Annotated in this window: 54 protein-coding genes and 4 tRNA genes (2 of these 58 only partly in view); 42 read left to right on the top strand and 16 right to left on the bottom strand. The window is 50.7% G+C overall.

The window, feature by feature from the left end; translation table 11 throughout:
* Nucleotides 1-2,561: the 3' portion of a bifunctional aconitate hydratase 2/2-methylisocitrate dehydratase gene (acnB, locus tag METH5_RS0114545; protein WP_029149189.1), read on the top strand. It extends 19 nt beyond the left edge of the window; only the last 2,561 of its 2,580 coding nucleotides appear in the window; its start codon lies beyond the left edge, outside the window; it ends in the stop codon at nucleotides 2,559-2,561.
* A gap of 216 nt (nucleotides 2,562-2,777) precedes the next feature.
* Nucleotides 2,778-3,743: a crotonase/enoyl-CoA hydratase family protein gene (locus METH5_RS0114540; RefSeq protein ID WP_029149188.1), complete on the top strand. Its 966-nt coding sequence runs from the start codon at nucleotides 2,778-2,780 to the stop codon at nucleotides 3,741-3,743.
* A gap of 21 nt (nucleotides 3,744-3,764) precedes the next feature.
* Here METH5_RS0114540 and METH5_RS0114535 read toward each other — a convergent pair whose 3' ends face one another.
* Nucleotides 3,765-5,999 (bottom strand): ATP-binding protein, encoded by a 2,235-nt coding sequence (locus METH5_RS0114535; RefSeq protein ID WP_232411071.1) that lies wholly within the window; start codon nucleotides 5,997-5,999, stop codon nucleotides 3,765-3,767.
* A 253-nt stretch (nucleotides 6,000-6,252) separates the two neighbouring features.
* Here METH5_RS0114535 and METH5_RS0114530 point away from each other — a divergent pair, with 253 nt between their 5' ends.
* Nucleotides 6,253-7,371, top strand: a complete 1,119-nt coding sequence (locus METH5_RS0114530) for a DUF2914 domain-containing protein (RefSeq protein ID WP_029149186.1) — start codon at nucleotides 6,253-6,255, stop codon at nucleotides 7,369-7,371.
* A 23-nt stretch (nucleotides 7,372-7,394) separates the two neighbouring features.
* Here the strand turns inward: METH5_RS0114530 and METH5_RS0114525 are convergent, their stop codons facing one another.
* The gene (locus tag METH5_RS0114525) at nucleotides 7,395-8,231 is read right to left on the bottom strand and encodes a 23S rRNA (adenine(2030)-N(6))-methyltransferase RlmJ (protein ID WP_029149185.1); all 837 of its coding nucleotides are present in this window, start codon (nucleotides 8,229-8,231) and stop codon (nucleotides 7,395-7,397) included.
* 86 nt (nucleotides 8,232-8,317) lie between these two features.
* Here METH5_RS0114525 and METH5_RS0114520 point away from each other — a divergent pair, with 86 nt between their 5' ends.
* The 17 genes from METH5_RS0114520 (at nucleotide 8,318) to METH5_RS15130 (ending at nucleotide 18,698) form a co-directional block, all read left to right on the top strand.
* Nucleotides 8,318-9,034, top strand: a complete 717-nt coding sequence (locus METH5_RS0114520; RefSeq protein WP_029149184.1) for a cation diffusion facilitator family transporter — start codon at nucleotides 8,318-8,320, stop codon at nucleotides 9,032-9,034.
* A 37-nt stretch (nucleotides 9,035-9,071) separates the two neighbouring features.
* Nucleotides 9,072-9,251 (top strand): 4-oxalocrotonate tautomerase family protein, encoded by a 180-nt coding sequence (locus METH5_RS0114515; RefSeq protein WP_029149183.1) that lies wholly within the window; start codon nucleotides 9,072-9,074, stop codon nucleotides 9,249-9,251.
* Between the two features lie 42 nt (nucleotides 9,252-9,293).
* Entirely contained in the window at nucleotides 9,294-9,647 is a 354-nt protein-coding gene (locus METH5_RS0114510) for a hypothetical protein (protein WP_029149182.1), read from the top strand.
* An 86-nt stretch (nucleotides 9,648-9,733) separates the two neighbouring features.
* Complete coding sequence (uvrC, locus tag METH5_RS0114505) at nucleotides 9,734-11,533, top strand: excinuclease ABC subunit UvrC (RefSeq protein WP_029149181.1); 1,800 nt, start codon at nucleotides 9,734-9,736, stop codon at nucleotides 11,531-11,533.
* Nucleotides 11,534-11,577: 44 nt separating this feature from the next.
* The gene (gene pgsA, locus METH5_RS0114500) at nucleotides 11,578-12,159 is read left to right on the top strand and encodes a CDP-diacylglycerol--glycerol-3-phosphate 3-phosphatidyltransferase (RefSeq protein ID WP_081726750.1); all 582 of its coding nucleotides are present in this window, start codon (nucleotides 11,578-11,580) and stop codon (nucleotides 12,157-12,159) included.
* A 108-nt stretch (nucleotides 12,160-12,267) separates the two neighbouring features.
* Nucleotides 12,268-12,343, top strand: a tRNA-Gly gene (locus METH5_RS0114495).
* Between the two features lie 62 nt (nucleotides 12,344-12,405).
* Nucleotides 12,406-12,479 (top strand) — tRNA-Cys (locus METH5_RS0114490).
* Between the two features lie 18 nt (nucleotides 12,480-12,497).
* A tRNA-Gly gene (locus METH5_RS0114485) sits at nucleotides 12,498-12,573 on the top strand.
* Nucleotides 12,574-12,651: 78 nt separating this feature from the next.
* Nucleotides 12,652-12,738: transfer RNA gene (locus METH5_RS0114480), tRNA-Leu, on the top strand.
* A 163-nt stretch (nucleotides 12,739-12,901) separates the two neighbouring features.
* Nucleotides 12,902-14,113, top strand: coding sequence for an integrase arm-type DNA-binding domain-containing protein (locus METH5_RS0114475; protein ID WP_029149179.1), 1,212 nt, complete (start codon nucleotides 12,902-12,904; stop codon nucleotides 14,111-14,113).
* 95 nt (nucleotides 14,114-14,208) lie between these two features.
* The gene (locus METH5_RS0114470; protein ID WP_029149178.1) at nucleotides 14,209-14,805 is read left to right on the top strand and encodes a hypothetical protein; all 597 of its coding nucleotides are present in this window, start codon (nucleotides 14,209-14,211) and stop codon (nucleotides 14,803-14,805) included.
* 86 nt (nucleotides 14,806-14,891) lie between these two features.
* Nucleotides 14,892-15,122, top strand: a complete 231-nt coding sequence (locus METH5_RS15575; RefSeq protein WP_081726749.1) for an AlpA family transcriptional regulator — start codon at nucleotides 14,892-14,894, stop codon at nucleotides 15,120-15,122.
* A gap of 3 nt (nucleotides 15,123-15,125) precedes the next feature.
* Entirely contained in the window at nucleotides 15,126-15,428 is a 303-nt protein-coding gene (locus METH5_RS15135; protein WP_036308017.1) for a helix-turn-helix domain-containing protein, read from the top strand.
* Between the two features lie 14 nt (nucleotides 15,429-15,442).
* Nucleotides 15,443-15,586 (top strand): hypothetical protein, encoded by a 144-nt coding sequence (locus tag METH5_RS15705; RefSeq protein ID WP_157381528.1) that lies wholly within the window; start codon nucleotides 15,443-15,445, stop codon nucleotides 15,584-15,586.
* Nucleotides 15,587-15,590: 4 nt separating this feature from the next.
* Nucleotides 15,591-16,343 carry a plasmid recombination protein gene (locus tag METH5_RS0114455; RefSeq protein WP_029149177.1) on the top strand — a complete coding sequence of 251 codons (753 nt, stop codon included), beginning with the start codon at nucleotides 15,591-15,593 and terminating at the stop codon, nucleotides 16,341-16,343.
* Between the two features lie 383 nt (nucleotides 16,344-16,726).
* The gene (locus METH5_RS0114450) at nucleotides 16,727-17,452 is read left to right on the top strand and encodes a hypothetical protein (RefSeq protein ID WP_029149176.1); all 726 of its coding nucleotides are present in this window, start codon (nucleotides 16,727-16,729) and stop codon (nucleotides 17,450-17,452) included.
* A 310-nt stretch (nucleotides 17,453-17,762) separates the two neighbouring features.
* Entirely contained in the window at nucleotides 17,763-18,698 is a 936-nt protein-coding gene (locus tag METH5_RS15130) for a YihY/virulence factor BrkB family protein (RefSeq protein ID WP_232411070.1), read from the top strand.
* A gap of 24 nt (nucleotides 18,699-18,722) precedes the next feature.
* Here the strand turns inward: METH5_RS15130 and METH5_RS0114440 are convergent, their stop codons facing one another.
* Nucleotides 18,723-18,917, bottom strand: coding sequence for a hypothetical protein (locus METH5_RS0114440; RefSeq protein ID WP_036308015.1), 195 nt, complete (start codon nucleotides 18,915-18,917; stop codon nucleotides 18,723-18,725).
* Between the two features lie 196 nt (nucleotides 18,918-19,113).
* Here METH5_RS0114440 and METH5_RS0114435 point away from each other — a divergent pair, with 196 nt between their 5' ends.
* Together METH5_RS0114435 and METH5_RS0114430 are read left to right on the top strand one after the other, a co-directional pair.
* Nucleotides 19,114-19,458 (top strand): helix-turn-helix transcriptional regulator, encoded by a 345-nt coding sequence (locus METH5_RS0114435; RefSeq protein WP_232411069.1) that lies wholly within the window; start codon nucleotides 19,114-19,116, stop codon nucleotides 19,456-19,458.
* 271 nt (nucleotides 19,459-19,729) lie between these two features.
* Entirely contained in the window at nucleotides 19,730-27,214 is a 7,485-nt protein-coding gene (locus tag METH5_RS0114430; protein WP_232411068.1) for a tetratricopeptide repeat protein, read from the top strand.
* A gap of 137 nt (nucleotides 27,215-27,351) precedes the next feature.
* Here METH5_RS0114430 and METH5_RS0114425 read toward each other — a convergent pair whose 3' ends face one another.
* The 6 genes from METH5_RS0114425 to aepX are packed head-to-tail and all read right to left on the bottom strand — an operon-like array spanning nucleotide 27,352 to nucleotide 33,330.
* Nucleotides 27,352-28,743, bottom strand: a complete 1,392-nt coding sequence (locus METH5_RS0114425; RefSeq protein WP_029149172.1) for a CDP-glycerol glycerophosphotransferase family protein — start codon at nucleotides 28,741-28,743, stop codon at nucleotides 27,352-27,354.
* Nucleotides 28,744-28,749: 6 nt separating this feature from the next.
* Nucleotides 28,750-29,448, bottom strand: coding sequence for a trans-aconitate 2-methyltransferase (locus tag METH5_RS0114420; RefSeq protein ID WP_029149171.1), 699 nt, complete (start codon nucleotides 29,446-29,448; stop codon nucleotides 28,750-28,752).
* Nucleotides 29,445-29,858, bottom strand: a complete 414-nt coding sequence (locus METH5_RS0114415; protein WP_029149170.1) for an adenylyltransferase/cytidyltransferase family protein — start codon at nucleotides 29,856-29,858, stop codon at nucleotides 29,445-29,447. Before METH5_RS0114415 ends, METH5_RS0114420 begins: the two co-directional genes overlap by 4 nt.
* Nucleotides 29,855-30,850 (bottom strand): aminotransferase class V-fold PLP-dependent enzyme, encoded by a 996-nt coding sequence (locus METH5_RS0114410; protein ID WP_029149169.1) that lies wholly within the window; start codon nucleotides 30,848-30,850, stop codon nucleotides 29,855-29,857. Before METH5_RS0114410 ends, METH5_RS0114415 begins: the two co-directional genes overlap by 4 nt.
* Nucleotides 30,843-32,021, bottom strand: a complete 1,179-nt coding sequence (gene aepY / locus METH5_RS0114405; RefSeq protein WP_232411067.1) for a phosphonopyruvate decarboxylase — start codon at nucleotides 32,019-32,021, stop codon at nucleotides 30,843-30,845. The genes METH5_RS0114410 and aepY overlap by 8 nt, the downstream gene beginning before the upstream one ends.
* A 10-nt stretch (nucleotides 32,022-32,031) precedes the next feature.
* Nucleotides 32,032-33,330 carry a phosphoenolpyruvate mutase gene (gene aepX, locus METH5_RS0114400; protein WP_029149167.1) on the bottom strand — a complete coding sequence of 433 codons (1,299 nt, stop codon included), beginning with the start codon at nucleotides 33,328-33,330 and terminating at the stop codon, nucleotides 32,032-32,034.
* Between the two features lie 491 nt (nucleotides 33,331-33,821).
* Between aepX and METH5_RS0114395 the strand changes: the two genes are divergently transcribed.
* The 7 genes from METH5_RS0114395 (at nucleotide 33,822) to METH5_RS0114360 (ending at nucleotide 39,074) form a co-directional block, all read left to right on the top strand.
* A complete protein-coding gene (locus tag METH5_RS0114395) occupies nucleotides 33,822-34,619 on the top strand; it encodes a flagellin (protein ID WP_029149166.1) in 798 nt (265 codons plus the stop codon).
* A 72-nt stretch (nucleotides 34,620-34,691) separates the two neighbouring features.
* Nucleotides 34,692-35,036, top strand: coding sequence for a flagellar protein FlaG (locus tag METH5_RS15125; protein ID WP_036308012.1), 345 nt, complete (start codon nucleotides 34,692-34,694; stop codon nucleotides 35,034-35,036).
* A gap of 35 nt (nucleotides 35,037-35,071) precedes the next feature.
* Complete coding sequence (gene fliD, locus METH5_RS0114380) at nucleotides 35,072-36,739, top strand: flagellar filament capping protein FliD (RefSeq protein WP_029149165.1); 1,668 nt, start codon at nucleotides 35,072-35,074, stop codon at nucleotides 36,737-36,739.
* Between the two features lie 89 nt (nucleotides 36,740-36,828).
* A complete protein-coding gene (fliS, locus tag METH5_RS0114375) occupies nucleotides 36,829-37,323 on the top strand; it encodes a flagellar export chaperone FliS (RefSeq protein WP_232411066.1) in 495 nt (164 codons plus the stop codon).
* Between the two features lies 1 nt (nucleotide 37,324).
* Nucleotides 37,325-37,657, top strand: coding sequence for a flagellar protein FliT (locus METH5_RS0114370; protein ID WP_029149163.1), 333 nt, complete (start codon nucleotides 37,325-37,327; stop codon nucleotides 37,655-37,657).
* A complete protein-coding gene (locus METH5_RS0114365; protein ID WP_029149162.1) occupies nucleotides 37,658-38,797 on the top strand; it encodes a flagellar hook-length control protein FliK in 1,140 nt (379 codons plus the stop codon).
* Entirely contained in the window at nucleotides 38,784-39,074 is a 291-nt protein-coding gene (locus METH5_RS0114360; protein WP_029149161.1) for an EscU/YscU/HrcU family type III secretion system export apparatus switch protein, read from the top strand. The genes METH5_RS0114365 and METH5_RS0114360 overlap by 14 nt, the downstream gene beginning before the upstream one ends.
* A 23-nt stretch (nucleotides 39,075-39,097) precedes the next feature.
* On the opposite strand, the gene fliE is transcribed toward METH5_RS0114360, so the two are convergent.
* Entirely contained in the window at nucleotides 39,098-39,463 is a 366-nt protein-coding gene (gene fliE, locus METH5_RS0114355; RefSeq protein WP_019882550.1) for a flagellar hook-basal body complex protein FliE, read from the bottom strand.
* A 282-nt stretch (nucleotides 39,464-39,745) separates the two neighbouring features.
* Here fliE and fliF point away from each other — a divergent pair, with 282 nt between their 5' ends.
* The 13 genes from fliF (at nucleotide 39,746) to fliR (ending at nucleotide 51,387) form a co-directional block, all read left to right on the top strand.
* Nucleotides 39,746-41,452, top strand: coding sequence for a flagellar basal-body MS-ring/collar protein FliF (fliF, locus tag METH5_RS0114350; protein WP_029149160.1), 1,707 nt, complete (start codon nucleotides 39,746-39,748; stop codon nucleotides 41,450-41,452).
* Nucleotides 41,453-41,455: 3 nt separating this feature from the next.
* The gene (gene fliG, locus METH5_RS0114345) at nucleotides 41,456-42,454 is read left to right on the top strand and encodes a flagellar motor switch protein FliG (protein ID WP_029149159.1); all 999 of its coding nucleotides are present in this window, start codon (nucleotides 41,456-41,458) and stop codon (nucleotides 42,452-42,454) included.
* Between the two features lie 24 nt (nucleotides 42,455-42,478).
* On the top strand, nucleotides 42,479-43,147 hold the full coding sequence (locus tag METH5_RS0114340; RefSeq protein ID WP_029149158.1) for a flagellar assembly protein FliH: 669 nt from the start codon (nucleotides 42,479-42,481) through the stop codon (nucleotides 43,145-43,147).
* A 41-nt stretch (nucleotides 43,148-43,188) separates the two neighbouring features.
* A complete protein-coding gene (gene fliI / locus METH5_RS0114335) occupies nucleotides 43,189-44,736 on the top strand; it encodes a flagellar protein export ATPase FliI (protein WP_232411065.1) in 1,548 nt (515 codons plus the stop codon).
* A gap of 17 nt (nucleotides 44,737-44,753) precedes the next feature.
* On the top strand, nucleotides 44,754-45,200 hold the full coding sequence (gene fliJ / locus METH5_RS0114330) for a flagellar export protein FliJ (RefSeq protein ID WP_029149156.1): 447 nt from the start codon (nucleotides 44,754-44,756) through the stop codon (nucleotides 45,198-45,200).
* A 25-nt stretch (nucleotides 45,201-45,225) separates the two neighbouring features.
* Nucleotides 45,226-46,608, top strand: coding sequence for a flagellar hook-length control protein FliK (locus tag METH5_RS0114325; protein WP_029149155.1), 1,383 nt, complete (start codon nucleotides 45,226-45,228; stop codon nucleotides 46,606-46,608).
* Between the two features lie 174 nt (nucleotides 46,609-46,782).
* A complete protein-coding gene (locus METH5_RS0114320) occupies nucleotides 46,783-47,367 on the top strand; it encodes a flagellar basal body-associated FliL family protein (RefSeq protein WP_029149154.1) in 585 nt (194 codons plus the stop codon).
* A gap of 33 nt (nucleotides 47,368-47,400) precedes the next feature.
* Nucleotides 47,401-48,402 carry a flagellar motor switch protein FliM gene (fliM, locus tag METH5_RS0114315; protein ID WP_029149153.1) on the top strand — a complete coding sequence of 334 codons (1,002 nt, stop codon included), beginning with the start codon at nucleotides 47,401-47,403 and terminating at the stop codon, nucleotides 48,400-48,402.
* Nucleotides 48,402-48,887, top strand: a complete 486-nt coding sequence (fliN, locus tag METH5_RS0114310; RefSeq protein WP_036308006.1) for a flagellar motor switch protein FliN — start codon at nucleotides 48,402-48,404, stop codon at nucleotides 48,885-48,887. Before fliM ends, fliN begins: the two co-directional genes overlap by 1 nt.
* A 29-nt stretch (nucleotides 48,888-48,916) precedes the next feature.
* Nucleotides 48,917-49,429, top strand: coding sequence for a flagellar biosynthetic protein FliO (gene fliO, locus METH5_RS0114305; RefSeq protein ID WP_232411064.1), 513 nt, complete (start codon nucleotides 48,917-48,919; stop codon nucleotides 49,427-49,429).
* Between the two features lie 113 nt (nucleotides 49,430-49,542).
* A complete protein-coding gene (gene fliP / locus METH5_RS0114300) occupies nucleotides 49,543-50,310 on the top strand; it encodes a flagellar type III secretion system pore protein FliP (protein ID WP_029149150.1) in 768 nt (255 codons plus the stop codon).
* A 27-nt stretch (nucleotides 50,311-50,337) separates the two neighbouring features.
* Nucleotides 50,338-50,607 carry a flagellar biosynthesis protein FliQ gene (gene fliQ, locus METH5_RS0114295; RefSeq protein WP_019882538.1) on the top strand — a complete coding sequence of 90 codons (270 nt, stop codon included), beginning with the start codon at nucleotides 50,338-50,340 and terminating at the stop codon, nucleotides 50,605-50,607.
* 12 nt (nucleotides 50,608-50,619) lie between these two features.
* Nucleotides 50,620-51,387 carry a flagellar biosynthetic protein FliR gene (gene fliR, locus METH5_RS0114290; protein WP_029149149.1) on the top strand — a complete coding sequence of 256 codons (768 nt, stop codon included), beginning with the start codon at nucleotides 50,620-50,622 and terminating at the stop codon, nucleotides 51,385-51,387.
* 36 nt (nucleotides 51,388-51,423) lie between these two features.
* On the opposite strand, the gene flgL is transcribed toward fliR, so the two are convergent.
* From flgL to flgG, 6 genes are all read right to left on the bottom strand, one after another.
* Entirely contained in the window at nucleotides 51,424-52,329 is a 906-nt protein-coding gene (flgL, locus tag METH5_RS0114285; RefSeq protein ID WP_029149148.1) for a flagellar hook-associated protein FlgL, read from the bottom strand.
* A 21-nt stretch (nucleotides 52,330-52,350) separates the two neighbouring features.
* Entirely contained in the window at nucleotides 52,351-54,003 is a 1,653-nt protein-coding gene (flgK, locus tag METH5_RS0114280; RefSeq protein ID WP_029149147.1) for a flagellar hook-associated protein FlgK, read from the bottom strand.
* Between the two features lie 108 nt (nucleotides 54,004-54,111).
* Nucleotides 54,112-55,191 (bottom strand): flagellar assembly peptidoglycan hydrolase FlgJ, encoded by a 1,080-nt coding sequence (gene flgJ, locus METH5_RS0114275; RefSeq protein WP_029149146.1) that lies wholly within the window; start codon nucleotides 55,189-55,191, stop codon nucleotides 54,112-54,114.
* A gap of 13 nt (nucleotides 55,192-55,204) precedes the next feature.
* Entirely contained in the window at nucleotides 55,205-56,341 is a 1,137-nt protein-coding gene (locus METH5_RS0114270; protein ID WP_029149145.1) for a flagellar basal body P-ring protein FlgI, read from the bottom strand.
* 11 nt (nucleotides 56,342-56,352) lie between these two features.
* Entirely contained in the window at nucleotides 56,353-57,003 is a 651-nt protein-coding gene (locus METH5_RS0114265) for a flagellar basal body L-ring protein FlgH (RefSeq protein ID WP_036308003.1), read from the bottom strand.
* Nucleotides 57,004-57,043: 40 nt separating this feature from the next.
* Nucleotides 57,044-57,528 carry the 3' portion of a flagellar basal-body rod protein FlgG gene (flgG, locus tag METH5_RS0114260; RefSeq protein WP_029149143.1) on the bottom strand. It continues 298 nt past the right edge of the window, so the window shows 485 of its 783 coding nt (coding positions 299-783); its start codon lies off the right edge, out of view — the gene reads right to left on this strand; the stop codon is at nucleotides 57,044-57,046.

The following is a 57,528-nucleotide window of genomic DNA, read 5'->3' as shown; positions in this document are numbered from 1 at the left end:
CCCACGTTAAAGAGCGCGCCGCGCAAACCCTGCCTCCTTTACCACTCAACGCAGAGCAAGTCGCTGCCTTGGTCGAGCTGCTAAAATCACCGCCTGCAGGTCAGGAGACCTTGCTGGTTGACCTGCTGCAAAATCGTATCCCGGCGGGTGTTGATCAGGCTGCTTATGTCAAAGCCGCTTTTCTGGCTGACGTGGCCAACGGTAACGCCAGCTCACCATTGGTGACTGCTGAAAAAGCGATTGAATTGCTGGGCACCATGCTTGGTGGTTACAACGTGCAGGCATTGGTGGCATTGCTGGATACGCCGATGGCCGCACAGGCTGTGAAAGCATTGTCGACCACCATTTTGATGTTTGATGCTTTTCATGATGTCGATGCCAAAATGAAAGCAGGTAATCCACACGCGAAAGCGCTGATTACTTCATGGGCGAATGCCGAGTGGTTTACCAGCAAGCCTGCGCTGGCAGAAGAAATAAAGCTGGTGGTGTTTAAGTTAGAGGGTGAAACCAATACCGACGACCTGAGCCCGGCACAAGATGCCTGGAGCCGCCCGGATATTCCATTGCACGCCAAAGCCATGTTGATTAATCGCATGGCCGACGGCCTGCAAACCATTGAAAGCCTCAAGCAAAAAGGCTTGCCGTTGGCTTATGTGGGTGACGTGGTGGGCACGGGCTCCTCACGTAAATCAGCGATTAACTCTGTGCAGTGGTGGATGGGCGATGATATTCCGTTTATCCCAAACAAGCGCACCGGTGGTGTCGTCATCGGCAATAAAATTGCACCTATTTTCTTTAATACCGCCGAAGATTCCGGCGCGTTGCCGATTCAGTGCGATGTGTCCAAGCTGAACACCGGTGATGTGATTGTGATCAAGCCATTTGAAGGCAAAGTGCTGTCAGAGGCGGGTGACTTGTTGGCCACGTTCGAGATGAATCCGGTCACGCTGGCAGATGAAGTGCGTGCTGGCGGCCGTATTCCATTAATTATTGGCCGTGGCTTGACCGCGAATGCGCGTAAAGCGCTGGGCTTGGGCGAGACCGATACCTTTATTAAATCTACCCCGGTTAAAGATACGGGTAAAGGCTATACCTTGGCCCAGAAAATGGTCGGTCGCGCCTGTGGCCTGCCTGCTGGTTTGGGCGTGCGCCCGGGCACTTACTGCGAGCCAAAAGCAACCACTGTCGGCTCACAAGACACCACGGGTGGTATGACACGTGATGAACTGAAAGAGCTGGCTTGCCTTGGCTTTAGTGCCGACCTGGTGATGCAGAGCTTCTGCCATACGGCAGCGTATCCCAAACCTGTTGATATTAAACTGCAGCATGAGTTGCCGGAATTTATGTCCAGCCGTGGTGGTGTCAGTTTGCGCGCTGGCGATGGCGTGATTCACTCCTGGCTTAACCGCCTGATTTTGCCGGATACTGTAGGCACCGGTGGTGACTCACATACCCGTTTTCCTATTGGTATCAGCTTCCCTGCAGGTTCTGGGTTGGTGGCATTTGCCGCAGCGACTGGCGCTATGCCGTTAGATATGCCGGAATCTGTATTGGTACGTTTTAAAGGCGAAATGCAACCTGGCATCACCTTGCGTGACCTGGTCAATGCGATCCCTTATGCGGCTATTCAGGAAGGTACGCTGACGGTTGGCAAACAAGGTAAACAAAACGTATTTAACGGCCGTGTGCTTGAAATCGAAGGCTTGCCAGATTTAAAAGTAGAACAAGCCTTTGAACTGGCTGATGCTTCTGCTGAACGCTCCGCCAATGGTTGTACTGTATTGCTGAACAAAGAGCCAGTGATTGAGTTTCTTAACTCTAACATTGTGCTGATGCAAAACATGATCGAAAACGGTTATGCCGATGCGCGTACACTCGAGCGCCGTATTGCCAGCATGAAAGCCTGGTTGGAAAAACCAGAGCTGCTGCAACCGGATGCCGACGCTGAGTACGCGCATGTGATCGAAATTGATCTCGCTGATATTAAAGAGCCACTGGTGGCTTGTCCCAACGACCCGGATGACATTAAGCCATTGACCGCAGTGGTGGGGGATAAAATCGACGAAGTGTTTATTGGTAGCTGCATGACCAATATTGGCCATTATCGCGCGGCAGGTAAAGTGCTCGAAGGCGCGGGTGGTATCCCAACCCGTTTGTGGATTGCACCACCAACCCGTATGGACGAGGCACAGTTGCGTGCAGAGGGCGTGTATTCGACCTTTGGCGTGGCAGGGGCGCGTACCGAGGTGCCGGGCTGCTCGCTATGCATGGGTAACCAGGCGCGCGTGGCAGACAAGGCCACCGTGTTTTCTACCTCTACCCGTAACTTTGATAACCGCATGGGTAAAGACGCACGTGTTTATCTAGGCTCTGCTGAGCTGGCGGCGGTGTGCGCTAAGCTGGGTCGCATGCCAACGGTCCAAGAGTACCTGGACACCTTAGGCAGCAAACTGACCAATACGGCGGAGATTTACAAATATCTCAACTTTAACCAGATGACCCAATATGCAGGGTCTTTGGAAAACGTGAAAAAAGTCATTCCGATTCAAGAAACTGCATAGCGACTCATGATTTAACGCAATCAGCAAAGGGGGCATTCGCCCCCTTTGTTGTTTTTAAGGCAGGACATATCCTTGCAACTGTAAAACCTGAGAGGCTCCCTCACGGCGACCTGCTGTTTTGATTATGATGTATTTGCTGACGTCAACGACTCGATCTACCGATACGTCAATACCACTGATTGATTCAATACATTTTTAATGTCAAAGGAGAAGTTCATGAAACCGTTCGAACAAGGCTTGGTTAACTATCAACAACGTTTACTGTCACATGATTACGGTCAGGTATTTTGCCGTTTTGATGCAGAACAACAGGCGTTATGGAGTTATATACATCAGCCACAGCGTATTCCCTGCATCAACCATGATTTACTGATGAATCTGCACCAGCATCATGCGGATGTCCAGCGTAGTGGCGGCTATGTCCAGACGGACAATGAGACTGTACTGCCGATTCGTTATTCTGTGTTTGCGTCAGCCACGCCGGGCTATTTTAATATGGGTGGCGACTTACAGAAAATGGCTGCGGCTATTCGTCAGCAAGACCGGGCATTGTTGCAGGCTTATGCCAAGCTCAGCATTGATGTTGTTGCCCAGCGCGCCTTCCGCTTTCAGCTGGATCACGTGACTAAAATCTCATTGCTACAAGGCGAGGTGCTGGGCGCTGGGATTGAAGCTGCCATGACCAGTGATGTACTTATCGCTGAAAAACAATCTGTGTTTTGTTTTCCTGAGCTGTTTTTTAACATGATTCCAGGCATGGGTGCTTACAGTTTTATCGCGCGTAAAGCAGGCATCGCCGTTGCAGATAAAATGATCCTGGGTTGCGAGCGCTATACCGCAGAAGAGTGCCTGCAAATGGGCCTGATTGATATCGTGGTTGAGGAGGGCGAAGGCGAGCAGGCTGTGCACGACTTTATCCATAAAAATAGCAAACGTGCCGAAGGCTTTTTATCTGCACAAAAGGCTAAAGCCAGGGTGAATCCACTCACCTACGACGAGCTCAAGGATATTGTCGATGTTTGGGTAGAGAACGCCTTGCGCCTGACTGAGCGAGACCTCAAGGTGATGGATCGCTTTTATCGCGCGCAGTCACGCTTGTTTCCCGATCAAGCGCCTGTCATTGATTTGCCGCAACAGGCGAGTGTTTTACCAATCGACCATCACCTGGCGGTGAATCAGTAGTGCGTAGCCATGGGTGCCCGGCTATTTGTGAGAGCGCTTGGATGAGAGCTTGCTGCGATGTTGTAGCAGGTGCCCACGCGTCTCTTCATAGCAATCAGCAACGGCCTGATACAGGCCGGAAATAGTCTGGGCATCTTCCATGTTCAAGCCCAATAAACGGCGGCTGAGTTTGCTGAGTGGAATCAAGCCCATATTGGCAGATTCACCCGCCAGCTCGTGCGCCAGTTTATGTACTTGTTCAAAGTTTAAATCGAGGCTGGCTTTGCCCAGTGTGCGTACCAAAATGTCGGTAGACTCAATAAACTCGGTGATGAGCTTGTGCAGAAATGCTTCACTGCCGCCCAGTTTTAGCAAGTGGGCCATGCGATCATCATCCAGTAATGGTTCAGTGATTGGCGTGATGCTGGTGATGTTTTGTGCGTCTATTGGTGCGGGTTTTGCCCCCCGCATTGGCGAGTTGGGGGCCCTTGACTCGACCAGTGGTGTATCCTGACGCGGTGAATCTATCTGTGTCGGCGCTGCAGCTTGTTCTTGCGTAGTGGTTTTCGCTTTTTTGCGTCTGACTGGCGCGACTTGTGCCAACTGTTCCGTCTCTATGGTCGCGGCAATCGCTTCAATCAGGCTTTGAATTTGTCTTGAAACCACCGGTTTGGTTAATACCTGATACACGCCTGCACGCAAACAGCGGTCCTGTGTGGTTTTGGTCGCATCTGCGGTCAAAATGACGGTACGTAGTGGTTTGCTCCCGGGCAGGGCATGGTGGATATTAAACACCTCCAGGCCGTTCATTTCCGGCATGTTGTAATCCAGAATCATCAAGTCAAACCGGTGATGTTCCAGTGCATCCAGTGCCGCATCGCCGTTGTCTACCGCTTTGACCACACAGTGCATTCTTTGCAGGGTTTCGTTCAGAATCAGTCGATTGACCACGTTGTCATCTGCAATCAGCACGCGAATCTTTTTGCGGAACTTGGTATGACTGCTTAATGGCACAACATTCGACTGGCTATCGAGATTGATTTCGTTTGCCGCCGGCTGTGCGGGTGCCGCCGCATGTGTGAGCGGCAGGCTCACCACAAAAGTCGTGCCGACATTTTCCTGGCTGGTGACACTGATTTTTCCAGACATCACCTCGACCAGCTGTTTCGCAATGGCAGTGCCTAACCCGGTGCCGCCATAACGCCTGGTGATGCTGCTATCCGCTTGGGTAAAGCTGTCAAAAATCAGCGGCAATGCGTCATTTTTAATGCCTATGCCGGTATCACGTATGCGAAAGCTGAGTTTACTCATCTCGGCATGGCCTTGTATCACGCTCACCACTACGTCGACCCCGCCGTGTTGGGTAAACTTAATAGCGTTGGCAATCAGGTTGGTTAATACCTGCTCAATGTGGTGCATGCTGCCGACATAGTGGCGCTCTACCAATGGGTCAAGGTGAAACCGCAGCCACAATTGCTTGCGTTCAACCTCAATCTGAAACATCAAGTGCAAGCGCTGGATCAGGTCAGGCATGAAAAAAGTGATTTCTTCGAGCTCAACTTTGCCTTTTTCAATTTTGCTGATGTCCAGCACGTCATTAATCAGTTTTTTGAGGCTGGAGGCTGAGGTGCCAACCATTTTAAGTAATTCGGATTGTTTGCTATCGAGTTTTGTTTGCGCCATTAACTCACTGGCACCAATAATGCCGTTAAGCGGGGTGCGCATTTCATGGCTGATATTAGACAGGAAGTTTGTTTTTGCCTCGCTGGCTTGTCCTGCTTCTTTGGTGGCTTTTTCGAGGCTGACCAGCAAGCGCAGTGCGTGCGGTGGAACCAGTAACAAGGTGAGCAAAAAGCCATAGGCTAAATGCTGATGCTGGTTCCAGTAGGGGTTTAAATACAGTGTCAGGCTAAAGCCGATCAGGCTAAAGACGTAGCAGCCTTTAAAAAACTTGGTGCCATAACGTAAGCCATAGCCGATGATAAGCCACAGATAAATGCCGATAAATACGCCCGCCATTGCGCCTGAAATCATCTGCTCAAGCGAGGTGGCTGTAATGTCCATCACCATCGCTACCCACTGGCGTTTTTCATTTTTTTGTGGGTTTTGCAGGATGTTATACAGCATCAAAAAGCCAAAACACAAATAAATCAGGCAGAGCAATACAGGCTCGTAGCTGCTGTGATTAATAAGGAGATAGAGCGTAATAAAGCTGACGAAAGCAACACGGATGAGAGCCTGCTCAGTTTCATAACTGATAGACTTTATTTCTGTCACTTTTTGCTTTAACTGTCTAACTAAATCTCGCATGCTTATGATGGATCAGGGTTGTACGCTTACTTGATACCGGCGCAAAGGGAAATCTAACCTATATTGATAGTTAACGGACTTTTCTTAAGATAACTTAAATTTTAGCAGGCTCGATTTGATTATCAAAGAAAGTTTACTTTTCAGAACGTAAAATAATAGTGTGGTTAACGGCATCTGTGATAAAAATGCCGACATTCTGTCCTTTTGGCGATTTATCTGCATGACGAACCCTACTGACGCTCAATCACCTTCCAGATGGTCACGCTGGCTGGCGCGCAGCCGCATGGTTTTACCGATTTCATTTTTTATCGGCGGCTTCGTCTGGGATGCGATTACCATAGGCAAAAAAGTGGCGTTGTCTGACATGGCAATTTTTGCGGTATATTTGTTGTTGGCTGCGTTGCTGATGTATCAGCTTGCAGAGCCTTCCTCTGCAGTCAGGCGGCTGGGCGAGCGTTTGCTCAGTTGGCAGTGGTTGCAAAACCGGGTTGCAAATTGGCCGGTGCAAGACTGGCCCTACTGGATATTGCAATTTTTGTTTGGCAGCCTGCTCAGTGCTTTATTTATCCTTTATTTCAAGAGCTCAAGCTATGGCCTGGCTTGGGTCGTCACGCTGGTATTAGGCGTGCTGTTGGTGGCCAATGAGTTTATTGAGGGTGAGTATCGACGCTTGAGCTTGTGCTGGAGCATGTTTGGCTTATGCACCATTTTATGGTGCAACTTTGCTTTTCCATTTTTGTTTGGCAGTGTGCATGCGGCCTGGTTTTATTTGAGCACCTTGCTGGGCGCCACTATCACCTATGTGTTGTATCAGCGTGCGCCACATCATGCGGGCCGTATCTGGCCGGTATGGGTGATTGCCGGGCTGCTGATGCTTGCTTATCGTGCAGATATGATTCCGCCCGTGCCCTTGGTCAAGCAGGCCGTGGTGGTGGCTTATGATCTGGAAAAGTCACCTGAGGGCTACTGGATGACCGTTGAAAAGTCGCCCTGGTGGCAGTTTTGGCGCGTAGATAGTGACCGTTTTTATCTGCAGCCAGGGCAGAAGCTGGTGTGTTTTTCATCGGTGTTTGCCCCACAAGGCTTGCATACCAAGCTGGTACACGATTGGCAAAAGAAGGTGAAAGGGGAGTGGGTGAGTGTGTCCATGCCAGGGTTTTCGCTCACTGGCGGCCGCGATAGCGGCTACCGCGGCTATACCTATAAAACCAACCTGACCGCGGGCGAGTGGCGTGTGCGTATCCAAACGGCTACCCGGCAAACCATTGCTGTGAGTGCGTTTAATGTCTCTATTAGCAGTGGTTTAGATCCACAACATCGCACACGTATTCGTTACTAATGACGGCCAGCGTTGTTGGGCCGTTAGCGTTGATCGCCTTCGCAGGCCGCATGTGCGGTTGCATCTTGCGCTAGGGTAGAGGCTAGCCAGGCAAGCTGAGGCTCTATTGTCTGGCGCAAGGTCCACGGCGGATTAATGATCCACATGCCGCTGCCATGCATGCCAAAGCCATCGGCAGATGGTTGTTGCACATCCAGTGTTACATGCAAATAATCTGTATTCAGGCTGCGTAGCTTGTCTATCATTTGCTGTGGCTCTGGCCGTTGCAAGCGCGGATACCAGATCAGGTAAGTGCCGGTGGCAAAACGTTTCAGGCTATCTTTGATGCAGTCAACCACACGCGCATAATCGTCCTTCACCTCATAAGGCGGGTCTATCAGCACAATGCCGCGTTTGGCGGGCGGTGGCAAACAGGCTTTAATACCTTCAAAGCCATCTTTTTGCTGAATCGACACTTGTCTTTTCTGCGGCAAAAAGTGTTGCTCCAGCAGGGTGGCATCTGCCGGATGCAGCTCAAATAAACGCAATTTGTCTGCCGCATTTAAAAAATAGCTGGCAATACAAGGTGAACCGGGGTAGAGGTTTGGTTGCCCATTACCTGCCGCTGCGACGGCTTGCAAATAGCCTGCAAAAGCGTCTGGTGCCTGAGTTTTCTGCAAGCGTTGAATGCCATCTACATATTCTGCTGTTTTGTTGGCAACTGTGCTGTCCAGGCTGTAAAGGCCAGCCCCGGCGTGCGTATCTATTACCCAGTAAGGTTTATCCTTCTGGTTAAAGTAGTCCAGCACCAGGCTGTACATCCAGTGTTTCAAAACGTCGGCGTGATTGCCAGCGTGAAAGGCGTGACGGTAACTTAACATGCATATACTCTCAATAAGTCGCCATTATAAGCTACAAAGTTTGTGCGCTCTTGTGAAAACAGGCCAATTTGCATTAGCATGCAGGCATGAAACCTAGTCATACACACTCCGACCACGCTCACGCCCCTGAGCGCGCCCACAATGGTTGTGCGCACGACCACGCTCACGAAAACCATGCCCATGCGCACGACGAGGCCGCACATGGCAACCCGTTCTGGATCCCTTTTCTCGCCATTGCACTGTTTGCGGTGGTCGAGTTTGCCGGCGGGCTCTGGACACAGTCACTGGCCTTGCTTAGCGATGCCTGGCACATGTTGTTTGACGTGCTGGCGCTGGGGCTCGCTATGTGGGCGGCCCATCGGGCCCGCACCGGGCATCCGGCCTCACAGCAAACCGAGCGTCGTGTTTCCATGATTAATGCGTTGTCTATGTTGGTGGTGACTGGCTGGATTGTGGTTGAAGCCATAGACCGGTTAAAACACCCGGTGCCAGTCGCCGGCGGTTACGTCAGCGTGATTGCTTTGGTTGGCCTGTTAATCAACCTGTTTGTGGCCAAACACATGCATCACCAGCACGAACATCACGGCGGTGATGCCAGTTTGAACCACCGCGCCGCATTTTTGCATGTGCTGGGTGACTTGTTAGGCTCAGTGACGGCGGTCGCCGCAGGTGTGGTGATCTACTTCACCGGCTGGATGACCATAGACCCGATTCTGTCTATCTTGATTTCGTTGCTGTTATTGGTGGTCACGCTCAATTTAATCCGTGATATTCATCGCGGCGAAACCGGCCATCATCACTAGCTTTTTGAAGACTTTGATTCATTAACGGAGCGCCAATATGCCATATGTCAACGTGAAACTCGCAGGCTCAGTCACCAAAGAGCAAAAGAAGCAAATTGCCAAAGAAATCACCGAAACCCTGCAAAAACATGCGCATAAACCCGCTAACTACACCTACGTTGTGTTTGAAGAGGTGGCGTATGAAGATTGGGCCATTGGTGGCGAGCTTTTAGGCTAGCTAAATCTTGATCAAAGTGTTTTTCAAAGAAGTTGGTAAACGATGTACACCATCGAAGACTTGAAGCTGGCAAATGCACAGCTTAATGAGGTGGCCGAGCGATGGTCTGCGGCGCATTCTGCAAACCGCGTTAACCCGTTGGATATGGAGGCTAAGGCGGCGGCTGAGAGAGTGCACCACATTGAAGAAGATCTTAAACGTCGCGGGCTTCTACGTTATACAGCGCATGAGCTGCTGGATGAGAGCTTAGATCAGAGGCACCCAGATGCGCAGAGCTGGGAAGTTGTCTTGTACAACGGTAAAAGATATCGAAGACGGTTTTATCCACTTGAGTTGAGCAAGTCCGGAAAGCGCGTTAAGCAATGGAGAAAGGCATGGGAGCCGCTAGATGATTAAATGCTGTTTAACGGCTAAGGGTTTCTTTCAAGGCTGATCGTGTGTTGGGTGTCACTTGGGCAAACATCTGATGCTAAAATGCCGTCATGTTTGACCCCAAACCCATCCTCAAAAACCTGCCTAATCTGCCCGGGGTTTACCGTATGCTTAATGCGGAAAGCACGGTGATTTATGTTGGCAAGGCTAAAGACCTGAAAAAACGGGTTTCCAGTTACTTTAATAAAAATCTGGCCAGCCCGCGCACCAAAATGATGGTGTCGCAGATCGCCAATATTGAAACCACGGTGACGCGCTCAGAAGCCGAAGCGCTACTGCTGGAAAATAACCTGATTAAAGGCTTGATGCCGCGTTACAACGTGTTGTTTCGCGATGACAAGTCCTATCCCTACATCACGCTGACTGGCGATGCCTACCCCAGGTTGGCGTTTCATCGCGGCACACAGCGCAAAGGCCATCAGTATTTCGGGCCTTTTCCTAGTTCGCCAGCGGTGCGTGAGAGCATCCAGTTGCTGCAAAAGGTATTTAAGCTGCGCACCTGCGAAAATACGGTGTTTGCCAATCGCTCGCGGCCTTGCTTGCAATATCAGATCGCCCGTTGCACCGCGCCTTGCGTCAATTTGATTTCTGAGGCCGATTACGCTGGCGATGTGCGCCATGCCGCCATGTTTTTGCTGGGCAAAACCAGTGAGGTGGTTGATTCGCTGGCAGAGGGCATGAATGCTGCGGCCGAGGCGATGGAGTACGAGCAGGCGGCGATTTTGCGTGACCGTATTCAGGCCTTGCGTCAGGTACAGGCCAAGCAGTTTGTCAGCGACTTTAGTGTCAGCGATGCTGATGTGATTGCGTGTGCAGAAGTGCAGGGGCAGCATTGTATTAATCTGGTGATGATCCGTGGTGGTCGTCATTTGGGCGACAAGAGCTTTTTTCCTAAAAACAGCCAGGACGCTGAGCTCGCTGAAACCGTAGAAGCATTTATCACGCAATATTACCTGTCGCAAAATACGCCGCCGTTGCTGGTGTGTGGCGCCGAGGTCAATAAGGTCGAATTTGAAGATGTGCTCAGCGAGCAGTCTGGCCGCAAAATACGCGTACTGACCAATGCCATTGGCGATAAAAAAGTCTGGCTCAAAATGGCGCAAACCAATGCCGAGCTGGCATTGCAGCAGCGCCAGGCGACCTCTGCCAGCCAGCAGGCGCGCTTGTTGTCGCTGCGCGAAGCGCTCAAGCTGGCAGAAACCACTGAGCGTATTGAGTGTTTTGATATTAGCCACACCATGGGTGAAGCCACTGTGGGCAGCTGTGTAGTGTTTGACCGGGGTGACATGCAGAACAGCGAATATCGTCGCTACAACATCACAGGCATCACGCCAGGCGATGATTACGCCGCCATGCGCGATGTGCTGACACGGCGCTATAAGAAAGTGGCAGCGGGCGAGGGTAAGCGTCCAGACCTGATTTTTATTGACGGCGGTAAAGGCCAGCTCGGCGTTGCGATAGAGGTGATGCAAGAAGTTGGCCTGGACGATATTTTAATGGTCGGCATTGCCAAGGGTGAAGAGCGCAAACCTGGCCTCGAAACCATGATTTTTTCTGACACCGGTGAAATGCTTAATTTACCTAGCGACAACCAGGGCTTGCATTTGTTGCAGCAAATTCGCGATGAAGCACACCGTTTTGCCATTACCGGCCACCGCGCGCGCCGCGCCAAAGCGCGTATTACTTCCAGCCTCGAAGAGATTGAAGGCGTCGGCGCCAAACGCCGCAAAGCCTTACTCGTGCGATTTGGTGGCCTGGATGGGATAAAAAGTGCTAGCATAGACGAGATTGCCCAGGTTGAAGGCATTAGTCTGGCGTTGGCACAAACCATTTACGAACGCTTGCATTAAGCCCTTGTACGCTGTCCTTTGTATGCATCCATAGACGAATAAACATGTGGAATATCCCGAATATACTCACCTTGTTACGCATCGGCATGATTCCGGTGTTTGTTGGCATCTTTTATCTGCCTGCCCAGGCCGTCGCGGCTGATGGCCTGCCTGCACACTGGGTCAACTTAACCGCCGCCAGTGTGTTTATATTGGCCGCGTTTACCGATTGGCTAGACGGCTACTGGGCGCGCAAATATCACCAAATGTCCAAATTTGGTGCTTTCCTCGACCCGGTGGCAGACAAACTCATGGTCGCTGCAGCCCTCATCGTCCTGGTTGAGTTAAATCGCGTTGGCGCGGTTGTTGCACTCATTATTATCGGTCGCGAAATTGCCATCAGCGCCTTGCGTGAATGGATGGCCAGTATAGGCAAAAGTGCCAATGTGACGGTCGCCATGGTTGGCAAAATAAAAACCGCGGCACAAATGGCCGCCATCACTTTATTGCTGTGGTACGACCCGTTACTCGGATTGGATATTCAATGGTTGGGCGAGTGGCTCATCGTCATTGCCGCATTACTCACCCTGATTTCCATGGGCTATTATCTGCGTGCCGCGTGGCCTGCCATCCGCGAAACCATCTAAAAAACGCATTCTGCAAAAAGAATAGGTTTTTTTAAAAATCGTCCTTGACACAGGTCTCAAAATCATTAAAATGCCAGCTTCTTTACGACACACGGCGTAAGGAAATACGCGGGAATAGCTCAGTTGGTAGAGCGCAACCTTGCCAAGGTTGAGGTCGCGAGTTCGAGACTCGTTTCCCGCTCCAAATTTTGGGGGAAAGCTCAGCTTTCCCTTTTTAACATAAGTAGTTTTTATGTTGTTGGTTCTGGCGCGATAGCAAAGCGGTTATGCCGCGGCCTGCAAAGCCGTTTAGGCCGGTTCGACTCCGGCTCGCGCCTCCAGTCTCATGTAGCAAATATGCGGGAATAGCTCAGTTGGTAGAGCGCAACCTTGCCAAGGTTGAGGTCGCGAGTTCGAGACTCGTTTCCCGCTCCAAATTTCTCTCAAGCATGTTTTCTGACCACTATGCAAAGTAGATCAGGATGCTAGAATACAAAGCTTGCAGACCCTACCGCCCGGATGGTGAAACTGGTAGACACAAGGGACTTAAAATCCCTCGGCTTAACGGCTGTGCCGGTTCGATTCCGGCTCCGGGCACCACTTACCTCAATCAAGTAGTCTAAATTCCTATCAAAACCCAATAAAATCAAGGGTTAACTCAAAAGCAACAGTTTCACAGCGTATCAGGCACTGTCTTGACATATACACATGATGCGTATAACTTTGTGTATCACTCAGTTATACATGCGAAGGTGTTATACACATGCCTCTGTCAGATACTGCTTTACGTAATGCCAAGCCTAAAGATGCGGATTACACCATAACTGATGGCTTAGGCTTATCTGTGCTTATATCCAGCAAGGGTGGCAAGTGGTGGCGGTTTCGTTATCGGTACTTGGGCAAGCCTAAGCTGTTATCACTGGGCACCTATCCTGAAATATCGTTACAACAAGCAAGGGCTAGGCGTGACGAAGCGCGTGCGCTGGTGGCCGATGGCATCGACCCAAGCCAACACCGCAAAGAGGTGAAAGTCAAAGCCAAGCTAGAGGCTACAAATACCTTTCAAGCCGTTGCCGATGATTGGCACGCCCTACACAATAAAGCCAAGTCAGAACGCCACCAGCAACGCGTTAAACGCTGGCTAGAGGTGTACCTATACCCAAGCCTAGGCAACAAGCCAATATCGACCATAACCGCGCCTATGGTGTTAGACACCACCAGCACACTACAAAAACAAAACAAACTAGAAACCGCGCACCGCATTATTCAAACCGCTGGGCAGGTGTTTCGTTATGCCATCCAAAAAGGGTTTGCCACATACAACCCAGCGCCAGACCTTAAAGGAGCATTGCCGCCGCCTGTAGTTAAGAACATGGCCGCCATGATTGAGCCGAAAGATTTTGCAGAGTTACTGCGCAGCATAGACGGTTATCAAGGCACACTTACCGTGCAATGTGCGCTTAAGCTTGCCCCGTTACTGTTTCAGCGTATCGGTGAGTTACGACACATGAAATGGGCAGATTTGGATTTTGAGAACAACGAGTGGCGTTATCTGGTCACCAAAACCAAAACGCAACACATCGTGCCATTGTCGCGGCAGGCGGTTGCCATTATCGAGACCATGCGCCCATACTCAGGTCATGGCATGTATGTTTTCCCCGGTGGCAGAACACATGAACGGCCTATGAGTGAAAATGCCATTAATGCCGCATTACGCAACATGGGCTATGACACGCAAGCAGAAATTACAGGGCACGGCTTTAGAGCTATAGCGCAAACACTAGGCGAACAAGAGCTTGGACTAGACCCCAAACACATCGAACGCCAGCTTGCCCATTCAGTAGCGAACCCATTGGGCACGGCGTATGAAAGAGCACAATTCTTAAAAGACCGTAAAGTGATGATGCAAACATGGGCGGATTATCTGGACGAACTAAAGGCAGGGGCAAAAGTAGTGCCGTTCAAAACAGCTTAACCGTTTAACCACACCTAGTCCGACGGGGCGAAAACTTGGCAACCCTAGCCTAGCTGGTGTGGTTTCCGATATAGGGCAAACGCAAAGGGGCGTTTATGTATGAACAAACTAATAAGTATAAGAATGATTTAAATACTCTGATTGTAGAGCTACAGCATAAGCTTGTAAGTCGCGCTAATATAGCCGAAATTTCACCGCATTATAGGTCGCAGATTCAAGAGTTAATAAAAGATGCTTCGCAAAGCACAGATTGGTTGATACTAACCAAATACCTTGCAGATTTGATTTTCGAAGGTACTGTACAAGATTTTTTGCTCAATCTGACAGTTAAGCAAGCAATGAACCCATTAATCATTAAGCATAATGCTCAAGAAGTTGAGCTGATAGATGCTAAGAAGAAAGTCAGTAAAGCACAATCCGATCACTCAAAAGGTGGTTTAAATAAAACTAAAAATGACCCAAAACAAAAAGAGAAACAGGTAGTTAAAGAATGTTGGCAAAGATGGCAAGAATCAAAAGTTGCAAGCCCGCCATATGGGCATTACAGAAACAATACGAAATTTGCACAAGACATGATTGATAAGTTTCGCCCAGATAATCCAGAGGATGAAGTCAACCACCTTAGCAGCGTAGCGGTTATTACTGGTTGGTGTAGACAATGGGAAAAAGAAAAAATGCAGTCTGCTAGCTGACTTATTACCCTGCTAGCACAAGCACATACTATTTTTTTTTAGTGTATAAAATCCGTAATCACTCCAACTACTTAAAGTGATTAACGATGAAAGCAATACATAGCAATATCAACCCAATAATGGCTAACTTTAGCCATTTATCCGACGATGTTCATATCCGCCCAAAGCAAGCTGCGCTTTTGCTTGGCATAGGGATTGCCACATTCTGGCGGCTTGTATCTACAGGCAAACTCAAAACTCACAAACTCACTGAAAGAACGACTACAGTTCGAGCAGGTGACCTGCGTGCATTTATGTCAGGGAAAGTGGAGGGCTAAGTCATGGATAAAAAAATAGCCCACACACAGGCAGGCGTCAAAGAAGACACTTCAAATTTTAACGATAACAGCGCCCACAATCAACGCTTGAAAATTCTCGACTGGCTTTTTGAAAAGGACAGCATAACCACCGCCCAAGCCCGCGAGTATTTAGACGTGATGTCACCCGCGCCGCGCATTATGGAATTACGCAGGGCGGGTTATCAGATTGTCACGTTTTGGGATAACTGGACTAGCGAACACGGTATTAAACACAGAATTGGACGCTATGTATTAACCCAAAAACAGCCCGTAGAAGCGATTTAAAAGGAAGGTGATGCATGAATATTACTGACCTACAAAAACGCGCCTATGAGCTTTGTTTAAAGGCTGGCCGCTATGAAATTATCCCTGAATTGGCCTGCATGGATAGCTTGCAGCTTTCAGGTTTAATAACTTGGCTTTTAAGATTGCAGGAGAGTTAAGTCGATGGCCTCTAGTCATTTAATCAAACTAAAATCAAAATCGGGCAAGCATGGTGTTTTGGCAGCTTCCAAGCACAACAAACGGGAATTGCCACCTGATGCGCATATTGATGTTTCCAGAACACCGCTTAACTATTGTCTTGCAGGTAACGACACACCCGCGAATATTGCCACCCATGCAAAAGTGCAAATGCTGAAGGCTGGCATTGAAACACCGCGAAAAAATGGCGTGATGGCGGTTGAGGTTATATTCAGCTTACCGATTGAAAGACACCAGCAAGATACAAAACAGTTTTTTATGGATTGCTACCACTGGACGCTAAAGACCTTTGTGGGTGAGGTGCTAAGTTTTGATATTCATTTAGATGAGAGCGCACCTCATGCTCACGCCCTGATATTGCCATTAGTCGATGGGAAAATGCAAGGCAACAAGATGATAGGCAACACAGGCAATTTAATGCGCTTAATCAATTTGTTCCATGCTGAAGTGGCTCACCGCTATGGACTTTCTAAAAGCGATAGAAAGCGGTTAACCATAACGGATAGGCAAGCCCTTGAGCGTGAGGTTTTAACGCGGCTTAAAGCCGATGTAGTGATGCAATCAAGTGTTTGGGCATGTGTGCGTGATGCAATCCATAAAGACCCGTTACCTTGGGCACAAACATTATCAATCAGTTTGCAAAAGACCACCAGCGCAAAGGTCAAAAGCTTTGTAGACCATAAACGTAGCAAAGGTAAAGGGAGTTTTAAACGCTAAAAACGCTATATAGCGAATAAACGACCAAAAGCATAAAACGCTATCCTGTGTATAGCGTTTGCACTCCAAACATGATAATTGTGCGCTGGTGAAGTCATGAACAGATTAGAGATAAAACAACATAATCAAGCAATCATTGCGCTGGTGATAACTTGGCACAAAACCAGAAAGGCCATGCCTTTAAATTTAAGGCGTTTTTATTTAAGGCGACCTAGGCTTGGTTATAAAGAATTGGCCGAGAGATTGAACGCTGGCAATATACAAACCAGCCGTGGCAATCCGTGGACTTTTCGCAGCTTATACCGCATGATGCAAAGGCAGGGGGTAAGATTACACGACATTATAAACGGGCATTTTTAGCCTCCTTAAAAGGAATATTAACGATGCGAATATTGCGAAAGATTATTGATTTCTTTTCTAAGGCTACCACTCTTGATAATCACCAAACGATTAGAATAAGCTCTGGTGATCCTCTTTCCGCCTTCAAAGATGGTCAGGATGTCATGGAAAGCTTAGAATTTATTGCCACGCTACAGTTTAGAACGCCACTTAGAGTTTTAATGCTCGATGGTGCAAAACATGCCGACCCATTGAAACCACTCCCAGATATGCAAATTGATGAATGGCATGGGACATGGGTGCCTAAGCTTAAATCATGGCGAGAGCTAGGTTTAGATATTGATGAGCTTGAGGATAGCGTATCAGCTAGCCAAATAGGATATGTTGACAGGAAATCCTATTTACCATTTTTAATAGCCGTAAGGACGCAGGTTGAAAGTAAAGGCAGCATAGATGAACGTATTTATCAATTGCGTGCTGAATTACAAAAACAAAAATGGTCAGATTATGTACAAAAACATCAAGGCATTGACGCAGTAATAAATACTTTTTTCCCACTTTTTATTGATACCCTTCCAGGTTTAAGTGTTCCAGTGAAAGAGCAACTTACCTTAATTGGTATTAAAACACCGAATCAGCTATCAAGTGCTGGGTTCGATGTCTTAACGGCAATTAAAGGAATTGGTAAAGTTAAGGCTGCATCTATGAAAAAATATGCTGATGAAGTTGTAAGCAACAGAGACAATGAGAGACTCGATAGTGTGGATTAATTACAGACTCGACAAAAGAGAGTGACTTTAAAAGATATGTATATGAATGTGTATAACATGAAAATATATATATTTCAGAATGGCTTGAAACTGAGTGTTAAGAGCAACATTCGGTTCAGGCTCCGGCACCACTACAAAAACCAGCCTTAGTGCTGGTTTTTTGTTTTTTATCCTTTTATATCTTCTCAGCTTAACCTTGGTGTCACCTTAGTTCGTGTCTGCAGTCAGAGATGTCTGACACGCGCGTGCGACATCGTCTGATGCTTTTAGGTAACGTCTGCCTGTATCCTGATTCGCAAAGGATGAGCCCATGATGTCAATCAAACAAATCTGGCTGTTAAGTAAAACCGCTTTGACTGCGTGGAGCAATGACCGCGCGCAAAGCATGGGTGCGGCATTGGCTTATTACACGATGTTTTCAATTGCGCCGTTATTGCTGATTGTGATTTCGATGGCGGGCATTATTTTTGGCCAGGAGGCTGCGCGTGGAGAGATTTATGCGCAACTGAATCATCTGTTGGGCGAGCAGGGCGCGTTGGTGGTGCAAAACTTGCTGGAAAGCACGAGTCAGCCGACTGAGGGCATTGCAGCAACTACGTTGGGGCTTGTGTTGCTATTAGTGGGCGCGACTACTGTGTTTGGCGAGTTACAGAATGCGCTGGATAGCATCTGGAAGGCGCCAGCGAGAATGAGCGGTGGTGTTTGGAGCCTGATTCGCGCCAGGTTGTTATCTTTTGGCATGATTATGGGCATAGGTTTTTTGCTAATGGTGTCGCTTGTTTTTAGCGCAGGCTTATCAGCAATGAGCAAATGGTGGTCACCTGTATTTACTGGCTGGATAGTGGTTGCCGGCATTGTGAACTTTATTGTTGGTTTTTTACTGACAACAGGTATGTTCGCGTTGATTTATAAGATCATGCCGCGCGTCAATATCCGCTGGAGTGAGGTGTGGATTGGGGCGGCCATGACGGCTGCATTATTTACGCTGGGTAAATGGTTGATCGGTTTTTATATCGGCAGAAGTGCTTTTGCCAGTGGCTACGGGCCTGCGGGCGCATTGCTGGCGTTGTTAATCTGGATTTATTACTCAGCGCAAGTGTTCCTGATGGGGGCTGAGTTTACCTGGGCATATTCCCATATTTTTGGTTCACGCAAGGCTCAGGAGACCCCGCGGGCTTTAGCACAGGCTTTATCCAAGAATGGCGCAGCGATGCTTGCCACTCGACACCCGGTTGCTAAAACATAAGCGCGTGCCTGAGCGGCACACTAACTACCAAACCCAGAAGCCACGACTCCAGGCTTGTGCTTCTGCGCTACCTTCTGCATAGGGGTTTTCACTGTGATTTAACCCTGCAGTCGATGCATGCAAGCCTTCGTCATAGCATGCTTGCAGCAAGGCGTGATCGGTGTTGACGGCTGGCTTGGCCCCGGCAAAAAAATACAAATATCCGCTTAGTAAACCCATGATGTCACCCTCACTTATTTATTGTTGTTTTTAATAATGGCTTGATTATTATCTAGATTGTTTTAGTTTGCCAATAGTCCGATTAAGCTATTAATACAATCCGGCAAAGACTTTTCATATCCTTGCATTCAAGGCGCAATTTTGACAAAAGATTCTGTTTCTGCGTCATTCCACTGATATTAAACACTATATAAAATTGTATAATGTACTTGTCGTGTTCGGCTGGCAGGATGTTTCAAGGCGGCCAGAAGCCGATGCCGAACAAGTATTACCATTGAAGTCAGGAAGTTGTGTGATTTACGTAGAGTTAAAGACCGTTATTCTTAAAAAACAATTGGAGTGGGGCAGAACCATTACCATCACTGAAATTGCCGATGCGAGCGGTATTAGCCGCATGACCTTGCATCGCATGTTAAAAGATCAAACCTACAATGCCAGCACCGATCACTTAAATAAGTTGTGTACTTATTTGCAATGTGAGTTGTATAGCCTGGTGCGCTGGGAGCCTGATATTGCATTGCCGCAAGAGCATGTGGCCTAGAAAAAACCTCCGATATTCCCGGAGGTTTTTTATTGGGACAAGGTTTACGGCATCCTTCCCTGATTCTTGAATAAATCTTTTTACCAGTCCATCGTCTCTAAAAAGCATGGATTGACCTGCAATGCCAATGTTTATGCGGGTTGGCAAGCAATACATGTGTTTCATATATTCAGCTAACAGCGAAGATAGCTGGTGTTTGCCGCTTTTTTTAAGCAATGCAAACGACCGAGAGTTTTGAATAATAAGAGAAAATTTTTGGAATTCTCTATTTATGAAACTCTCGCCAGGCCATATGCAGTCTACTGCTGTGAATGCGCAGGATTGCAGCTATTGGATGCAAGCGCTGACCCAGGCCTGGAAGCAGGGGGCGTGGGCGCAATGTTTAAGCTTGGCGCAAAAGATTACCCGTGAGTTTCCTGAAGAAGGCTTGGCCTGGAAGTTATTAGGCAGCCTGTATCAACAACAAGATGCCTTAGCCTTGGCTGCTGAGGCTTTTTTGCAGGCCAGCAAAAGCTTAAAAAAAGATGCCGAGGTGTTGTATAACCTGGCTAATGTCTATGCGCAACTGCAAGAGCCTGCGCAGGCGATTAAATACTATCGGCAGACACTCAAATTGAACCCGGCGTTTAGCCTGGCTTATGCTAATTGGGCCAGTGTGCTCAAGCAAACCGGCCAATTAAAAGAGGCCGAAAAACTATTGCGCCGGGGCCTTAATATTCATCAGCAGGATGGTCGCGTTAACTTTGAACTGGCGACTTTGTTGCATGAGGCAGAAAAACCGCTGGAGGCGATTCAATACTATCGTGAAGCGGTGGCGATTGAACCTGGCAATGCTGTGATTTTTTTCAATCTGGCGCTGGCGCTGGATCAGTTGGGCAATACGGCGGAGGCGATTGCGGCTTACCAGCAAACGATTGCGATTCAAAAAGACTATGTAGAGGCCTACAGCTACCTGGGTGCACTCTATCTCAAGCATGGCGATGTAGAAGAGGCTGAGCAGTGGTTGCTGGCTGGCATAGCATTAAACCCTGCCGAGTTGTCTCTACTCAAAAATCTGGCCAAGCTGTATCGCGTGACACACCGCACCAGAGAGTATCAGGCCTATATTGACCAGGTCATGCAGGCGCAAGGCGTAAACCCTGAGATGCTGAATAACCTCGCCACCGAGATGTTGAACCAGCAGTTGTATGGCGAGGCTGAGACTTATTGCCAGAAAGCGTTGGCGTTAGACCCAGAAAATCCTTATGTGCAGGCTAACCTGGCGTTGATTGAGAATGCCAGAAACGCCTATGACAAAGCTTGCCTGTATTGTGAAAAAGCATTGCAGCAGTTGCCTGAGTCTGAAAGCATCTTAAACAACTACAGCATCAATTTGCGCATGCTGGGCCGTTATACCGAAGCGATCGTCTGCCTGGAAAAAGCGTTGCGTATCAAGCCTGAATTCATGCCTGCCTATATTAATCTGGCTAACGTGTATTTAGACATGGGCCAGATTGACACCGCTATTGTCACCTTGCAGCAAGCCTTGCAGATTGAGCCTACACACATGATGGCGCTCAGAAATGTGTTGTTTGCCAACAGCTATAACAATGGCTTGCCGCCGAACGAGAGCCTGGACTACGCCCACAGACTCGGCGCGGCCATGATGCATGATGTGACGCCATACGACAGCTGGCAGGTGCATGCGCAGGAACAACGTATTCGTATTGGCCTGGTATCGGCTGATTTGCGCAAACACCCGGTAGGCTATTTTCTGCATCAATGGTTGCAGGCTTTTGATGCCAGCCGTTTAGAAATCTATGGATATTCAACCGATGGCCGTGAAGATGCTTTTTCGCATGAGTTGAAAGATTTATGCAACCAGTGGCGCTCGCTGGCCGGATTGACCGATGCACAGGCGGCGAAACAGATTCGCGAAGATGGTGTGCACATTTTGCTGGATTTATCCGGTTTGTCTGGTGGCACCCGTTTACCGATTTTTGCGCATAAACCTGCACCGGTGCAGGCGACCTGGCTCGGTTACTGGGGGACGACTGGCTTGCCAGTCATGGATTATGTGATTGCTGACCCGGTGAGTATTGATGCGCAGGTGGCAACACAGTTCACCGAGCAAGTGGTACATCTGCCACATACACGCATGTGCTTTACTGCACCGCCTTGCGATGTTGCTGTGAATGCCTTACCGGCATTGACCAGCGGGACGCTGACATTTGGTTGTTTTCAAAACTACAGCAAGGTGAGTGACGACGTATTAGCTTGCTGGGGTGAAGTCTTGCAGGCCTTGCCAACGGCCAGCTTGTTCTGGCAAAGCAAGGCGTTTAATGATGGCCTGGTGCGCGAAGAAGCCTTGGCCAGGTTACAACAATACGGTATTGCCGCGGCACGCTGCACCTTATCTGGCATGGTGCCACGAGAAGAATACCTGCGTAATCATCATCAGGTGGATGTGATTCTGGATACGTTCCCGTTTACGGGCGGCACCACCACCTGCGAAGCCTTATGGATGGGCGTGCCCACCGTCACTTTGCTCGGAGACACTTTAATTGCCCGCCAGGGGGCAAGCTTTTTGCAGTGCGTGGGCTTGCATGATTGGGTGGCAACCAGCCGTGCTGACTACGTGCGCAAAGCGATTGCGCTGGCGAGCGACCTGGATGCGTTAGCTGCCTTGCGCGCGCAACTGCGTGAGCAGGTGCTGGCTTCACCATTGATGAATGCCGGGCAGTTTGCCCACGACTTTGAGCAATTACTGTTTGGCCTCTGGCAGCAAACACTGGCAGATTTAAGCCCTGAGCAGCTATTGGCTGCGGCCCCGGTGCAAGATGCTTTTGCCGGTGAGCAGCCAGTTTGGGTAGTGAGTGCAACGCGCATGACAGAACAAGCCTTTTGGCGTGAGTCTGCTTTGGGCCGGTCACTCAAACGGCATATGCAGCAGGATCAGCGCTTGGTGCCAGTGGTGGCTTATGAAAACACACGCGGCTTATCGCAAGTGTTTAATGAAGCGATTGCTGCCGCGCCTGACCATGCCTTGCTGGTACTGATACACGATGATGTCTGGCTGGATGAAAACGCTTTTGTACACACCATGCAGCAGGGCTTGCAGCAATATGATGTGATTGGCATTGCAGGCAATGCCCGGGTGCAGCCTGGCCAGCCTGGCTGGTGCTTTGTAGATTTGCAGTTCACCTGGGACGATACGCGCTATTTGCGTGGTGCCGTGAGCCATGGCCAGCATGCATTTGGCCCAGCCTCCAGTTATGGTGATGTGTCTGGTGAGTGCCAGTTGATGGACGGCGTTTTTCTGGCCGCACACAAGCAAACCTTGCTGCAAAGCGGCGTGCGTTTTGACCAGCAGTTTGAGTTTCATTTTTATGACCTGGATTTTTGCCGTACCGCCACGCGTGCCGGGTTGAAACTAGGCGTGTGGCCTGTACGCATGACACACCAGAGTGGCGGGGCTTTTGGCAGTGCGCGCTGGCGTGAAACCTATTTGAGCTATCGCCACAAGTGGGAACCCACTCAGACGCCAGTATCGACTGCCTTGCAAGACTCGATGGCCGAGGTATTTGACCTGGCTTCACGTGCACAGCAGCAGGGCGACCTGGAAACGGCCAGGCAGCTATACCAGGAAATTCTTGCGGTAGATGTCCAGCATGCACTCGCTACCCATAATTTGGGTTTGATTTACTGGCAGGCTAGGCAGCAAACAGAGGCATTGCGCTTGCTGGCGCAGGCTTATGCGCTAGCCCCAGCGCAGTGGCAGTTGTTAAGCAGCTATCTGACGGCACTCAAAAACAGTAATGAGACCGCCAAGCTGGAGCAAGTATTCGCGCAAGCCATGAGTAATGGCCAGCATGCACAGGCTTTGCAAGCGCTGATGCAAGACTGGCAGTTGCCAGTGCAAACGACCAATATACAGCCATCAGATCAAGTCCAGCAAGCATTGCTGGGCCTGTTCGAACAACAGCAATATGCCGAGATGGAAGGTGAATTGCATACCCTATTGCAGCAATATCCTGTCTGGCTCAGTGGCTGGAAAATGCTGTCTGATGTGTTAATGATACAGAAGAAAGATGCCCGCCTAGCGGCCAGCAAAGCGCTGGCGCTGAATAAGCAAAGCGCTGAAGAGCATTGCTACTACGGGCTGGTCCTCAAAGCACAAAATGAACTCAATGCAGCCGCAGCCGCCTTTGCCCAGGCCATACACCTGAAACCAGATTACGCTGCGGCATATAACAATCTGGGTAGTGTGCTCAAAGATTTGGGCGAGGTCGATGAAGCCATCAAGCAATTCAAGCAGGCGCTGCGCTTGCAGCCGCAGTATGCCGATTGCTTTAGCAATTTGCTATTTTGCATGACGCATGCCGCGCATGTGGATAACGAAGCCTTGTTGCAAGCGCATACGGCTTATGCCGCACTGTATGAGGCGCCGTTAAAAGCCGATTGGCAGCCGCACAGCAATACGCGTGATGCAGCACGTCCGCTGCGTGTCGGTTTTGTCTCTGCCGATTTGCGCGCGCATTCAGTGGCGCATTTTCTGTTGCCTTTGTTGCCTTCGCTGGCGCAGGACAGCACATTGCACCTGTTTGCCTATGCTAATTACGCACTGGAGGACGAAGTCACTGCCGAGATGCGTCAGTACTTCAAACAATGGCGCATGGTTTCAAGCGTATCCGATGAAGCACTGGCAGAGACCATCAGGCAAGACCAGATTGATATCCTGATTGATTTGTCCGGCCACACCTCTGGCAATCGCTTACTGACGTTTGCCAGAAAACCAGCACCCGTGCAGGCCAGTTGGTTAGGTTATTTGAATACCACAGGCCTGACGTCTATGGATTATTACCTGGCCGACAGTGCATTGTTGCCAGCCGGGCAGTTTGACCAGCAGTTTACCGAGCAGCTGGTGCAATTGCCGGTGAATGCGCCCTTTGTACCGCATCCACAGGCACCAGCCGTCAATACTTTGCCTGCGCTCAGCAATGGCTTTATCACTTTTGGCTGCTTTAACCGCCCCAACAAAATTACCCAAGCCACGGTGCAACAATGGGCCGCTGTAATGCAGGCTTGCCCAGGCAGCCGTATGGTAGTGGGCGGCATGGCAGAGGCGGGCGCATGTACGCATGTGCAGCAATGGTTTGCCGAAACGGGTATCTCGGCTGATCGCCTATCGTTTTATGCTCGCACCGATATGCGCAATTATTTGCAGCAATATCACTTGGTCGATATTTGCCTGGATACATTCCCGTCTAATGGCGTGACCACCACGGCCCATGCGTTATGGATGGGCGTACCAACACTGTGTGTGGCTGGCGACCGACTGGCCAGCCGTGGTGCCATGGCGCTGATGCAGCATCTGGGTCTTACCGACTGGGTAGCAGCAACCCCGCAGCAATTTGTACCACAAGCTCAATATGTATTGTCTGACCTGCAAGCGCTGGCTGATTTACGCGCCACTATGCGCGCACGTTTTGCGCAGTCTGCATTGGCACAAGCGACCCCATTGGCGCAAGCCTTGTCACAGGCCGTGCGCCAGATGTGGCAGCGCTGGTGCCAGGGGCAAGCTGCCACAAGCTTTGCTATTCCTTCCTTAACGCTGAAAGAACCTTCTGTTGCGCCAGGCGTGACTGAACCCTCTGATAAAGGTATCTCTATGAATACAACACTTAACCCACAAGCGGCACCGGCTAACGCACTGCAAGACTCGATTACTGAGGTGTTTCAGCAGGCGTTGCAAATGCAGCAACAAGGTGATTTAGCGCAGGCGATGCGCTTTTATCAGGAAATCTTGCGTATCGACGACAAGCATGCTGCCACGTATTTTCAGTTAGGGTTATTGGCACAACAAGCGGGCAAAGCAGAAGAAGTCTTGCCGCTGCTGGAGCAGGCTGTGATCCTGGCACCGCAACAACCTGCCTACTGGCAAGCTTACATTGGCGAGCTGTCGTTGACGGCACCCAAAAATGAAGTGCTGGATGTGATCACGTTTGCCCGCCAGAATGGCCTGGCCGCCGCTGATGCGGATGCATTGCAAGGCCAATACAGCCAGCCCGCGGTTGCCGCTGATGTTGTGCGCAAAGGGCCGTATATTTACCGTGCGCAAGACAACTTTTATCAGCGCGCGCAAAATGAGGCGTTTGGCTACCAGGATGTGGGCAATGCCGAGCAGCGCCTGTATGACATGATTCGCCAGTCCCGCGACAAGAGCGTGTTTTCGAGTGAGTTGGCCGCCAAGGCGACCGACTGGCCGAGTTACTATCACCTGACTTCACAACGTGCCAATTTGTTACGTCCGTTTGCTGACAAAATCGCCAACGGTAAAGTATTAGAGTTGGGCGCCGGTTGCGGCGCGATTACCCGCTTTTTGGGCGAGTTGGGTGGTGAAGTGGTGGCGCTGGAAGGTAGCCCGAATCGTGCGCGCGTGATCGGCCAGCGTTGTGTCGATTTGAACAATGTGACGATTTACTCTGACCTGATTCAGTCGTTTGAAACCGATGAAAAATTTGATGTCGTCACTTTGATAGGCGTGCTTGAATACGCGCAGGTCTATGTGAAAGAAGCCGATCCTTTGCGCTTTTTGCTGCAAACGGCCAAGTCTTTCCTTAAAGAAGATGGCATGCTGATCGTGGCGATTGAAAACCAGTTAGGCCTCAAGTACTTTTGCGGCGCGCCTGAAGACCATATGGGGCAAGCCATGTATGGCATCAATGATTCTTACAGCACGACCAGCCCGATCACGTTTGGCCGCGTAGAACTGGATGCCTTGATCCGCAGTGCAGGCTTTGAAACAACCGAGCTTTATGTACCATTACCTGACTATAAAACCCCTGTCAGCGTGATTTACCCGGAGGGTTTTAACCAGGCACACCGTGCCGCAGGCTGGGATGTAGGCGCATTGGCCGCTGGCTCAGTGGTGCATGACAGACAATCACCACGTCATCCGACATTTTCACTCGAGAACGCCTGGCAGGTGATTGCACGTAATAACCTGGTTGAAGATGTGGCCAACTCCTTTATGTTTGTGGCTTACCCGCAACGCCAGGCAACTAAATTGCACCCTGACGTATTAGCTGCGCATTATGGTTGCCAACGCCAGGCAGTGTTTAGCAAAGAAACCCAGTTTGTGCAGGCAGAGCAAGGCTTGGCAACGCGTACGCGTAATACTGGTGAAACTGCACAGTTGTTGCAGGCTGCGTGGGAGCACGCACCTTACCATGGCGGCCAGTTGTGGATGGACAAACTGACCCAGTTGATGAACCGCCCTGGCTGGCGTGTAGAAGACCTGGCGGCCTGGGCTGCGCCCTGGTTGCAAGGCCTGGAGGCCGCTGCGCTAACAGGCGGCAAAACCTTGCCAGAGTTTGCGGGCTATTCAGCCTTGCTGCCTTCACAGTATTTTGATGCGACGCCAACCAATTTTGTGATGGATAAAGCCGGGCAGGGCCATTTCTTTGACCTGGAATGGGATTTTGCTATCCCGCTACCAGTGGCTTTTGTGGCTTTGCGAGGTTTGTTCCTCACCTTGCACCGCGTGCGCAGTTGCGGCAAACCACATGCCAGCACGCCAAGCAACCTTGGTAGCTTGACGCTGGCGGTGCTGGAGGCCAATGGCTACCATTACCGCGATGACCAACTACAAGCGTTGATCAGTGTGTTTAACCGTCTGCAAAATATGACGCAAGGTGCGCCAGAGCATGTGGTGAATGGCCTCACGGCTGAGTTCACGCGTGCCGAGTTACCGGTGCGCCAACTGTTTACATAACAAGCAGCGCTGATTAAAAAAGCATGCACCGTGATGTGCATGCTTTTTTAATGCCTGTAGAACAGGTAGAACAGTCAGTCAATAAAAAATCCGGCATACGCAGGTGGCCGGATTTTAAAGATGCGGTATGGCGTGTTTTAAAACATGGTTTCCATGCAACGGCGAATATGCGGAATAGAGCCCACCGGGTTAGGTGTGTATTTGCTAAGTTTGGCCAAGGTTAACAAGGCCTTATCTGCTTTTTGTTGCAGGCAATAGACCTCTGTCAGGTTGCTGAGCGGAATCGTCGCATTTTCTTGTGCCAATAGTACGGCTTTTTCCAGCAGCAGCTCGGCATCTTCAAATTGGCCCTGGCTGACTAACAACGTCCCCAAGTCATTGTAAGGCTCCCAGCAACAACTTTCTTTTTTAATCAGCTCCAGCATCACTTGCGTAGACAGTTTCATATCGCCTTCGGCGGCCAGTTTTTCGGCATAGTGATAGGTGTTACGGTCAACCTCTACCTGAGATTTAATCGCTGGCGTCGGTAATTCTGTTGCGCCAGCGAGGGCGGCGAGAATGTTATCGGCAATCAAGGTGGCACTTTGCCCCAGGTGGGCAAACTGGTGTTGTTTGTTTTGGGCGAGTTGTTGCTGGTAGGTGGCGGCGTTTTGCAGCACGTCTTCAACCGTGCGGCGCAAGTCGGCTTTCACGGTTTTAATCACGTAGTCATACGGCACACTGGCCGGGCGCGGCGGATTGGTGTCTGGAATCAGCCAGTCGGTGACGGCAATGCCGGGCACATCGAGCAATAAGGCTTCTGTGAGTACACTAGACTCATCCGACACCATCACGTCGGCCAACCCTAAGCAATACATAATGCTGATTTCGCGATCAATCACATACACGTTATCGGCGCAATCGCGATGCAGTGCGTCCATCTCGTCGATGTTATTCAGCACCCAGCGGTATTTGTCTGACCATGGTGCTTGTTTTAGCAGCAGGTTGACTGGCAAGTCTTTCAGGCTTTGCACAAACTCATCTTGCTTGCCGTGGTTTTCCCATGATGGCGCATACAAAATAGAGTGCTCGTATTTTAAGCCCAGCTGCTCACGCAATTTTTGCGCTTCTTGTTTAAAGGTATCCTGATTGCGATAGACCAAATCAGCCTTGGGCCAACCGAGGTCAAACATACCTAGCTTGGGCTGCGCCTGCTTGAAATTAGCTTGTGTTTGCCAGCGCTCAACCCAGGCTGGGCCTGGCACAACGCCAATGTCAAAGGCAGACCAGGGCTCGTGGTGCCAGAAATGTGGCCAGATATCATGGCGCTGGGCCAAATCGTGCAGCAATATGACAGAAAATCCGGCATTGGGTTTGCAAGCATGCTCGCAGTAAACGCCAACCTCGGCATATTGCCTGGAGTCGGTGCTCCATTGAATCACATAGCCTCTGCTGGCGATTTCGTCGGCAACGGGTGCCAATGCCTGGCGTTCGCAGTTGTCAGTATAAAAAAAGGTGAACACAGGTTGGTGCGAAAGGGTATTCGTCATGATGGTTTATCCATGCAAGCGTTTAGTAAAAATAACACTAAAGCGAAATTGGCTTTGTGCATAATTGGGTACGCAGCTTTCAAACACCTGATGCGGTTTTTGCGGCAATTGCTGGCTAAACCATTCAGGGGTGTAATAGGTGTGGTGCAAGCCACGGTATTTTTCTTCATACTCGGCAACTGTCAGCGCATCGCGGCGGGCGTGCTCGCAGGCTTCGCGCGTGGCTGCATGTGGGATATCCAGAATGGCGACACCCACCTTGGCTTTTTGCCACATGGCCTGGAATACCTCGGCGGCCATGGCTTCGTCAAAGTAATGAAACACGCTGTTGGCGATCACAAAGTCATATTGGGGCTCGGTGGCCATGGTTTGTGCAGGCTGCGCCTGAAAGTCACCATCAGGCATGGCCTGCTGCGCGGCTTCAATCAGCCCGGCGGCATAGTCGAGGCCACCCACCGTCAATGTATGTTGTTGACGCAGCGCATATAAAAAAGCACCGGCGCCACAACCGACTTCAAACACAGAGTCACCAGAGCTAAGGCCCAGTTTATCACTGATACGGCGCGTATATTCCTGCCAGTCGGCCGGGTTGATTTTACCGGCGCCGCTATCAAAGCCATCCAGCGCAATCAAAGTATCCAGCGTGATGGCGTGCTGCGGTTGCAGCGTGCGTTTTTCCCAAATCTGTTGCCAGAGGTTACTCATGTATTTGCTTCCATTTTTTGACTGACGGCTTTGAGCACGCGGGCACGCAACAAGGTGCTGCTGATGCCTTCTGTGCGCGGCAAAATATGTAATTTATCGGCTGCAATCTGGTTGCTGTTATCGTGGCCGTGTACGAGCAGATCAATCTGGTGCAATTGTATAAACGCTTCATCCAGCAGCCAGGGGCTAGGCACCACTTCGTCTACGTCGCGCAGTGCCAGTAATACTTCGGCGCGTGCCGCATAATCAAGCTCAGGCTCGTAGCCTTTTTTGGCACGAATCTCTTCATCGGTGGTGAGCGCGACCACCACATGGCCTAATTGCTTAGCGGCTTTTAACAAGCGCACGTGGCCGTGATGGATCAGCGTGGCTGACATATCGACCATAATGCGTTTTGGCGGCTGCGTCATGGTTGTAGCTCCAGTAAATCGAGAATCGCCCCTTGTGCCGTGCTGCCCAGATGCGCTTCGCCTAAGTGGCAAACCACGCTGCCACGGCTAATGCCGCGTGGTTGGTACAGCACTGCACGCGCATCCTGGCTGCTCACTTTGGCATCGACCCAGGTGCACAACACTGGTTGGTAATGCACAGGGTGCGTGGCGTAGGTGGCAATCTTTTTCAGCATGTGTGCTTTGTTGATAAACACCGCTTCACGTAAATCAGCATGCTTGGGCAATACTTCGTATAAAGAGGCAATGGCGTGATAAGGGCCGGTCATGCGGCGTTCGAGGTGCGTCGTCAAGTTGAGGTAAAACGAGTCGACCTCGTGCTTGGGTAATTGATTAAAAGCAATAAACGCCGCGCCGGTGAGGCCAAACAAGCCTTTGCAAGAGCTGTAGGCAATCACATCGGCCAGGCCGTGGTCTGTCTCCAGCCCAATAGAGGCGGTGGCATCCAGCATCAGTTGCGCACCCACACGATCTGCCAATGCGCGCAAATCGGCAATCGGCAACAATAAACCGGCACTGGTTTCGGTATAGCAAGCGACGACCCAGTCATAATGACCACTGACGCTTGCCAGTTGTTGCCAGTCGCAGACAGTCACCAGTGACACTTGGCCAGCCGTGCGTTGCGCCAGTTGCGCAAAGCTAACCAGGCGCTGGGCATAATAGCCACTGTCTATCACCAGCACCTTGCCGTGCAAAAAGTTGAGGCTGGCGATTTCCAGCGCCAGGCTGGCAGAGCCTTGCAGGCGCGTAATCTGCGCATGGCCAGTCATGGTTTTGAGTGCGCTTAATACCGCGTCTTCAACCTGGCTGTAATCTAAATCTCCGCGGCCAAAACAGGGGCGCAGGCCAAGCAGGTTTTCTTCGAGCAAGCTCGCTGGCCCGGCGGTAAACAGCACTTTGTGCTGGTTTTGTGCGGCCACATGGGCGTGTATATTAGGGGAGGCTTCAAGCATATTCGGCCTCGGTTAAAAACTGCATAAAATCCTGCTTGTTTTGCGCCGGCGTGCGGGTGGGGCGACCGAGGTCAGCACGCGCGCCTTTGCGGCACAGCACTTCAATAAAGCTGCTTTTGCCGCTGGCTAATGTGTGTTGCAATGCTTGTTGCAATTGCGCTACGCCAGAGACACTAAATACCTGCGCATAGCCTGCCGCGCTGGCAATCTCGGCCAAGCCCAATTGCGCAGCCACCGTGGGTTGGCCGCCGACGGAGTCATGCGCGCCGTTATTGAGCACGATATGCAGCAAGTTGGATTGCTGGGCGCTAATGGTCAAACTGCCCATATGCATGAGCAGGGCGCCATCGCCATCAATACACACCACTTGGCGCTCAGGTTGTGCCAGCGCAATGCCGCAGGCAATTTGCGAAGCGTGGCCCATGCCACCAACGGTGAGAAAGTCGCGGCCATGCCCGGCCTGTTGCGCTTTTCTGAGTTCAAATAGTTCACGTGACGCCATGCCGGTGGTAGCGACCACCGCTGCATCTTGCGGTAAATCAGCCACGATGGCTTCAATCATGTGTTCACGGCTTTGCAGCGCTGGCAATTTATCTGCCAGTGTAGCCGCCGGTTGAGTTGCTGCACTGGTTTTTTTGTAAGGGGCAAAGCTTTGCTTACGCACCACCAGGGCAACCGGGCCTTGGCGTTTCATGGCCTGGCTTAACAGGGTTTGCAGCTGTTGCTGCGCCGTGTCGATCTCAGTAGACATGACTTGATAAGGCATGCCCATGACCTCAAGTTGCGGCAGCGTGATCTGGCCTTGTTTCACATGTTGCGGTTCATCATGAATTTGTGCGCCATCGGCAGACAACTCACCACGCCAGCCAACCACCAATAACATAGGAATGCCATACACCTGCGGATCAGCCAGTGAAGCGATCGGGTTGACCACATTGCCCAAGCCTGAATTTTGCATATAAACCAGCGCCGGTTGATTGGTTGCCAGGTAGTGGCCAATGGCTAAGCCAATGGCACCGCCCTCATTGGCCGCAATCACATGCTGGCCTGTAGCAAGCCTATCTGAAAAGCAGGCACACAATTCTTTAAGCAGTGAGTCTGGCACACCGGCAAAAAACTGCACTTGCTCAGCGTGCAGGGCAGTTAAAAAATCTTCGGCATCAATCATCATGGCGCTCCGCTTATTTGGTGCCTGGGATCAGTTCCAGCACATCGTTAATCGACATCAGGCTGGATTCTATTTCTGCTGTCCTGCCATTTTTGAGAATTTCCCTGGCGGCGTTTTGCATGGCCGGATATGCCGCGCGCATCATATGGTTAGCATAAATCACCAGGTTAAAGCCATGTGCCGCCAGCTCTTCTTCAGTCACTTTGTTGTAACTGGTGGGGACACATACCAGCGGGATCGTCGGAAATTCTGATTTGAATATCTTGGCAAACTCAAACACTTCGTCTGGCGCCTTCTGGCGGCTGTGTATCATGATGCCATCCACGCCAGCGCCGACATAGGCCTGTGCGCGTTTGACGGCATCGGCCATGCCTTTTTCCAGAATCAGGCTCTCAATACGCGCAATCACCATAAAGTCATCACTGACGCGGGCAGCACGGCCTGCAGCAATTTTTTCACAAAACGGTTCAATCTCGTCCTGCAACTGCGGCACTTCGTTGCCAAATAAAGAATTCTTTTTGAGGCCGATTTTGTCCTCAATAATAGTGGCCGAAATCCCCAGGCGTTCCATGCTGCGCACATTGAGTTCAAAGTGCTCCAGCTTGCCGCCGGTGTCGGCGTCCATAATTAAAGGTTTGGTGGTGACATCGAAAATGTCATTAATATTAGACAAACGGCTGTTGATCTCTACCGCTTCAATATCAGGCTTGCCGCGTGCGGTGGAGTCGGTCAGCGAGCTGGACCAGAAACCATCAAACTGGCAATTTTTGCCATTGCGCTCTGCGCTAACATGTTCGGCAATCAGTGCCGAGATCGGGTTGTGCGCTTCAATAAAGCGTGAAATCGGTTTGACGGTCAGTAATCTTTTCAAGGTGCGACGGCGGATATCAGGCGTGGTGCCCAACGCCTGCAGCTGCCCCAGCATTTCGTTAGAGGACACGCCACGCGTATAAGGAATCTCAATCAGGTGACCGCCGTATTCGGCCAGTGCCGCGCGGGCACGGTCACGGTAGGGCATCAATGGGCCTTCCAGCCAGTCGTCACCATGCACCATGATGTCCGGTTTGTATTTGAGCAGGTTAGGCGCGTAGTCCCATTCTTCTTGGGGCACCACATTCACCACACCGCGAATATTGCCGACGATCTGTTTACGTTGTTCATAAGTGAGGTAGGGCAGCCGTTTATGGTCTGCCACTGCCGCGTCTGATAACAGGCCGATGGTGACGTCGCCATACTTTCTGGCCTGCTCAATAATATTGATATGGCCATGGTGCAGAATGTCTACGGTCATCCCTACATAAACTGATGCCATGCAAAACTCCTTTAGTCTTTTTGGATACCTTATATAAGGTATGCGAAATGGATAGCCTGATTATCGTTGGCAATGCCCGGGAATGATTTGCAGATAAGCGCGGAAAAGCGGCCTTATATCTGGTGTGATATAGAGCGCATGACCAGCCGTTTAACGGGACGTGCTTTAAAAGCAGAATTAAGACTGATTCTCTATTTAGCTCGGTTAATGGTAACGGCACATCTTTTTATAAAATAGATTGATGTAAACAATTTTGTGCAGTGCTTAATGAAAGGCTAAAGATTTTGGTAACGGGGTCGTAAATAGTTTCAAGTGCATGATTGATCGAAATAAGAAATTTGCAACAAGTATTAAAGAAATTTCGCAAGCGGTCGATAACACAACTAACAACGCTAGATAGCAAACATTAAGTGGTAAATAGCGATCAACGTTGAAAGTAACATGACGATTTGACACTTAACTGGGTATACGACCTCTAAAGGAGATTTAACATGGCTTCAGTAATTAACACCAACTTGGCATCCTTAAATGCACAACGTAACTTAAACGCTTCCCAAAGCAGCCTGAATACTTCTATTCAACGCTTGTCTTCTGGTCTGCGTATCAACAGCGCAAAAGACGATGCGGCTGGTATGGCGATTGCAACACGTATGGACTCACAAGTTCGCGGTATGGATGTTGCAACACGTAACGCTAACGATGCGATTTCCTTCCTGCAAACTGCAGAAGGTGGTTTGAGCAGCGCAACAGATTCATTGCAACGTATGCGTGAACTGGCTGTACAGGCAGCTAACGGTTCTTACAGCTCTGGTGACCGTGCAAACCTGGATACTGAATTTGCGCAATTGAAGTCAGAACTGACTCGTTTGAGCACTGCAACCAAGTTTAACGGCCAGGCAGCATTCGGTGCGGGTTACAACTTCCAGATTGGTGCTGACAGTGGCGATACCATTAGCGTGTCTTCAGTAGCAGCGGCTTCTTTGTCTGGCTCTTTGTCAACAGCGGATGCAGCGTCAGATGCGATTACTGCGATTGACGCACAATTGACTGCTGTGAACACCAGCCGTGCGACATTGGGTGCTTACCAAAACCGTTTTGCTTCAGTCGTAAGCAACCTGGGTGTGGCTTCTGAGAACATGTCTGCTGCCAAGTCTCGTATCACTGATGCTGACTTTGCTTCAGAAACAGCCAAAATGACACGTGCACAGATTCTGCAACAAGCTGGTACTGCGATGCTGGCTCAAGCGAACCAGTTGCCTAACCAAGTGATGACATTACTGAGAGGTTAATCCATCACACGGTAACGCTAAATCCACAGGCCTAGACCCTGTGGATTTGGCCTAGGTAAAAGGAGCAACATCATGAGTGATTCATCTGTAAATGGTGTAGGTAGTAGCGTGCAGGGTGTGCAGGCAGCCAGTAGTTTGAAACTGGTGAAATATGCTGAATCATCTGCTGATAAAGCTGCAGCCGATGTAAATGACAAAGCTGCGATTAGCGGTGCTGTCAAAAAGTTAAATGAGTATGTAGCGCCAGCGTTACAAACGATAGAGTTTTCTATCGACGATGATAGCGACCGCATCATTGTGAAAGTGGTGGATACCGAAACCCAAAAGGTTTTACGCCAGATTCCCAATGAAGAGGTGCTAGCCATTAGTAAAACGCTGGATAAATTACGTGGGCTGGTGATACGACAGACAGCCTGATATTGCGTTTTAAAATACGGTTGGGAGATTAAGAAATGGCATCGATTGTATCCTCTACTGGCGCATCTGGCCTGCCTATTGACTCTTTGGTTACGGCGCAGATGCAGGCGGAACAGCAACCCATTACCGATATTCAAACCAAAATATCGTCTTATAACACCAAGTTGTCCGCCTATAGCACGCTTAAAAGCGGGCTAAGTACGTTTCAAACGGCCGTTGACAAATTGGCCACCGCGGCCAAATTTAATGCGCAATCGGTGACTGCGAGTGATGCGACCAGTATCAGCGCCACCGCCAATGGCACCGCTGTGCTTGGTAACTATAGTGTGTCAGTCACTCAACTGGCGACCTCGCAAAAACTGGCATCGCCTGCTTACAGTAGTGCTACCGATATTGTCGGCACCGGCAAACTGACCATCTCTTTTGGGACGACCGGTACTGTACCTGCTTCATTTACAGCCAATGCCGACAAAACCGACATCACCATAGACATCACCAGCAGCAACAATACGCTGGCGGGTATCCGTGATGCGATCAATGCAAAAAACGCGTCTGTTTCGGCGTCTATTGTCAATGATGGTACCGGCAACCGCCTGGTGATTACCTCTAAAGACACCGGGGAGGTGAACAGCCTCAAAATATCGGTGGCCGATGATGATGGTAACAACACGGACACTGGAGGCTTGTCTGCACTCGCCTATGACCCGCTGGCCAGCAGCAATAACATGACGCAAATGACGGCAGCGAAAAATGCCTTGCTTAATGTAGACGGCATGAGCATCAGTAAATCCAGTAATACGGTTTCTGACGTGATTCAGGGCGTCACCTTGACGCTGAAGTCGATCACCTCGGCCAGTAATACGCTGAGTGTGGGGACTGACACAGACACCATACAAGCCTCGGTGCAGAGCTTTGTCGATGCCTATAATGCGCTCAATACCAGCATGCGTAATCTGACCAAGTTTGTGTCGGCTGGCTCCAGTTCAAACGGGGCCTTGCTGGGAGATTCGACGGCGCGCGATATTATGGTCAAGTTGAAGTCGATGTTATCGGCGTCTTCGCCGACGGCAACCACGTTTAAAACGCTGACCGATATTGGGGTCACTATGGGCTCTACTGGCGCATTAACGCTGGATAGTACCAAACTGCAAAAAGCCATCACCACCAACGTCAGTGATGTGGCCAAGTTGTTTTCGCCGTCGGCGACCTCTACCGATCCGCAAGTGACTTTTCTCGGCAGCAAGGATGATACGGCCTCTGGCACCTATGCCGTGAACATTTCGCAATTGGGCGGCACTGGCGTCAATGCGATTGGTACGATTAATGGCGTGACAGCCAACACCACAGGTTCTGTGCTCACCGGTGTGATCGGCAATGGCAGCTATGGGCTGCAATTGAGTGTCACTGGCACGGCCACTGGCAGCCGTGGCACCGTGACCTTTAGCAAAGGCCTGGCAGGGGAGCTGAGCAGCTTGCTGGACGGCTGGCTGGATACTGATGGTGCATTGACTACAAAAACAGATGGTATTTCAAGTTCGATTAAAGATTTGAACAAAAAGGCCGATGATATAAGTGCCAAGCTGCCTGCGATTGAAGCACGTTACCGTGCCCAATATGCAAAGCTGGATGCCTTGCTCAGTAGTTTGCAAAGCACCAGTACCAACCTGACTTCACAACTGGCCGCCATTAGCGCCAACAGTTAGTTGAAGCGGTAAAGGTCTGCGGAGGGTAGCTGGCAAATAATCGCTAACCATACGCTTTAAAGCAGAATTCAGGAGTAAAAATGTTCGGGATGAAAAAATCAGGTGTCAATGCTTATGCAAGCGTAGGGTTGGAAACCGGCGTGGTTGATGCCAGCCCATTGAAATTGATTGTGATGTTGTATGACGGCGCGATTTCAGCCTGCATTCATGCCCAGCAAGCCATGGCGCAACATGATATTGCCAAAAAAGGTGAATACCTGACGCAGGCAGTGACCATCGTCGATAGCGGCTTGCGTGCCTGCCTGGACAAACGTGCGGGTGGCAATATCGCACAAAATCTGGATCAGCTTTATCAATATATGACCCGTACCCTGATGGAAGCCAGTGTGCGTCAGGATGTAAAAAAAGTACAAGAAATTCAACAATTGCTGATGGAATTAAAAAGCGCGTGGGAAACACTGGAAAAATCAGCGTTAGCACGTCCAGTACAAGCGGATATGTCTCTGGGCCAGATGGTCGCCCAGAAAACACATGAATTGCAACACATGGGACAAGTTAACCGTTTGGCCACCGCCGGAGCCTAAGATGTCACAAGCACTGATTAACACTTATGAGTCTGCTGCCAAATTAATGGAGCAGATGCTGATTGCGGCGCGACAGAATGCCTGGGAAAAAGTCACCGAGCTTGAGCAGTCTTACATGCTCAAACTCGAAGTGGTTAAAAGCCTGGAGCAAACCATGCGCCTGGAATCTGAGCCTTTAACACCTGTGCTCAATGCGCGTAAGCAGGCATTGGTACAGAAAATTCTGGCCGATGATGGCGAAATACGAAATTTGCTTTATCCGGTGATGCACCGCATCACCGATATGATCTTTGATGCGCAGTTACATGCGCGCATCCCGCCGGATGGCTTATAGATGTTACCGATCCCGCAAGTTCTCTCACCACGTTTAATCGCCAGTGAAACAGAGAGCTTGCGTGCGGTCTCGTCTATCATGCCAGTCGAAGGCACGCAGTCAGAAGCACCGTTGTGGGAGCGTATGCGCCCCGGCATGCAGTTTACTGGCCTGATTCTGCAAAAAGAGTCAGGGGCTGCTAAAGCCTCAGAACTGGCACAATTCAAAGTTCAAATTCAACTCCCCAATCAGCCGCCTGCCACTGTGCAAATGCAGCTGCCTGCTTATCTGGCACAACAACAAACCCTGCATATGCAGTTTATGGGCCTTGCCCAGCAGGGCACAGGCAAAGATCAGCTGCCGCAGGTGAAATGGGGGCTACAGCCGGGTAATGGCCAAACGAGTGCCAACAGCATGCATTTGGCCGATGCCGCCTTATTAACCGATATGTCGCACGCTGACCATGACGAGCATTTGCAAACCATGGCAAAAACAGCTGCCGGGCAAGCCAGCCTGGTTGAGCTCAGTCCGCCGGCCAAGCATTTGCAGCGCTGGCTAAGTTCTTCTGAGTTTCAACAGCAAACCACTGCCTTGCAAGCGCAAACGGTGGTCAGCCATAGTCCGCAAAAGCCACAAGTGCTGGCGCAAGACCTCAAGCATGCCTTAGACAGCTCTGGCCTGTTTTACGAGGCACACCTTAAAGAAGCGACGTTAGGTAGCCGGCCCTGGCATCAATTATTGCAGGAGCCGCAAAATAAACCCGCTTTTATGCCGCCTGAAATGGTGGCACAGCAGTTGCAGGTATTGGAGCAGCAGCGTGTGGTGTGGCATGGCGAGGTCTGGCCAGGGCAAACAATGCAGTGGCAGGTCAATGAGCAGGAAAATTCGGCGCACTCAGCAGATGAGCCTGTTTTAAACAGCTTGCAGAGCGACTTGACCTTGCAGTTGCCACGATTGGGCGAGGTCTCGGTCAAAATTACCATGGTGAATGGTCGCTTTAGCGTACGCGTCGCACCAGGTGATGCCAGTGCTTTAAAAGAAATGCAGTCTGGCCGCAGTCAGTTGGCCATGAGTTTGCAGTCAGTCGGGTTAAAGCTGGAGTCTTTGCAGATTAGCCGTGATGACACCGCACAAGACAGGCCACACTATGCAGCAGGATAAGGCTTATACCCAGTCTGCCGTCGCACTGGCTTACGAAGCTGGAGATCTGGCGCCACGCGTGGTGGCCAAAGGCAATGGTTTGCTGGCTGAGCGCATTATTGCGCTGGCAAAAGAACACGAAGTCTATGTGCATGAATCGCAGGCATTATTAAGCCTGTTGATGCAGGTAGAGCTGGATGCCCATATTCCGCCGCAGTTATATCAGGCAATTGCCGAAATATTGGCGTGGTTATATCAATTGGAGCAGGGCGAAACGCGCGAAGCGCCTGCCGTTTAGGTGTGAGGGTAGTGCATGCAGGTTTACACTTGCATGTTCATCATGTCCTGATAAGCCGTGACCAACTTATTGCGTACTTGCACCGTTGCCTGAAAGGCGATGTTGGCTTTTTGGCCGGAAATCATCACATCAGACAGGCTGACATTATCATTGCCCATGGCGAAGTCTTGCCCCAGCTTTTCGGATTGCAGTTGCATATTGTTGACCTGATCCAGTGAGGCTTTCAATGCATCACTAAAGCTGACCTGGCTGGTCGGCGCTGCTGCATTGGTTTTCTGCACAGGATTTGCGATGGCCGCACTGCCTAACCCTTCAGGCTTTTGGGCGGCTGCACGCAATTGTGCCAGCATGGACGAGATACGTTGTGCATCAATACCGCCTGCGTTCATGGTGGGCTCCTTTCATCATCACGGGCACATTAAGCCCTTAATTGTCATGGTAGACACTTTAGCATTCTGTGCTTAGGCTCGCTTTGTAAAACAGGCAACATTAATCGGTCTTATTTGCCAATTTGAAAATAAGCAGTAAGCGCATAATGTGATCCATGTGAGTGTGTCCTTAAAACGCACTCGAGTTCAAAAAGGTGTTTTTGAGTGAGCAAACCTTAAGTTAGCAAACACGGGTTGGGCGCAAGATTCAAAAAGCCAAAAGTAGTAAACATGGAGGTTCAGATGGCTGCTGACGCTGCCTTACTTACATCAACGGGTGAGCCCAACAGTGCACCGAATATGTTCGGTCAACTGGGGCAAAAACTACTATTGGTCGCAGGCATTGCGGCCATCGTAGCCGTGATGGTTGTGTTCTGGCTGTGGAGCCAAAAGCCAGATTACCGCGTGTTGTTTTCCAACTTTGCTGACAAAGATGGCGGCGCGATTGTGGCTGAGCTCGACAAGTTGAGTGTGCCTTATCAATTTGCTGAAGGCGGCAATGCCATTCTGGTGCCAGCCGATCAGGTGCATCAAATACGCTTGAAACTGGCCGCACAAGGTTTGCCAAAAGGTGGCAATATTGGCTTTGAATTACTCGAAAACCAAAAGTTTGGTGTTTCCCAGTTTGTAGAGCAAGTGAATTTTCAGCGTGGGCTGGAAGGTGAGCTTGAGCGTAGCATTCAATCTATTTCAGCCGTACAGGCTGCCCGTATTCATTTGGCCATTCCAAAACCAAGCGTGTTTGTACGCGAGCAGCAATATCCAACCGCTTCTGTGTTGTTAAACTTGCATAACGGTCGCCGCCTGGATGGCCAGCAAGTCGCTGCAGTTGTGCATCTGGTTGCCAGCAGCGTACCTAATTTGTCTGCCGACCATGTGACCGTGGTCGACCAGAACGGTAATTTGCTGTCTGATAATGCAAACAAGCTCAAGCAAAACGGCCTGGACCCAGAGCAAATGGCCTATGTGGAAAATATGCAGAGCAGCATTGCCCGCCGCGTAGAATCGATTATTACGCCTATCGTTGGTGCTAAAAATGTACACGCTGAAACCAGCGCAGAGATTGATTTCTCGATGACTGAGCAAGCCAACGAGTCTTACAAACCGAATGGCAAGCCTGATGATATGGCGATCCGTAGTGCGCAGAGCCATGAGACACAAAATAGCAGTGGCAGTAATGGTGCTGTGCCGGGTGCGTTGTCTAATCAGCCGCCAGGCGAGTCTACTGCACCGATTAATGCACCGGGCGCACAAGCACCAGGTGAAAACGCAGCGCCTGTTGCAGCACCGGCACCGCCACAAAACACACAAAAAGATAACACCACCAACTATGAGCTGGACAAAACAGTGAGCTACGTTCAGCAAGCCAAAGGCGGCATCAAGCGCTTGCACGTGGCTGTGGTCGTGAATCATATTCCGGTGGTCGACAGCACCGGCAAAACCACTTACCGTGCCTTGAGCAATGCCGAGAAGCAGCAAGTGAGTGATCTCGCCATGCAGGCCATGGGCTTTAACAAAGAGCGCGGCGATACGATTTCTGTGGTGAACACCCCATTTATTGCAGAAGCACAGGAAAAGCTGGTAGAGCCACCACTGTGGAAAGATCCGCAGATGATTGAGTATGGCAAAGATGCTTTACGCTTTTTGGCCGGGGTGATTGTGTTGATGATGGTTTATAAAAAACTGCTCAAACCATTGACCAGAAAACTTACTGGTGAAGACAAGAAAGAAGAAGCGCTGGCTGCTGCTGCCTTGACCGGACCTGATGGGTTGCCAATTGCAGGCGCGGCAGGTGCAGACGGTGAAGATGCCCTGGTGACCTTAAGTGGTGATGCCACAGCATTGCCTGGTAGCCTTGATCAGACCTTACAAGCGGCCAAGCAAGTGGCTAAAGATAATCCGCGCATGGTTGCCAATGTGGTATCCAGCTGGACCTCGGCGGAGAAATAGTTCATGAGTGACCAGGGATTAACCAGAAGTGCAATTTTGATGCTGGCGCTCGGCGAAGACGAAGCGGCTGAAGTGATGAAGCATTTGACACCGAAAGAGGTGCAACGGTTGGGCATTGTGATGGCCTCGATGAAGCCGGTGCCACGTGAAGAAGTTGAACAGGTGCTGGAAAAGTTTATGCTCGACTTTGCCAGCAGCAGTGATTTTGGTCTCGATTCAGACAGCTATATCCGCTCGGTGCTGATTAAAGCATTTGGCGACGACAAAGCCTCCAGCTTGCTTAACCGTATTCCACAATCACAAGATGCGGCCGGGATTGAAAGCCTGAAGTGGATGGATGCCTTTAGTGTGGCAGACTTTATCAAGAACGAGCACCCACAGATTATTGCGACCATTTTGTCGCATCTGGAGCCGGAACAGTCGGCTGAAGTGTTAGGCCATTTTACTGAGCGTTTACGCCAGGACGTGATTTTGCGTATTGCCACGCTGGACAGTATTAAGCCAACCGCGCTCAAAGAGTTGAACGAAGGCATGCTGAAAATGCTGGCCGGTAACGACAACCTCAAACGCCAGGCCATTGGTGGCGTAAAAACAGCCGCCGAGATCATGAACTTCATTAGTGGCGAGCACGAAGCCAAACTGATGGATGGCCTCAAAAGCTACGATGATGGCATGGCGCAACAAATCATGGACCAGATGTTTGTGTTTGATAACATTAATGAGATTGATGACAGAGGCATACAAGTGCTGTTGCGCGAAGTGCAGTCTGACATGCTGATTGTGGCGCTCAAAGGCACGTCGGATGAAATGAAAGAAAAATTCTTCCGCAATATGTCGTCGCGTGCGGCTGACATGATGCGTGAAGATCTGGAAAGCCGTGGCCCGGTTAAATTGTCAGAAGTTGAAACCCAGCAAAAACAAATTTTGCAAATTGTGCGTCGCTTGTCAGATGAAGGCCAGATTATGCTGGCTGGTAAAGGTGACAGCGAGCAATATGTGTAGTGCATTGAATAAGGAAAGTGTCTCATGGTAGCGTCTGCAATTCCTAAAGAACAAATGAGCGCCTATCAACGTTGGGAGATGGCCAGCTTTGATGACTCCATCTCTAGTGAGCGTGTGAAACGTGAGCGCGAGCAGGCCGAAGAAAATGCACGCACGGTGAGCCAGATTCTCAAGCAGGTCAGGCAAGAAGCCTATGAAGAAGGGTTTAAAACCGGCTATGGTGATGGCATGACCCATGCACAATCGCAAATAGACGTGGAGCGTCAACAGTTATCGCAAATGGCTACCAGCTTTCAACAGGCCTTGGCCATGCAGGATGTGAACGTTGCCGAGTCTGTATTGAGCCTGGCGCTGGACCTGGCCAAAGCCATGATGAAAACCAAGCTGCAGATAGACCCGCAAGCGGTGATTCCTGTGGTGATGGATGCCATGCATTACCTGCCACAAGTAAAACAGCCTGCCAGATTGATTGTGCATCACGAAGATGCCAAAGTGCTGCGCGCTCATCTTGGAGAGCAATTGAAAGAGCAGGGCTGGCAGCTGGTTGAAGATAGCCAGGTTGAGCGTGGTGGCTGTCTGGTAGAAACTGCAGAAAACCAGATTGATGCCAGTAACGAAATGCGCTGGAAACGTCTGGTACAAGGGTTGTCACGCGTGGATGGCTGGCACCAGCCTGCGGCCACTGGCGAATAACTTGTCTCAGTAATGTAAGCCTGATTGTGATTGACTCCAGCATGACAGAACCCAATGCCGCACCCGCCGCCAGCCAGGAATTGCTGGCTGATTCACTCACGGATGCCGCGCCGACGGCAGAGACCCCAACGATAGAACAAGTAGTCGCAATAGATCAGGTAGATGCCGCCACCAGTGACGAACAAGCGCCTACACCTAATGTGCACAATCAACGCTGGCAAAGTTACCTCAAAGATTGCCGCGAACTGATTCATTTGGTCGAGCCGTTAGAGGTTGCCGGTCGTATAGTGAAAGTCACAGGCCTGATCATGGTCGCCACTGGCATTAAAATGCCAATTGGCGGTGCCTGTTTTATTCCGCTGCAAGATGGCGGGCGCGTTGAGGCCGAAGTGGTCGGTTTTGATGGCGAAAATTTGTTATTAATGCCGCAGTCAGCGGTAGATGGTGTGGTGCCTGGCGCCAAAGTCTTCAGTATGGAGATCACCGAAACTTTACCCAAGCCACAATTTGGTCGTCCACCACGTCGCCGTGCGCAGGACCGTGCGCGCCATTTTCCGGTAGGAGATGGCTTGCTCGGCCGTGTGGTCGATGCCGCAGGTAATCCACTGGATAATTTGGGCCCGATTTCAACCGAAGTGATGGCGCCACTAAGTGGGCGCGTGATTAATCCGCTGATGCGCGCCCCGATTGAAGACACGCTGGATGTAGGCGTGCGCGCAATTAACGCCATGCTTACCGTTGGTCGTGGTCAGCGCCTGGGCTTGTTTGCCGGCTCTGGTGTGGGTAAAAGTGTATTGCTGGGCATGATGGCGCGCTATACCACCGCTGATGTGATTGTGGTCGGCCTGATTGGTGAGCGTGGCCGCGAAGTACAAGAGTTTATTGAGCAGATTTTAGGGCCTGAAGGCCTGGCGCGTGCGGTGGTAGTGGCTGCACCGGCTGACGTGTCGGCACTCATGCGTTTACAAGGTGCCAATTATGCCACCGCGATTGCCGAGCGTTTTCGCCAGCAAGGTAAAAACGTACTGCTGATTATGGACTCGCTGACCCGTTATGCCATGGCGCAACGTGAAATTGCGCTGGCGATTGGCGAGCCGCCAGCCACCAAAGGCTATCCGCCTTCAGTGTTTGCCAAATTGCCTGCCTTGGTTGAGCGCACCGGTAACGGTGCCAGAGGCGAGGGCTCTATTACCGCTTTTTATACCGTACTGACTGAAGGCGACGATCAACAAGACCCGATTGCCGACTCTGCACGCGCGATTCTCGATGGCCATATTGTGCTTAATCGTACCTTGGCCGAGAGTGGACATTATCCTGCGATTGATATTGAACAGTCGATCAGCCGTGCCATGCACAATATCACCAGCAAAGAGCACCAGCAGGCGGCGCGCTTACTCAAACAATTGTATTCACGTTATTTGCGTAACCAGGATTTGATCGCTGTGGGCGCGTATCAGCCGGGCTCTGACCCCATGCTGGATATTGCGATTAAAAAGCGTGACCAGATCAATGCATTTTTGCAGCAAGACGTGGACGAAAGCGCCTATATGCAAGCCTGTTTGCAGCAATTAGCGGACACCATCGCTTAAGGCCGTATTAAGTCAATATGGCCAAACAGTCGACACAAACGCTGACCCTGCTGATTCAACTGGCGACTGACGAAGTCGAGCTGGCGATGCAGGTGTTGGCGCAAGCCATGCAGCAGCTTGATCAAGCCCAGCAGCAGCGCACCATGCTAGAGCAATATCAGCAGGAATATGAGCAGCAGTGGCAACTGGCCTCACAAAAAGGGCTCAAAGCCGATTTATACCGTAATTTTCAGGGCTTTTTCTCGCAATTGGAATTGGCGGTGCGCAGTCAAAATGCTCAAATCGAACAATGTCAGGCGAATGTGCTGCAACAACGACAGCTATTGCAGGAAAAACAGCGCAAACAAAAGTCTTTTGAAGTGCTGATGACACGGGCGGCCACTATGCAGGTAAAAGCAGAAGGCAAGCGTGATCAGAAATTAATGGATGAGTTTGCAAGCCGTGCCAAGCGCACGCGTCTGTAAAACAAGTGTTGACCGGGAGAGTCATATGGCGTTTTTGAATTCCGCAACTTTACTGAATATGGGTGCAGAGGCTGTGAAAACAGCCACGGCCAATCAGGTTTCGCAAGAGTCTCAGGCCAATGGCTCTGATGAATTCGCGCAGGCGTTGCGCAAGCAAATGCAACAAAGCAGCAAGCCCGTCATGCCAGTAGCCAATAAAACAATGGCTGACAAGGCCGAGGCGCCAAAACCAGCCCCAACCGCAGAGCAATCGCAGCCAGCACCGGTTAAACCCAACAGCAATACACCCAAGTCTGAAGAGACGACGCAAAAAATAGCTGCAGATAACAACGATGAACACACATCGCCAGAAGCCGCCGCGACCACTGAAGACACTGCCGCCGCTACCGCACCAACCAATGTGACAGATCCTGCTGCAGTGGTTGAAACAGCGCAAGAACGTAAAAAACGCCTATTGGCAGACATTGCTGCCAATGATCAATTGCCAACAGGGATTTCACCGTGGATGCAAACCATGATTGCTATGCGTCCTGCTGCGGCACAAACCGATAGTCAACCCAAGCTTGAGGTTGCCACCGATGCCGCTGCTGTAGAGGGCGAGCCATTGCCGGGCATTGATGTAAATGCTTTACCGCTGAACACGGAGGTAGCCGATAAATCCACTGCGGCGCAGACCCCGGTCGGGCCTGGTGTGACCACAGATCAAGATGATCAGGCGGCTGATTTTAAACAGTTGCTCGCGGGTAATCCGGCCAATACTGGCAAAGAGGCGCCCGGGCTGCCTGAAACATTAGTCAATGCCAAGTTGATGGCAGAGGCGACCGGGCAAACTGGTCGCTCCGCGCAGGGATTCAATGACATGCGTAGTGCTGATGCGCAAGCTGACAGCGTGAATACGATACAGCCAGCCGCGCAAGCGTTGCCTAATAGTCCCTGGCTGAATGCGGCCGGCGTGGCGCAGAGTAGCAATGTGGTGACGTCGCAAATTGCGGCGCCCTTTGGCAATGAACGCTGGCAAACTGCAATGAATCAGCATGTGATGAAAATGGTAGGCAGTGGCGACGATGTGGCCAGCCTGACCTTGTCACCACCAGACCTGGGACCGATTCAGGTCGTGCTGAAAGTGGATAACCAGTCGGTGAACACCAGTTTTATTACGGATAATCCGCTGGTGCGCCAGGCATTAGAGGATGGCATGCAGGACCTGCGTGACCGCATGCAATCACAAGGCTTACAACTGGGCCAAACCTTTGTCGGCGATGGCCAGCAGGCGCAGCAGCATTTTGAGCAGCAAACTTCGCGTCAAGGCGGCCAATCATCCGGCACCGCCGCTGACACAGAGTCTTTAGTCGCGCCACAAGCAGCTAAAACCACTGTGGCACGTGGCCTGGTCGATACTTTTGTTTAACAGCCACTGTTTTACTGGCTGTGTTTAACCAGCAGGCAGGCGATAGGCCTGCCAGTAGTTGTAAGTTTCGATTAAACGCCGATTTTACCCTTTTATCCGGCAATCTCCAGACCGCTGTTTTGCGCATAATGACACCATAAACACTCAAGGTTTCAGGTAAGAAAGGTTTGTGTCATGGCTCAAGAACCAGCGAAAACGGCGGGCGCAGCAGAAGCAGCGCCCAAATCCAAGAAAAAACTCATTGTCATATTGGCAGTCGTGCTGGCATTAGCTGCCGGCGGCGGTGCTGCTGCATTCTTTTTGTTGAAGAAGCCAGAAGCGCACCCAGCCAAAGCCAAGCATAGTGAGAAAGCAGAAGAAGGTCACGAAGACGCTGCTGAAGGCGAAGCCGCTGAGGACGAGGCGCCTGAAGAGGAAGCTGGTGGTCATGCTGACCCTAAAACGGCTTTGACCTATGTGCCGTTTGAAACGTTTACCGTTAATTTGTTGCCAGACCCGGATGACAAATTTTTGCAGCTGGATTTAACCGTTGAGGTGAAAGGCGCTGAGCTGGCAGAAAAAATGAAAGCACAGATGCCAGCCTTGCGTAACCGCGTTCTGCTATTGCTCACCAGCAAAAAAGCGTCTGATATATCTACTCCAGAAGGCAAAGCGCAACTAAGTGCAGAGCTGCTGACAGATTTGAAAAAACCGCTCGCTGCACACGGTAAGCCGCTGAAAGTCACTCAGGTATTATTTACCTCGTTTGTGATTCAGTAATGTTATGAGCCCAGTTGTTTAAAGTGAGTCATCATGTCCGCTGACAAGTTTTTATCACAAGACGAAATTGATGCGCTACTCAGAGGTGTTGAGGGCGATGACGAAGGTGATGCGTCTGGCAAAGACGAGGCTAGCGTTCGTAATTACAACCTGGCCACGCAAGAGCGGATTGTGCGCGGCCGCATGGCCACGCTGGAGATGATCAACGAACGCTATGCGCGTTTATTGCGTGTGGAGCTGTTTAACTTCTTGCGCCGTACGGTAGAAGTCTCGGTAGGTCCGGTGAGAATTATCAAATACACCGACTTTATCCGTAACCTGGTGGTGCCCACCAATCTCAACCTGATTCATATGAGCCCATTGCGCGGTACAGGCGTGCTGGTGCTAGACCCGACACTGGTGTTTTTGGTGGTGGATAATATGTTTGGTGGCGATGGCCGCTTTCACACCAGGGTAGAAGGCCGTGATTTTACGGCGACCGAGCAACGCATTATCCAGCGCATTTTAAGCATTATGTTCGAGTCGTATGAAAAGGCTTGGGCACCTGTTTACCCGATCAAGTTTGAGTATTTGCGCTCGGAAATGAATACGCAATTTGCCAATATCGCCACGCCCAATGAGGTGGTGGTGGCGATTACGTTCAATATTGAGTTGGGCCCGAATAGCGGCGAAATGCATTTTTGCGTGCCGTATTCCATGGTTGAGCCGATCAAGGACCTGCTGACTTCACCATTGCAAGGCGAAAACCTGGGTGGTGACAAACGCTGGGTCAAGTTGATGACGCAGCAGATTCAAGCCGCAGAGGTTGAGATTGTTGCCAACCTGGCCACGCGCAAACTGACGGTAGCAGATTTGCTGGAGCTGAAAGAAGGGGATGTGATCCCGATTAATATCAGCGACAGCATCGAAGGACAAATTGACAACATTCCAGTCATGGAGTGTCGTTATGGGGTATTTAACGGGCAATACGCCCTCAAGGTTGAAAAGTTAATTCGCGCTGACGGAAGTCACGAGCAATTACAAGGAGAGTCATAATGGCTATGGATCCCGCCACTAACAGTGCAGATGATGATATGAATGCAGCGATGGCTGCCATGGGCGTGTCTGACCCCGGCGATGTGCAGACGATTGCAGAAGACGACTGGGGTGCCGCATTAGCCGAGCAGACACAGTCTGAATCTTCGGCGCTGCAAGAGCCAACCAGCAAAACTGCGGTGTTTAACGAGTTTAGCGCTAACAATAAGCTCGAAGGTACGCAAAACGACATCGACTTTATTCTGGATATCCCGGTACAACTGACGGTTGAGTTGGGCCGGACCAAAATTTCGATTAAAAACCTGTTGCAACTGGCGCAGGGCTCGGTAGTTGAGCTCGATGGCATGGCGGGCGAGCCGATGGATGTGTTGGTCAATGGCTGCCTGATCGCGCAAGGTGAGGTGGTGGTGGTCAATGATAAATTCGGTATCCGTTTGACCGATATCATTACCCCGGCCGAACGTATCCGCAAATTAAATCGTTAATCGTTTTTTTAAAGACACTTTATATTGAGATGATGAAAACAATTAACCAGTTGTTGCTTGCCTTGTGTAGCAGTATGGTCGCCAGTGGCATGTCATGGGCTGCTGTGCCTGTGGCCACGGTTGCGGCCGCGCCTAGCGCGAGCGACAGCCTGGGCCGCATGGTGTTTGGCACGGTGATTGTTTTACTGGTGATTGCAGTCATTGCCTGGTTATTACGTCGTGTCATGCCTGGGCAGACCATGTCTCACCGCGGGGTGATCAAGCAGGTCGGTGGTTTGCAACTCAGCCCTAGAGAACGTGTGGTGGTGCTTGAAGTTGCTGGTCGCTGGTTGGTGGTGGGTATCAACGCTGGCCAAATGTCTGCGCTGGGTGACGTTGATCCGCTGAGCAGCGAGGCGACCACAGAAGAGGGCGCGACCGCAGGTGCCGGCATCACAAAATCTTCAGCAGTCGATCCGCAAGCTTCTTTTTCTGTTCGCTTGCAACAAGCCATGCAAGCCACACTGCAGCAAACAGTCAAATCCCTCAAAAACAAGCCTTGAGTCGCTCATTTCTGACCTTTGATTTCAGCAGGTCTGACGTACTATAGCCCTAACTTATTGATCGTCTTGTGTCTGCTGCTCGCGGCCACAAGCAAGTTTCGGGTGCCATATACATGCGTGTCTTTTCAGTGTTAAAGTCTATTTTCTCCTGGTTGCTGCCTGTTGGCCTGCTGTGGGGGTTTCCGCTGTTGTCATCGGCGGCTGGTGGCTTGCCGATCGGTACCGTCAGCGCGGCGGCAGGCGGCGGGCAAGACTATACGCTCAGTCTGCAAACCCTGATTTTACTTACCTCTCTCACGTTTATCCCGGCGGCCATGCTGATGATGACTGGCTTTACCCGTATCGTCATTGTCTTGTCTTTACTACGCCAGGCATTGGGCACGCAATCTGCGCCGTCTAATCAGGTATTGATCGGCTTAGCCTTGTTTATTACCTTTTTTGTCATGGGGCCGGTGTTCGACAAAATCTATACCGATGCTTATCAGCCGCTATCAGAAAGCAAAATCACCATGCAAGAAGCCCTGGAGCGCGGTGTGTTGCCGCTCAAAGGCTTTATGCTCAAGCAAACCCGCGAAAATGACCTGGCCATGTTTGCCAATATGGCGCATACCGAGGCCATTCAAACGCCGGAAGAAGTCCCGCTCAGAATATTAGTGCCCGCCTTTATGACCAGTGAGCTCAAAACCGCCTTCCAGATTGGCTTTGCTATTTATATCCCGTTTTTGATTATTGACATGGTGGTGGCCAGTATTTTGATGGCGATGGGCATGATGATGGTGTCACCGGCCATTGTGTCGCTGCCGTTTAAACTCATGCTGTTTGTGCTGGTCGATGGCTGGCAACTGGTGCTGGGTTCGCTGGCGCAAAGTTTTGTCATTTAAAAAATATTGTTTAATCAGGAGTAGCACATGAGTCCAGAACAGGTGTTGACGATAGGCAGCGAAGCGATGCAAACCACTTTGATGGTGGCGGCGCCCGTGCTGGGCACTGCGCTGATGATTGGTTTGATCGTGAGTATTTTTCAGGCCGCGACACAAATCAATGAACAAACATTGTCGTTCATCCCCAAACTGGTTGGTGTCATGGCCGTGTTGCTGCTGGCAGGCCATTGGATGCTCATGACCATGGTGGATTATATGCACCATATTTTCACCATGATTCCGCAACTGGTGAACTAAGCGCTTGATCACATGCTGACCATCCATGCTTCAGATCTGCAATTGTGGATTGTTCAGTTGCTATGGCCACTGACCCGTGTGCTTGGCTGTATTTCTGTTGTTCCGCTGTTTAGCCATCCTTCTATCCCAAAACGTATCAAGCTTGCCATCGGCTTTGTGATTGCGCTCGCCATTGCGCCAGCGATTCAGGTGCCGCCGATTGAAGTGCTGTCCTGGCAAGGATTACTGTCTTTACTGGCGCAGTTTCTCATAGGCATTAGCATGGGCTTTGTCATGCGTATTTTGTTTACTGCGGTTGAAATGGCCGGGTTTATGATGGGGATGAGTATGGGCTTAGGCTTTGCCAGTTTTTATGATCCGCAGGCCCAAGGTCAAACCATTGCTGTCGGGCAGTTTTTGACCATGCTGGCGCTGCTGGTATTTATGAGCCTGGATGGCCATTTGATCGTGGTTGCGGTGATGCTGCAAAGCTTTGAAACCATGCCAATCGCGCTGGAACACTGGCAATTGAACAGCCAGGCCATTGCCACGCTGGGTGGGCATATTTTTTCACAAGGCTTGTTGCTGGCGTTGCCGGTGGTGGCCAGTTTATTGATTACCAATATGGCGCTGGGCGTGTTAACCAAAGCGGCGCCACAATTCAATATTTTCGGTATCGGTTTCCCGATTACGATTTCGGTTGGCTTTGTGATGACCTTATTAAGCCTGCCTTCTTTGGTAAGCCCCGTCAGCCGCTGGCTGGTTGATGCACAGCAACTCATGTTGCAAGTGCTGCACTAGCCCGGTTGTTAGCCGGGCGTTTTATTAGCCAAACGCTTAAATCAAACTAAATAACGAGATATTGGACGTGGCCACAAATGCTTTTTGTGCAGCCTGTAAGATGGTGGTTTTCTTGGAAATATCAGACAACGCCTGCGCATAATCCAGATCTTGCAGCGTTGAAATAGACGCATCATATTGCAGATCCAGGCTATCGCCCGTGCTGTTCAGAGTGTCGATTAAATTGAGACTACTGCCAATTTCTGAGCGGGTATTAAGTACCCGGTCTAATGAATCTTGCATGCTGTCTATGCTAGTCGCGAGGCCAGTATTAAACGTGGCCTGGGTAGTGCTGTCTGTGATGGGGGTATTCAACAGGCCAATAATATTTTGCAAATTGGTAAACACGTTGCTGCCATTCGCGCCAAATACCTGGTCACCGGTAAACGTCACCGGCAGCTTGCTCTGCACGTCAATTTGCAACTGGGTGCGCGTGGTGTTGGCGACATAGTCGTTATTGGTATCAAACGGCACAGTGGTGGTTGCATAGCCAGAATACATGTAGTTGCCTTGCGAGTCTTTGGTGTTCGCGAGACCTTTCAAGGTATCCAGATTGCCTTGCAACTCATTGGCCAGTTTGGCACGTTCAGCATCGGTATAAGAGCCATTACCCGCGGCAATCAGTGAAGATTGTATCGACTGTATGGCATCTGTCACACTGGTGAGGTTAGCCTCATAGGTTTGCAGCAGGGTTTCTGCTGTTTTACGCGTGCTGGTGTAGTTGGCATTTTGGTCTTTAGCCGTATTGAGTTCAAGTATCCGTGCCGCCGCCACCGGGTCATCTGCTGGCGAGTTTACACGCTTACCGGTTGCCGTCTGAATGCTGAGCTTGTTTAAGTCGCCCTGCAGATTCATTAACTGGTTGGTGCCAGACTGGTAGATGGTATTGGTGCTGATTCTCATGATGACCTATCTTTCAAAAACTTATTGACCCATTTGCAGCAAGACTTCAAACAGCTGGCTGGCAATCTGCATCATCTTGCCAGCGGCCTGGTAGGCTTGCTGGTAGCGCAACAAGTCAGTGGCTTCTTCATCCAGATTCACACCGGACTCTGACTGCATGGCGCTGGTTGCATTTTCTAATGCGGTCGCGTCTGATTTGCTGGTGATGCTGAGCTCGTTGGTTTTAGTGCCCACCGCACTCACCATTTGTGCGAATGCCTGCGCATAGGTGCGGTTGGTGCTGCTGCCTGCCACGCGCACATTGGCACCAGTTTGCAAGGCCGCCAGTTTCAAGCCGTTTTCGTTATCACTTGGGCCACTGGTGGCAGAGCCTGCCATCGCCAATTTGTCGACATTAGTAAACGACAGCGATAATTGGCCAGCGGCATACTGTGTCGGCTTAATCAGGTAAGAGTCACCTTCTGTTGGCGAGCTGGTATTGACGTCAATCTGCATGCCGTCCACGGTGGCCGGCAGCGAGGTGCCTTGCCACATGATGGACTTATCATTCAAACGCGTGATCGTATATTGGCCACTGTTATATTTCACCGTATAGTCGCTGCTGGTGAGCAGGCTGGCATCGACGATAGAGGCAGATGCACTCTTGGTCGGGTCGGTGTTATAAGCGCTACTGACAGCAGTTGGCGTGCCGACATTGAACAGGTTGGTACCCAGCACGCCATTAAGGTCATAGCCCTGCGTTTGCTGAGCGTTAAATTGGCTGGCCAGGGTTACTGCCAACTGGCCAACCTGGTTTTGTACGGCATCCAGTGTTTCACTTCTAAACTGCAAGACACCGCCCAGGGTGCCGCCAGACAGCGTATCTGTGCTCAGGATTTTTGGGCTGGCCGGGTTACCGTAAGCCACCTCTACCCTGGTCGGGTCAGTATCGCTGGCGCGTGTATACAGTGAATATTGTTGTGTGCCCACCACCAGTGGCATGCCACTACCGGCAAACACATTATACGAACCATCATCTTGCTTAATCACCGTGGTTTTGACTTGCTCGCTGAGTTTAGCCACCAGTTGGTCGCGTTGGTCCATCAGGTCATTCGGCATGTTGCCGGTAGAGTTGACTGCCTTGGTGATGGTGTCATTCAGCGTGGCGATTTGTGACGAATAACTGTTAATCGCATCGACACTGGCCGTAATTTGAGTATTAATACTCTCCCGCATTTGATCAAGCTGGGTATTCACCGCATTAAAGCGATTGACCATGGATTGCGCAGAAGAAATCAGTGTTTGGCGGGTAGCGGTGTCGCTCGGGTTGGCCGCGGCAGCGCTCACTGCGCTAAAAAAGCTGGTAATGACCGGGTTCAAACCGGCCGTGCTGTCAGACAGCAAGCTATTGATCTGGCTGATATTGCTGTAATAAGCACCACTGGCATTGGCGGTTGAGGTGGCATTAATCACTTGCTTGGCCAGGGTTTCGTTGTAGACACGCTGTATGCCCACCACATTGGTGCCTTGCCCGACATAACCGTAGCCAAAGTTTTGCGCTTGTGCCGCGGCTTGCACCACGACCTGGCGGTTATAGCCGTCGGTGGAGGCGTTGGCAATGTTATGGCCAACGGTGGCAATGCCTATTTGTGCTGCGTTCAGCGCACTTTTACCAATGCTGAGTACATTTGACATGTGATTCCCTCATGTGCCAGCCCCCTGCAGAGGGTCAGGCACGACTTTAAAGTGACAGTTAAATTACCTAACGGACGTTTTTTAAATTTCTTTAGGCCCGGTGACAGATTACCCTTGTAAATTTTTAATGACTTGCGTCAATTTTTTGCCATATTGCGGATCAGTGGCATAGCCTGCACGTTGTAATGCGTGGGCATACGCGCTTGCATCATGGGTGTTACTCATGGCTTGCTGGTAGCGCGGATTTTGTGAAATCAGTTTGGCGTAATCCTTAAAGGCATCACTGTAGCTATCATAAGCACGGAACTTCTCAACCCGGCTCTGTTTGACGCCATTGATATATTCAGTGGTCGTACTGGTTGCGACTTTGCCTTTCCAGTTGGCATCGGCTTTGATGCCAAACAGGTTATGGCTGTTCACACCGGTGTCTGTTTTAATTTCATGCTTGCCCCAGCCACTTTCCAGCGCGGCTTGGCCAATCATAAACTTCGCTGGAATGCCGGAGGTGCTGCTGGCAGCCTGTGCATGCGGCAGCATGCTCTGGATAAATTGTTGTGTTTTACCGGCGACTTCACGCATGGCAGTCGCCAATGGTGCTTGCGGTAGGGTAAAGCTCTGGATATTGGCTTGCGTTTCTTCAACCAGCGGTGGTAACTCAGGAATGCCACGCGCCCAGGCTGTGTCGGTGTTGCTGCTTACAGAATCACCATCAGTCGCCTCCCATTGCTGGTAAGCCTCGCGGATTTTTTGTGCGGCTTGTGCCAGCACTGCCTTGCCATTGGCATGCGCTGTTGTCTGGTTGCCTGAGGGCAGGGCAGCGCTGCTATCCAGCTTGCCGGAGGGTTTGGTTTCTTTACTGCTGTCGGTAGCGTCGCCTGGTTTCTGGCTAAATTTACTCAGTTGCCTGACCAGCACATCGGTGAGGCCTAGACCTTTTTGGCTCAGGTTGGTGCTCAGTTGCTGGTCTAGCATGCCCATAAACATTTTGCCTTGCTCGCTGTCGGTCATGCCATCTTGTGGCACCGTGTCACGCATGCTTTTCAGCATCATGTTCATCAGCACGCCTTCAAACTGACGTGCCACCGCCCGAATGGATTCGGGCGAGTCGCTATTGCCACGCTTGAGGCTATTGAGCGAGTTACCGTCAATCGCCAGGCTTTGAGTAGTAGGATCGACACGTGGTTGCATGGCCGGCTCCTGCTTAAATCACCTCAAGCTCGGCGTTTAACGCGCCAGCGGCTTTCATGGCTTGCAAAATCGCCAGTAAGTCTTGTGGCGTGGTGCCAATCGCATTGAGGGCTTTCACCACATCAGACAGGTTGGCGCCGTTATTCAGTTTAAGTACTTTGCCAGGCTCTTTGTTAATGTTGATTTCTGACACTGCAGTCGAGATGGTCTGGCCATTGGAGAACGGGCCAGGCTGGCTAATCACCGGTGACGTATTAATCACCACCGACAGGTTGCCGTGTGAAACAGCACAACTATCCAGCGTGACTGCTTTGTTCATGACCACCGAGCCGGTACGTGCATTGAGGATGATTTTGGCCGGGGTGGCTGCCAATGCCACGTTAATTGTTTCCAGGTTGGCTAAAAATGAGACGCGGCTCATGCTTTCAGGCGGGCGCACCTGAATCACGCGGCCACTTTCGGCTTGTGCCGTCATCGGGCCAAATTTCTTGTTAATGGCTTCAACCACATTATTGGCGGTTGAAAAATCACTTTCTTTTAGCTCGAGTTTGACAATGTCCTGATGCAGCAAGGTGTTTGGCAATGCGCGTTCTACGGTGGCGCCTTCTGAAATACGGCCAACACTTAAATGGTTAATCTGGGTCTGGCTGCCATTGGCGGCCGCGCCTACACCACCCACCACCAGGTTGCCCTGGCCCATAGCATAAATTTGTCCGTCAGCGCCTTTGAGCGGTGTCATCAGCAAGGTGCCGCCACGCAGGCTCTTGGCGTTACCCATGGAGGATACGGTCACATCCAGGGTTTGGCCTGGTTGTGCAAAGGCGGGCAGGGAGCTAGTCACCATTACCGCCGCTACGTTTTTCAATTGCAGGTTGGTGCCAGGCGGCAAGGTAATGCCCATCTGGTTCATCATGCTGATAATACTTTGTACGGTAAACGGCGTTTGCGTCGTCATGTCGCCCGTGCCATCGAGGCCAACCACCAGGCCGTAACCAATCAACTGGTTGGCACGCACGCCTTGAATATTGCTGATATCTTTGATGCGCTCTGCTTGTGCAAACGGTGCGCTGAGCAGCAGGCCGCATGCGAGCAGGCCATAGGCAATCGCGCGCGGTGTGTGCTGAAATAATGTCTGTGTCAGTATGGGCATGATCAAGGCTCCTACAATGGAATCATGCTAAGGAAAAAGCGCGAGAACATGGATAACACCTCAGCGGCATCCATTTTGCTGTTGCTACGATATTCGATGCGGGCATCTGCCACTTTGGTCGAGATCACTTCGTTGCCGATGGTGATCATGTCCGGGTTAACCACGCCGGAAAATCTGACGTACTCGGTGCCTTTGTCAAAGCCAATCTGTTTTTCGCCACTGATCATTAAGTAGCCATTTGGCAGCACATCGACCACGGTGGCGGTGACAGAGCCGCTAAAGGTATTGCTGGCATCTGCAGCTGCTTTGTCTTTAAATGACAGCGCAGAGCTGGCGTTAAAGGCCGCTTTAGGCACGTTATGGCCAAACAAGCCGGTGACAGAGGCGGCTGTAGAGCCGTCTTTGGTTTGCTCGTTGTCAGAGGCTTTGTTGGCGGTGGTGTTTTCTGCAATACGAACGGTCACGATATCGCCGACATAGCGCGGACGGCGATCTTCAAACAATGGGCGAAAGCCTGCACTGTTAAAAATGGCGCCTTCAGTACGCGCGTCAGGGCGTGCCATGGCTACTCGCGGCGTTTCCGGTTTTTGCACAATGGTTGAAGGCGTGATCGAGCAGCCGTTCAGTAATTGAGAAAACGCCAAACAAAGTAGTAAGCTCATGATCGTTCTATTCATCATTTGAGTGACCCTCAAGCAGGGATTACATCTGCGACAGCTTTTGCAGCATCTGGTCCGACGTTGTAATCGCCTTGCTGTTAATTTCATAGGCACGCTGGGTTTGAATCATGCTGACCAGTTCTTCGACCACATTGACGTTGGACGTTTCAACATAGCCTTGCGACAGCAAACCGGCGCCATTGGTGCCTGGCGTATTGGTGTTCGGGTTGCCAGAAGCCGTGGTTTCTACAAACAGGTTTTCACCTTTTGCCTGTAAACCGGCCGGGTTAATAAATGTGGCGACCTGAATCTGGCCAATCTGCGTGGTGGCCGTTGAGTTAGGCGTGGTAATCGAGACCACACCATCGCGCCCGATAGACAGGCTTTGGGCATTGGCAGGAATCGTGATTGCTGGCTGTACCGGGAAACCGCTGGCAGTCACCAGTTGGCCTTGGCTATCCACCTGAAACGAGCCGTCACGGGTGTAAGATGTCGTGCCATCTGGCAGCAATATCTGGAAAAAGCCCT

Source organism: Methylophilus sp. 5 (assembly GCF_000515275.1).
Lineage (GTDB): Bacteria > Pseudomonadota > Gammaproteobacteria > Burkholderiales > Methylophilaceae > Methylophilus.
The sequence above is the reverse complement of the archived record's forward strand: the minus strand, read 5'-3'. Positions and strand labels throughout refer to the sequence as shown.

Bases quoted from the DNA above. Each gene is read 5' to 3' on its own strand.
- METH5_RS0114540 (WP_029149188.1), top strand. From the start codon at position 2,778: ATGAAACCGTTCGAACAAGGCTTGGTTAACTATCAACAACGTTTACTG.
- METH5_RS0114530 (WP_029149186.1), top strand. From the start codon at position 6,253: ATGACGAACCCTACTGACGCTCAATCACCTTCCAGATGGTCACGCTGG.
- METH5_RS0114525 (WP_029149185.1), bottom strand. From the start codon at position 8,231: ATGTTAAGTTACCGTCACGCCTTTCACGCTGGCAATCACGCCGACGTT.
- METH5_RS0114520 (WP_029149184.1), top strand. From the start codon at position 8,318: ATGAAACCTAGTCATACACACTCCGACCACGCTCACGCCCCTGAGCGC.
- METH5_RS0114515 (WP_029149183.1), top strand. From the start codon at position 9,072: ATGCCATATGTCAACGTGAAACTCGCAGGCTCAGTCACCAAAGAGCAA.
- METH5_RS0114510 (WP_029149182.1), top strand. From the start codon at position 9,294: ATGTACACCATCGAAGACTTGAAGCTGGCAAATGCACAGCTTAATGAG.
- uvrC (WP_029149181.1), top strand. From the start codon at position 9,734: ATGTTTGACCCCAAACCCATCCTCAAAAACCTGCCTAATCTGCCCGGG.
- pgsA (WP_081726750.1), top strand. From the start codon at position 11,578: ATGTGGAATATCCCGAATATACTCACCTTGTTACGCATCGGCATGATT.
- METH5_RS0114475 (WP_029149179.1), top strand. From the start codon at position 12,902: ATGCCTCTGTCAGATACTGCTTTACGTAATGCCAAGCCTAAAGATGCG.
- METH5_RS0114470 (WP_029149178.1), top strand. From the start codon at position 14,209: ATGTATGAACAAACTAATAAGTATAAGAATGATTTAAATACTCTGATT.
- METH5_RS15575 (WP_081726749.1), top strand. From the start codon at position 14,892: ATGAAAGCAATACATAGCAATATCAACCCAATAATGGCTAACTTTAGC.
- METH5_RS15135 (WP_036308017.1), top strand. From the start codon at position 15,126: ATGGATAAAAAAATAGCCCACACACAGGCAGGCGTCAAAGAAGACACT.
- METH5_RS15705 (WP_157381528.1), top strand. From the start codon at position 15,443: ATGAATATTACTGACCTACAAAAACGCGCCTATGAGCTTTGTTTAAAG.
- METH5_RS0114455 (WP_029149177.1), top strand. From the start codon at position 15,591: ATGGCCTCTAGTCATTTAATCAAACTAAAATCAAAATCGGGCAAGCAT.
- METH5_RS0114450 (WP_029149176.1), top strand. From the start codon at position 16,727: ATGCGAATATTGCGAAAGATTATTGATTTCTTTTCTAAGGCTACCACT.
- METH5_RS15130 (WP_232411070.1), top strand. From the start codon at position 17,763: ATGATGTCAATCAAACAAATCTGGCTGTTAAGTAAAACCGCTTTGACT.
- METH5_RS0114440 (WP_036308015.1), bottom strand. From the start codon at position 18,917: ATGGGTTTACTAAGCGGATATTTGTATTTTTTTGCCGGGGCCAAGCCA.
- METH5_RS0114430 (WP_232411068.1), top strand. From the start codon at position 19,730: ATGAAACTCTCGCCAGGCCATATGCAGTCTACTGCTGTGAATGCGCAG.
- METH5_RS0114425 (WP_029149172.1), bottom strand. From the start codon at position 28,743: ATGACGAATACCCTTTCGCACCAACCTGTGTTCACCTTTTTTTATACT.
- METH5_RS0114420 (WP_029149171.1), bottom strand. From the start codon at position 29,448: ATGAGTAACCTCTGGCAACAGATTTGGGAAAAACGCACGCTGCAACCG.
- METH5_RS0114415 (WP_029149170.1), bottom strand. From the start codon at position 29,858: ATGACGCAGCCGCCAAAACGCATTATGGTCGATATGTCAGCCACGCTG.
- METH5_RS0114410 (WP_029149169.1), bottom strand. From the start codon at position 30,850: ATGCTTGAAGCCTCCCCTAATATACACGCCCATGTGGCCGCACAAAAC.
- aepY (WP_232411067.1), bottom strand. From the start codon at position 32,021: ATGATGATTGATGCCGAAGATTTTTTAACTGCCCTGCACGCTGAGCAA.
- aepX (WP_029149167.1), bottom strand. From the start codon at position 33,330: ATGGCATCAGTTTATGTAGGGATGACCGTAGACATTCTGCACCATGGC.
- METH5_RS0114395 (WP_029149166.1), top strand. From the start codon at position 33,822: ATGGCTTCAGTAATTAACACCAACTTGGCATCCTTAAATGCACAACGT.
- METH5_RS15125 (WP_036308012.1), top strand. From the start codon at position 34,692: ATGAGTGATTCATCTGTAAATGGTGTAGGTAGTAGCGTGCAGGGTGTG.
- fliD (WP_029149165.1), top strand. From the start codon at position 35,072: ATGGCATCGATTGTATCCTCTACTGGCGCATCTGGCCTGCCTATTGAC.
- fliS (WP_232411066.1), top strand. From the start codon at position 36,829: ATGAAAAAATCAGGTGTCAATGCTTATGCAAGCGTAGGGTTGGAAACC.
- METH5_RS0114370 (WP_029149163.1), top strand. From the start codon at position 37,325: ATGTCACAAGCACTGATTAACACTTATGAGTCTGCTGCCAAATTAATG.
- METH5_RS0114365 (WP_029149162.1), top strand. From the start codon at position 37,658: ATGTTACCGATCCCGCAAGTTCTCTCACCACGTTTAATCGCCAGTGAA.
- METH5_RS0114360 (WP_029149161.1), top strand. From the start codon at position 38,784: ATGCAGCAGGATAAGGCTTATACCCAGTCTGCCGTCGCACTGGCTTAC.
- fliE (WP_019882550.1), bottom strand. From the start codon at position 39,463: ATGAACGCAGGCGGTATTGATGCACAACGTATCTCGTCCATGCTGGCA.
- fliF (WP_029149160.1), top strand. From the start codon at position 39,746: ATGGCTGCTGACGCTGCCTTACTTACATCAACGGGTGAGCCCAACAGT.
- fliG (WP_029149159.1), top strand. From the start codon at position 41,456: ATGAGTGACCAGGGATTAACCAGAAGTGCAATTTTGATGCTGGCGCTC.
- METH5_RS0114340 (WP_029149158.1), top strand. From the start codon at position 42,479: ATGGTAGCGTCTGCAATTCCTAAAGAACAAATGAGCGCCTATCAACGT.
- fliI (WP_232411065.1), top strand. From the start codon at position 43,189: ATGACAGAACCCAATGCCGCACCCGCCGCCAGCCAGGAATTGCTGGCT.
- fliJ (WP_029149156.1), top strand. From the start codon at position 44,754: ATGGCCAAACAGTCGACACAAACGCTGACCCTGCTGATTCAACTGGCG.
- METH5_RS0114325 (WP_029149155.1), top strand. From the start codon at position 45,226: ATGGCGTTTTTGAATTCCGCAACTTTACTGAATATGGGTGCAGAGGCT.
- METH5_RS0114320 (WP_029149154.1), top strand. From the start codon at position 46,783: ATGGCTCAAGAACCAGCGAAAACGGCGGGCGCAGCAGAAGCAGCGCCC.
- fliM (WP_029149153.1), top strand. From the start codon at position 47,401: ATGTCCGCTGACAAGTTTTTATCACAAGACGAAATTGATGCGCTACTC.
- fliN (WP_036308006.1), top strand. From the start codon at position 48,402: ATGGCTATGGATCCCGCCACTAACAGTGCAGATGATGATATGAATGCA.
- fliO (WP_232411064.1), top strand. From the start codon at position 48,917: ATGATGAAAACAATTAACCAGTTGTTGCTTGCCTTGTGTAGCAGTATG.
- fliP (WP_029149150.1), top strand. From the start codon at position 49,543: ATGCGTGTCTTTTCAGTGTTAAAGTCTATTTTCTCCTGGTTGCTGCCT.
- fliQ (WP_019882538.1), top strand. From the start codon at position 50,338: ATGAGTCCAGAACAGGTGTTGACGATAGGCAGCGAAGCGATGCAAACC.
- fliR (WP_029149149.1), top strand. From the start codon at position 50,620: ATGCTGACCATCCATGCTTCAGATCTGCAATTGTGGATTGTTCAGTTG.
- flgL (WP_029149148.1), bottom strand. From the start codon at position 52,329: ATGAGAATCAGCACCAATACCATCTACCAGTCTGGCACCAACCAGTTA.
- flgK (WP_029149147.1), bottom strand. From the start codon at position 54,003: ATGTCAAATGTACTCAGCATTGGTAAAAGTGCGCTGAACGCAGCACAA.
- flgJ (WP_029149146.1), bottom strand. From the start codon at position 55,191: ATGCAACCACGTGTCGATCCTACTACTCAAAGCCTGGCGATTGACGGT.
- METH5_RS0114270 (WP_029149145.1), bottom strand. From the start codon at position 56,341: ATGCCCATACTGACACAGACATTATTTCAGCACACACCGCGCGCGATT.
- METH5_RS0114265 (WP_036308003.1), bottom strand. From the start codon at position 57,003: ATGAGCTTACTACTTTGTTTGGCGTTTTCTCAATTACTGAACGGCTGC.